This is a genomic window from Akkermansia sp. 54_46, from assembly GCF_001917295.1.
In the GTDB taxonomy this organism is placed as follows: domain Bacteria; phylum Verrucomicrobiota; class Verrucomicrobiia; order Verrucomicrobiales; family Akkermansiaceae; genus Akkermansia; species Akkermansia muciniphila.
The window spans coordinates 115343-173013 of sequence record NZ_MNUD01000036.1 but is presented as its reverse complement, the minus strand read 5'-3'; the positions used below and the strand labels follow the sequence as shown (position 1 = coordinate 173013).

Below are 57671 nucleotides of genomic sequence, written 5' to 3'. Positions count from 1 at the left end.
GGGGCAGGCGGTGCTTCCTCTCTATGGGTTCCCCTGGCACGAAAGCGGAGGCCAGCCAGAACAGGATGGCCGCTCCCAGCAGGCGGAATGTGGCGAGAGAAGCGGAACTTACTTCTCCCTGCTGCATGACCAGTTTACTGACGGGAGACATGAGGCCCCAGATGACGGCCGCCGCTCCCATCGCGATATGTCCTTTCAGCGTTTCTGACGGCATGGTGCGGCCCGCTGCGCGGCGGGCCGCATATTCTCCGCTTCCGCAAGCGGATTGCAAGAGTTTTATGGGTGTTCCCGGCAAAGATAAAAAACGGAAGATGGTTTCTCTGTCCGTCAGATAATTCTGCGCCTGGAATGAATATGGGAGTCAACGCGGCAGGCATGGTTCCGGCTTCAGGCGATGCCGGGAACTGTTCCCTCTTTTTCCGGGGAGCCGGATGAAGAAGGCCCGATGAAGAGAGCGTTGTGGTTTAATTGCCAGAAGGCTGCGGATTCCCGGCGTGAAATCCCCTCCATATTGAGATAACGCGTGCGGAGCAGAGACAGGCTGGAGTGCCCCATGTCCATTTGCAGGGAGGAAAAATCCCTGAATTGCCTGGCGTGGTAGCTGGCGAAGGTGTGGCGGAGCACGTCCGCCTGCCATGGCCTGCCGGTCAGGGCGGAGAAACGCGCCCTGACCTGTCGCCATTTTTGTTTCCAGTTGGCGGGGGTGACGGGCATGTCTGCGGGCCTCCTGACGCGTTTCAGGATGCTGGACAGCGCGGGCTGGAGGCTGACATGGCGCGCCCCGCCCGTTTTGGAGTGTTGCGGCGGGATGGAGATTACCTTGTCTTCCAGGCAGACGTGTTTCCAGCGGAGCCGCTCCACTTCCGCCGGGCGGATTCCCGCAAACAGCATGATGCCTGCCGCCGCCAGACATTCCCCGTGGTGCATGTCCCCGGCCAGGCGCAGCAGCAGGGAGCATGCCTGCACGGGCAGGGCGGCAATGCGGCGTTCCTTGATGACGGGGATATCCACCCCCGCCGTTGGGTTGCGTTCCGCCCAGCCGCGGCGTATGGCGTGGGAGCAGACCGCGCTGAGGGCCGCCCGGCCATTCAGAAAGCGTCGCGGCGTGCGGAAACTGCCGTTGAGCCATTCCCGGCAACTGGCGGCATCCAGCCCGCGCACCTGCCGCCGGGCCAGATCCGGCCTGTCCCGGAGCAGTTTGCCCGTCAGAGTGCGCAGCCCTTTTAAGCTGACTGGGCGCAGACGGTCTTTTTTACTCTCCAGCATATCCTGCGCCGCCTGGGCTACGCTGACGCTTTGTTCCATTTCTTCCAGGTTTTTTGCCCCCAGCAGGATAATGCGGCGCGCTCTTTTCAGGGTTCCCCTGCCTCCGCGCAGGCTTCCCGCGGTTTCCAGAGCCTGCATGCCCAGCATGAAAACTTCCGCCGGGCTGACCTTTCCGCCCGTCAGCAGGGCGCAAACCTGTTCCCATGGTTCCTGATGATGTTCCATACGGGATGAAATAATGGATGTTGGCGCAACATGTGCATCAAGCTCGAAATGTTGAAAATGAAAGGAAAAAAGAATGAGTGGAATGAACAATATTGCTGCTATTTTGTTGGATGGCTTCTGTATATAATTTATAATAAATGCATACGGAAATAAGGTAGCATGTTGCGCCAACATACTCTGAACGGGTGCTGACTCCTCTTCAGATAGAACAGGCCGTTGCGGAAGCATGGGAAACGTGGAAGCATGCGGACGGGGATTCCCTGATTTTTGACTTTCTCCTGGCCTATGGGCTTCCCAAATCCAGCGTCAGCCGCCTGAAAAGCGGCGCCTTAAATGCGGCCGCCCGTCCGGGGGATCTGCTGTGGAAAAAAAAGCTTTTTTACAAAAGGGCGGAGCCGGGGCTGCTGATGAGCGCGGTTGACGCCTGCCGCCGGGATCCGGAGGTATTGAAGTACGCTCCCCGGTTCATCATCGTCTGTGATGGCGGTTCCTGGGCCGCGGCGGACATGAAAACCGGGGAAGCCCTGGAATTCCCCCTGAAGGATCTGCCCCGGCATTATGACTTTTTTCTTCCCTGGGCGGGGCTGGAGAAGACGGTCATCACGCTGGAGAATCCAGCCGACGTTCGCGCCGCGGAGAAGATGGGGAAAATATTTGACTCCCTGAAAAAAGATAACCCGGGGCTGGACAGCCACGCCATGAATGTGTTTATGGCGCGCCTGCTGTTCTGTTTTTTCGCGGAAGACAGCGGAATTTTTGAGGAAGAACGGCTTTTTACGGATTTCATTGAACGCGCTACGGCTTCGGATGGATCCGACCTGCGGGAACAGCTGAAACGGGCATTTGCCGTCATGAATCTTCCGCCGGGCAGCCCGGAACGCGCCGCCGTCCCGGTTTCCGCGGCGCGTTTCCCTTACGTCAACGGCGGCCTGTTCCAGGGGGTGCACGCCGTGCCGCGCTTTTCCTCCCGTTCCCGGAAAGCGCTCATTGACGCGGGGAATCTGGATTGGTCAGACATCAATACGGATATTTTCGGCAACATGTTCCAGGCCTGCGTGGCACCGGACAAACGCTCCTGCCTGGGGGAGCATTACACTTCCGTTCCCAACATCATGAAGGTGCTGCGCCCTTTGTTCCTGGAAGAGCTGGAAAACGCCGCCCGGCAGGCCCGGGGCCATGAAGCCCGGGCCAGGAAGTTTATTGAGAGGCTCAGCAACATCCGTTTTTTTGACCCCGCCTGCGGCTCCGGCAACTTCCTGATTGTGGCGTTCAAAGAAGTGCGCCGGCTGGAAATGGAGGTGCTGGAAAGCGTGCCCGCTCTGCTGCCCATGCCCTCCGTTTCCATCAGCCAGTTTTACGGCATTGAAGTAGATGACTTTGCCCATGAAATCGCCATGCTTTCCCTCTGGCTGGCGGAACACCAGATGAATCAGGAGTTTTTTGAACGCCTGGGCAAACGGGTGCCTACCCTGCCGCTCCGCCCCAATGAGCACATCGTGCTGGGCAACGCCCTGCGCCTAGACTGGGAAACCGTGTGCCCGAAGACGGCTCCCGCTCAGGCTGCGCCCCTTTGGACGGTGGAACCCCTGCTTCAGCGCGCCGCGCCAGACGTCAGAGAGCCGGAGATTTATATCTTCGGCAACCCGCCGTATCTGGGTGGTAAAAAGGAGAATGAAGAGCAAAAACAGGAACAGGAAAATATATTTTCCAAATACGGCAATAATTATCGAGATTTGGATTATGTTTCCTGCTGGTTGATGCTGGCTGCCGAGTATATGCAGCATTCTTCCGCCAGATCGGGGTTTGTGTGTACCAATTCCATCACTCAGGGTACACAGGTGCCGAATTTATGGAAGCCCATCTTGGGATTGGGTGTGGAAATTGGTTTTGCTTACGCATCGTTCAAATGGAGCAACAACGCGAAATATCAGGCAGGGGTTTCTTGTGTGATCCTCGGCCTTTCCCACAGGGATGAATGTCCTGATAAAACGTTTTACCAAGAGAATAAAAAAATGAGCGTTTCTAATATTACGCCTTATTTGACCATCGGGAAAACGGTTTTTGTGGAACAGCGCAATAAATGCCTGAATAAGAATTTTCCCGCTATTCTGATAGGAAATGCTCCGGTAGATGGTGGCCATCTGATTTTGACGGAGACGCAAAAAGATGAATTGGTGGAATTATATCCTGAATCCATATGTCTTATGAAGAAGTATATGGGGGCTGATGAATTGATTAAAGGGAAAAAAAGATATTGTTTATGGATAGAAAATGATCAATATCAATATGCTTTGAGTATTGATAAAGTATGTCAGAGAATAGATGCCGTGAAGTCATTTCGTTTGCAAAGTAAAAAAAATGCAACAAAAAGACAGGCGTTAAATCCTCATCTATTTATGCAACGGACTTATAAACCAACTGAAGCTATCATTATTCCTGGGGTTTCAAGTGAAAAACGAGGGAGAATACCTATGGGTTATGTAAACGATAATGTAATTATCTCTCATCCAGCATATGCTGTTTATGATGCTAAGCCGTGGGTATTTGGCATTCTATCATCTAAAATGCATATGGTGTGGGCATTAATGACTTGTGGACGTTTAGGGACAGGACTTCGTTATTCCGCCACGCTTTGCTACAACACTTTTCCATTGAGGGAACTGACGGAGGGAGAAAAGGCGCGGGTGACGGAAGCGGCGCTGAGGGTACTGGACGCGCGGGAGGCGCATCCGGAAAAGACGCCGGCGGAGTTGTATGATCCGGACAGGATGCCGGAGAACCTGAGGAAGGCGCATGACCGGCTGGATGCGGAGGTGGACCGGCTTTACCGGGTGAAGGGCTTTAAGGATGACGGGGAACGGCTGGAATGCCTGTTTGAGCTGTACCGGGAAATGACGCAGGGGCAACAAACGGAATAAGAAACATGAACATGATGCAGGTCAACTACGGGGCCACGGGGACCAGCACGGCGGTGGACGCGCTGGGGATGCGCGATATGCAGGCGCGCGCGTACGCCAAAAGGCGTGAGCGGTATCTGCTGCTAAAGGCGCCGCCGGCATCCGGCAAGAGCCGTGCGCTGATGTATCTGGCTCTGGATAAGCTGGAACGGCAGGGGCTGCGCAAGGTGATTGTGGCTGTGCCGGAACGGACGATTGGCGGTTCTTTCGCGCCCGTACGGCTGACGGAAAGCGGATTTTTCGCGGACTGGACGCCGGACTTGCGCTACAACCTGTGCACGCCCGGAGCGGATGCCGGCAAGGTGGCCCGTTTTGTGGAGTTTATGGAGAGCGAGGCCCGCATCCTGATTTGCACGCATGCCACGCTACGCTTCGCGTTTGAAAAGCTGGCTACGGAAGCGTTCAGCGGCTGCCTGCTGGGGATAGATGAATTTCACCATGTGTCCGCGGACCGTGAAAGCAGCCGGCTGGGCGCTCTTCTGCATGACGTGATGAGGGAAACGGACGCCCATGTGCTGGCCATGACGGGCTCCTACTTCCGCGGGGACAATGTGCCCATTCTGCTGCCGGAAGATGAAGCCAGGTTCAGCCGGGTAGTGTATACGTATTATGACCAGCTGAACGGGTACAGGCATTTGAAATCCCTGGGGATAGGCTATCATTTTTACCAGGGCCGTTATCTGGACGCCCTGCCGGAGGTTCTGGATACGGACAGGAAGACCATCCTGCACATTCCCCATGTGAACAGCGGGGAATCCACCAAAGAAAAGTATGATGAAGTAGGCCATATTCTGGATATCATGGGCACGGTGGAGGGAGAAGACCCGGAGAATGGCCTCCTTTACGTGCGCCGCCGCGCGGACGGGCGCGTGCTGAAAGTGGCGGATTTGGTGAATGATGAGGCCGCCCACCGCAACAGGCTGGTGGCTTATCTGCGTAAAGTGAAACAGAAGGATGAACTGGATATTATCATTGCCCTGGGCATGGCCAAGGAAGGCTTTGACTGGCCCTGGTGCGAACATGCCCTGACGGTGGGTTACCGGGGGTCTTTGACGGAGATCATCCAGATTATCGGCCGCGCCACGCGCGACTGCCCGGGCAAGACCCATGCCCAGTTCACCAATCTGGTGGCCGCCCCGGCGGCGAAGGATGAGGAAGTGACGCTGGCGGTGAATAATATGTTGAAAGCGGTGACGGCCTCCCTGCTGATGGAGCAGGTGCTGACCCCGGAATTCAAATTCCGGGCCCGTGCGGAGAGCGAGGACGAACGCAGGCCGGGGACGATTCACATCCGCGGATTCAAAGAACCGGGCACCGGGCGTGTGAGGGATATCGTGGAGAATGACCTGGCGGATTTGAAAGCCCGCATCATGCAGGATGATACGGTCAGAAAGCTGATTGCCCATCCGGATGCGGACCCCCGCATCGTCAATAAGGTGCTGGTGCCTAAAATCATTGCGGAACGCTATCCCGGATTGACGGAAGAGGAACGGGAAGAAGTGCGTCAGGCCGTGGTGACGGATTGCGCCATCAGGAGCGGGGAAATCAGGGAAGAGAAGGATTCCGTGAGCGGTCAGAGCCGGGAATTTATTAAGATGGGTGAAAAATTTGTTAATGTTAATGATTTGGATATCAACCTGATAGACGGAATTAATCCCTTCCGCGGGGCATTTGAGATTATGTCCAAGCAACTGACAGCCCCCGTTTTGCGGCTGATACGGGATGCCATTGCGGAAACGCGCATCACCCTGGGGCTGCAAGAGGCCGTTCTGCTGTGGGAATCTGTGCTGGCTTTCAACAAGGCGCGCGGCAGGGAACCTGACCCGAACGCGGAGGATGCCAATGAAGCCACTTTGGGGCAGGCCCTGGTGCTGATACGCAGGGAAAAACGGAGGAGGGCGCGGCATGGATAAGGAAGCGCTGGAAAGAAGGCTTGCTGCCATTTTTGAGGAGGCGGAGGAAGCCGGGATCCACCTGGACAGCAAGCCGGAGCGAGTCCCTGTGAGCAGGGGGGACAGGCTGGCGGAGTCTTTTGAGGAGATCTCCCGTTTTGTGGATGAATGCGGGAGGGAACCGGTCAAGGGGCTATCCATGAATGAACGCAGGCTGGCCGCCCGGCTGGAACAAATCCGTCAGGATCCCGTCAGGGCGGCCCAGCTGCGCCCCATTGACCGGCACGGGCTGCTGCCCCAGCCGCCTGCCACGGTGGAGGAGGTGTTCCATGATAAGAGCATGGAGGCTCTGCTGGAGGATGAAGACGCTGCGGATATTTTTGACGTGAGCGCTCTGCCCCGGCGGGAGCTGCCGGAATATATTGCCAAACGCGTGCCATGCCGGAATTTTGAGCTGTTCCGGGAACTTTTTGCGCGGTGCCAGCGTGAACTGAATGAGGGTAAACGCCATACTTCACGTGTGGCCAATGGGCAGAAAAATGTGCTGGAACAGGGAAATTTTGTTCTGTTGAAAGGGATGCTGGCCTATATAGCCGATAAGGGAGAGACTACGTATAACCGCCGCAAAGAACGGAATAACCGTTTGCGCGTGATTTTTGAAAATGGAACGGAGGCCGATCTGCTGATGCGCTCCCTGTTTTGTGCCTTGTATGACGGCGGCCGCCTGGTCAGCGAGCCGGATGAAACGGAATTGAAGCTGGAAGGCCCCGTAAATGAAGATGACTGCCTTACCGGCTGCGTGTATGTGCTGAAATCCGCCAGCAGGCTCCCGGAAGTGCGGGCCATTCCTCATCTGTACAAAATAGGGGTAAGTTCCGTGCCTCTGGAAGAACGTATTGCCCATGCTCGCCATGAGGCGACGTATCTGATGGCGGATGTCATTCCCGTGAGGAAGTGGGATTGTTACAATCTGGATGCCCGCAAGGCGGAAAACCTGCTTCACCATTTCTTTGCCGCCGCCTGCCTGGATTTGGAAATCAGGGATGGGAGCGGGCGGCTGTGTCGTCCGCGGGAATGGTTTTCCGTTCCTCTGGGGATTATTGAACAGGTGATTCCTCTGTTGCTGGACGGCAGCATTATTCATTACCGGTATGATCCGGAGTCCATGACGTTGGAAAAACGGGCGGGAGACGGAAAAGGAAGGTGAGGGGGAAGGCAGACAGGCCGCTCTTCACCTGACCGGCCTGCTTCCAGAGGCGCCCGGCGGAATATCCGCCGGGGCCATCATGGAATGACGGATATTTCCAGAAGGTCTTATGGCATGGAGATGCCGATTTTGTGTTCCCGGCTGTTGCCGCGGAGTTCCGGGGCGTACATGGCCTCAATGACGGCCGGAAGGGCGCTGAAGCGTCCCGGACGTTCCGCGCGCAGGCGGTGGCTGATCTGGTACTGGCCCATGGGAAGGGAGGAAAGGAAGAGGCGTATTTCCTCATCCCCTATTTCCCTGTAGCCGAAGACGGTTCCCAGCCGGGCGTAGCCGCTGGCGGTTTCCCGGGATTCGCAGCCTGCGGGCTTGGGGTCCAGGAGCATGAGGTATTCCACGTCGTTCTTCGTTTTCACGGTCATCACCACTTCAATGATGTCGCCGCTGGCAATGACGTCCCCGTTTTTCAACAGCGTGCGCCGTGTCAGGTCTCTGCCCTGGGAGACGAGCTCCCCTGCATCCGTCTGGGTGTCCTTCACGGAACCGTCTTTCACCGTTTCCTTCCGGATGCGGTAGTAGGAGCGTTCCACGGTGACGGCATTCCCCGCGGCGGGAATGGGATCTTCCAGGGAGAAGTAGCTGAGGGTGGCATTGGCATAAATGTTCCCTCTGCCCTTTTTCCTGCGGATGGTGATGACATGGCTGCCGTCCGTCAGGTCTTTCCCGCTCATGCGGAAGGCGTTGTCAAAGGTGAACAGGGTTTCTTTCGTACTGGCGATTGTTTTAACCGGAACGCCGTCGTACAGGATTTCCGCTTCCATGTCCTCCATGCCTTCCCTGGTCTGGAGAAGGTAGGCGGACAAGGCTTCCAGACAATCCGCCGTATCTTTGGTGGAGTCCCAGTAGGAACCGTTGGCGCGGTTGTCGAGCAGCCATTTTGCCAGGCGCGCCGTGACGGGATTGCCGGGGGCGCTCTTGGCCATCAGTTTCAGGTAGGCCGCCTGCGTGGCTGCGCTGCTGCCGTACCAGCGCCACCAGTATCCTGCATTGGGAAGGCGCAGCCAGGCGGTTTGCAGGGAATCGTCCTGCTGGAGGAATTGGGAGATGACGGGCATTATCTTGTTGAAGTCGTCCATGCGGTGGGCGTCCAGCAGGATTTCCGCCAGTTGAATCTGGCTGATGACGGGAAGTTCCAGCCTGTCACGGAACAGGTAGCGTTCCATAGGCAGGTTTTTCACGCCGCATTCCGCCAGGACGGAGTAGACCAGGGTATCCGTCGCGGAGGCCGTCAGGCGGTAATTCCCCAGTTTGCGGAGAGCTTCCTTCTTTTCAGGTCCGTCCGGCAGTTGTTCCAGTTTCCGGAATTTGTCTCCTTGTTCAAGAAGAGCTGTCTGGCGTTCCTGATAGTTTTTCAGCCAGCGGACAGCTCCGGAAATCATGCCTTCCGGCACGTTGACCGTGTTTGAAGCAATTTTCAGGCCGTGAGCCACGTGGGCCGTCATGACGGGATCTCCCTCTTCCGCCCCTCCGAACCATCCCCAGGAGCCGTTGGAGAGCTGTTTTTCCCGGAGGGAGGAGATTCCCCTGGCAGCCATCTTTTTCAGCGCGGCTTCATCATAAACGGGGTTGCGTTCCAGTTTTTTCATGACGCTGTCATGGAAGGCCTTGTTCTTGATGTCCCGGGGATTCAGGCTGCGATGGCTTTTCAGCGCCGCTCCGGGATTCAGGCCGAGTTGCTTGAGCGTGTCCGTCACGACGAGGGCGGGGAGGAAGCGGTTGAGCGTCTGTTCCACGCAGCCATAGGGGTATTCCGCCAGATAGGGCAGGGCCTCCACCATGCTGAGGGCGATGCTGGGGGAGACCTTGACGACCAGTTCGCTTTCCTCCCTGCGCCGCTGCTGCGGCAGGGAAATGGAAAGTGTCTTTTCCTGTTCTCCGGAGAGCACTGCGGCGCTTTCCGCGTGGAGCTGCTTCATGCCGTGCACCAGTACGGGGAAGTTCATCTGCATGGCGTCTCCGGTAGAGCCAGCCGACGCTTCCATGGCGACGGCGGCGGTTCCCTCCCTGACGGCGGCAGCCCACCAGTTGACGACTGCCTGCCCCTGGGCAGGAACGTCCACTTCCCGCACGGCGGAATTATCCGTATCTGCGGAAAGCCCCTTCACGGCCGGATCGTCAGCCGGGAGAAGTTCCAGGCACCCGTCTTTCAGGGAAATGGAAACGCGGGCGCGGACAGCCTTTCCCGTCCGGTTGCGGACCAGGGCGCTGAGCATCACGATGTCTTTTTCCACAAAGAAGCGCGGGGCCTGCATGCTGACCATGAAGTCCTTCGTGGTCAGGAATTCTGCGGAAGCCTGCCCAACCTGCAATCCGGGGGTGATGACCCAGGCTGAGGCCTTCCATGTGGTCAGGTTGTCCGGCATTTCCACGGGTACGGCAACGTTTCCTTCTTCATCCGTTTTGAGCGTGCCGCACCACTTGATGCAGTCCGCAAAATTGGTGCGCAGTTGAATGTGCGGGGAACCGTTTTCCTGTGCGTCCGCATTTCCCTGTCCGTTTGCAAGGGACTCGCTTTCTGCACTTTCTTTGTCCGCGGCCATGGCCATGACCGGAACGGCGGCGGGGGCGGCCGCTCCTGTAGCCAATGCGCGGCTTGCGGCAGCATCTGCACCGGAATCGAACACTGCCTCCGCAAAGCCGTTAACGATCCCTTTGGCCTTTCTCGCCATAGGTCCGTAATTTCTGTAGAGCAGGGATTGGAAAGAGGGCTGGCCCGGACCGCGATCCTGCTGCGTGCCGGAAGCCGTCATTTTTTTCAGGCTGAGGAAGCCGGTTTCGTTCAGTCTGCCCCATACGGTTTTGGAGATGTCCGTAATATTGGGGCGTGCGATGTATTCCAGAGCCTTGTCATAAACGGCCAGGGCGACGATGCCGTTACTGACGGGTTTGCCGTCAGGCCCCTTGACCTGAATGGTGACGTTGCCTTGTTCACCGGGCCGGTATTGGGATTTGCCCGGCACTATGGAAGGAGCCAGAAGCTGTCCGGCGGGCGGAATCAGAAGTTCGGCGGAAGCCTCATGAAGTTCTCCGTTTCTGACGGTGAAGGCGTTGACTCCCATATTGGGCATATCTTCCCGGGTCAGGCGGCATTCCACAAGGGCTGTCTGCCGGTCCAGGGAAACCAGACGGCGGGATTCGTTTTTCCAGGAGTTGCGCAGGAAGGTCCAGACGCGGGCGTCCGGATAATCAGAGGTGACGAGCAGCCTGGCCGTATCTCCCGGAGCGTATTCCTTTTTGTCCGGATGGATGGAAAGAGGATTGATTTTAAAAGGATTCTGTTTGCCCTTGCCGTAGGAAAGGAACTGGAAGGATTCTTCCACCTTGTTGCCGTGCCCGTCCTCCAGGGTTGTGGAAAGGGCATACAGGCCGGATTCCCCGGTCTGGAAGGACAGGGAGGCTTCCCCATCTTTCCCGGTGGCGATATCCCAGGTTTCCAGCGTTTCCCGTCTGCCGTCCGCACGGATATGCTGCAGGACGCAGGTTCCCCTAGCATGGGCAATTTTGGCGCCATCCGCCGTGGCTGCGGTAATGGATGCCCGGACCGGCGTTCCGGCGGGGGCATAGCCGCAGTTCAGGGTGGTGAAGATATTAAACGGACGGAAAGTGGCAATGACCTGTCCGGAAGCGGAAACTTCCCGCAGGGAGGCGTCCGTCACGCTGACGGAAACGCGGTAGGTGACGTTGCTGGAGGGGAAATCCCGGGCATCCTGCGCCGTGGGTAATTCTACGGATGCTTTTCCGTCCTTGTCCAGCGGCACCGTCTTTTCCAGGACGGTCAGAGGCGCATCCGGGAAAAAGGGAATGTAGTACGGGCTGAAAGACCTGTCGTACAGCCAGCTCCATTTCCAGTAAGGCGTCCAGATGTTCGCCCCCAGCGTCCGGGTGATGGTGATGGTTGCCTTCCCCCCGCTTACGGGGCCGCCCGCGTAATAATCCGCCTGAATGGCGACGGGAATGGGTTGTCCCAGCCGGATAGGTTTGGCGGGGGCATCCATTCTGACGGAGAATTCCGGCTTTTTATACTCTTCCATCCGGAAAAGGGGGGCATACAGCCGGAAATCCGGATCTGCGGAGTCATGCAGTTTCAGCTTGGCCCCATACTGGCCCAGCGGGGCGTCCGCAGGAATGAGCAGTTCCAGTTCAAAGCTGCCTGTGGAATCCGTCGTGACGGTCTTTGGAGGGAAAATGCTCTCATCCCCTGTTGGAGAGGCAATGGTCAGCGTCAGTTTTTTTCCGGCGCAGTCTTTTGTTCCGGGATTCGCGATGTCCGGGCGGAAGAGGACGCCTTTGAAACGGGCCGTCTGTCCGGGGCGGTACACGGGCTGGCTTTCCAGGAAAAAGCAGGAATAGGAGTCGGAGGCCTTGTTGGCCGTATCCATGAGGTAATTGCCGGATTCCCAGCCGTAGTCAGATATTCCCGCCAGCACATAACTGTCCCCCTTGGAAGCGATGCCCAGGAACATGTTGTAGGGAGGGGCGCTGGAATGGCGGTGAGGGATTGTTTCTATCATGGCTCCGTCCTTGTCCGTGATTCCCTTTACCTGGCGTTTTTGGAGCGTTTTATCCTGCCGGTAGCGGAGGAGCCGCAGGCTGCCTCCTTCCACGGGCATTCCCGTTCCGGCGTCCGCCAGGAACCAGAGATTGCCTTCCGGAACGGAACGGCGTACCAGCACCATGTCTGACAGAGTAAGAAAGCGATGGAACCGGTAGCCGTTTTCCAGTGTGACGGTGAGCAGGTACCAGCCGGGTTTGCGGGTGGGTACGGGAATGTGAGCGATGTGGTTCAGGTACCGGTTCCCGGGAGTCAGGGTTATCTCATCCCCCTTGATTTCCTCCCCCAGATAGCGGGCATAGGATGAGTCATGCAACAGGCTGAAGAGCAGGTTCCCCAGGTTGGAATACCTGTCTTTGTAAGCTTTTCCCAGCGTTTTGGAGGTTTGGACCTTGTCCATGCGTTCTTCCTGCCACCGTTTCATATCCACGGGGCGGACCGCTACGCAGGCCCGGGAAGCGTTGCGGTAGGAGAAGGAAACAGTCACCGGTTCTCCCGCCAGCAGCGTTCTTTTATCCGTATCAAATGTTCCGTTGGGTTCCGTGATGGAGGCGATGCGTTTCTTCAGATTGTCCGCCACGTCCAGAAATTCCTCCTTGTCCTTTTTGTTCCAGGATTGTGCGTTCCAGGTTTGAAGGATTTTTCCTAAAAACTGAGCGGCAGCGGGCCTTTGGTTGCGGGCCAGGAATTCGTCCGCTGCCAGATTGGCGGCGTTAACGTAGTAATCCGGCTCCGGCGTTATTCGGACGGCGGAAGCAATCCGGATGAAGTCATAATCCGGGGGAAGGTTGGTGAGCAGGAATTTACCGTTGCCCGTCCGGTCGGTTTTAACGATGGTCTGGTCCGTTTTTAATTCCGCCGGGTTGATGCCCGCCACCATGCCCGCGTTGCCGGGGCCGTACACGAATTCTTGGTCCGGCGCCGTATTGGCATAAGAGAACAGCCGGCGGCACCAGGAGGCGGTGAAATAATTGACCTGGTTGGCCAGTTCCGGATTCACCTGAATGGCGGCGTCCAGCAGCCAGCGCATGCGTTCCCCGTCGTTTTTAGCTGTTTCCCAGGAGGAAGAGGCATGGTAAAAGATAACTTCCGGCTTTCCTGTTCTGGCATTGACCATGACGGGAACGGTGGCGACGTTTCGAAAAGGGGATGCTTCCTCTCTGGAGACGTAATCCGGCAATTCCTTCAGGTTGGTCAGGTTCCCCAGGGCTGCGTAAGACTGGAAGGCGGAAAGGGGAGCGTAGCGGTTTCCTTTGACCGGCAACGCCTGTGCCGTGATGAAGCGCAGTTGTCCCAGAAGTTTCATGTTGTTGCCCTTCTCCGCAAGCTGCATGGCTTTGACAAGGCACCGCAGGGCTTCCACACGGTCCCTTGCTTCTCCGGAATATTCTCCATCCCATGGCCCGGTACCGCGGATATAGGCGCCGTCCACCAGTTTGAACGTATGGCAGGCACTCTGGTACAGGAGTGCGGCGTCCCTCAGGAAATGGGGATTGGCGCCGTGGCGCTTCATCTGTTCCTGCAGAATGGAATCCAGATTGATGGAATCATCCAGGGCATTGAGACGGGTAAGAGCCTGGTAGTAAAGAAGCAGATCTGTCCCGCTGTATTGGTCGTCATATTCATGGAGTTGTTTCAGGGCCTGTTCCGCCGCTTTCTTGAACAGCCTTTTGCCCAGAAGCTTTTCAAGGTTTTCAACAGCTTGCTTCCTTTGCTGCGGGGAAACAGGGGAATTTTTACCCTCCGCAAGGGCACGTTGTTGCGGAGGGGTGGATGCGTCCGCCGGGGACGGCATTCCAGAGGCCAGCAATCCTGCCGCCAGAAAAAGAGCGGAAAAGAATCTGTTCATTCCGCCAGACTACTTCCAAGTAAAATCTTTGGCAAGTTGCAAGTAGGCTGCGGGAAAAGGGAGATTGTCTTAACGCTGTCAACAAGGCCGGGAGTGAGTGAAGGGGTATTCCATGATCAGACGTTTTTCCCCTTTCGTCATGCGTGCTGCATATTACTGCAACCCAGTCGGTAGATGGCCTGGATGTCCCGGACATCCAGCTTTTCCAGTCCGCCGACGGGGCCGCGCACACTGACGGCCTGTTCCGCCATCAGGGGGAAATCCCCGGGAAGGATGTTCAGTTCTTCCATAGTCGTCGGAAGCCCTAATTCCCGGTAAAAACGTTCCAGGCGGGAAATACCTTCCCAGATGATGGCTGACGGTTCCCGGAAGGAACCTTCCACTCCCATCACATTGACGGCGAACTGCACGAATATTTCCTGGTGTTTGGGGGAAACATACTTCATCCAGGCCGGGGTGACGACGGCCAGGCCTGCTCCGTGGTCCACATGGTACAGTGCGCTCAATTCGTGTTCCATGGCGTGGCAGCCCCAGTCCTGTTCGCGGCCTACCCCCAACAGGTTGTTGTGGGCGATGTTGCCGGAAAACGCGATTTCCGCCCAGGCGTTGTAATCATTCAGATTCCTGTTCAGGATGCGGGCGTTTTTCATGATGGTGCGCAGGGTGGCCTCACAAAGGCTGTCGGAAAGGTCCGTATGCAGGGTTTTGGTGAAATAGCGCTCAAAAATGTGGCTCATCATGTCGCTGACGCCATTGGACATCTGGCGGTGCGGGAGCGTAAAGAACAATTCCGGGTTGATAATGCTGAATACGGGGCGCAGTTTGGGGGAACCGTACCCCAGTTTTCTTCTGGTCTCTTCATTGGTGATGACCGTATTCGGGCTGCTCTCGCTGCCCGCGGCGGGAATGGTCAGCACGGTTGCGACGGGCAGAGGGTCGGACTGAGGCTGTTTTTTGGAAAGGTATAGTTCCCATACGTCCCCTTCATGGGGAACGCCCAGCGCAATCGCTTTGGCGGAGTCAATCACGCTGCCTCCTCCCACGGCCAGCACGAGGCCCAGGCCGTGTTCCCGGCAGAGGCGGATGCCTTCATACACCAGGGGCAGCGTAGGGTTTGCCTGGACGCCTCCCAGTTCTTCATACTCCACGCCGGCGGTTTTTAAGGATGCCGTGACGGCATCGTAAAGACCGGAACGTCTGATGCTGCCGCTACCGTAATGAAGCAGGATTTTTTTGCCTAACGGCTTGAGAAGGGTTCCCGTTTCATGGTGGGTGCCTTTTCCGAAAATAAGAGTGGTTTTGTTATCGTAAACGAAGTTGAGCATGGCGGGAATGATACGGCAACGCTACGGTCCTTCCGCCCCCTTCTCAAGATTTTTGTATGGCCTGTTCCCCTTTCCAGGGGGGATGCTGTTCCGGAGGATATTCTCTCATGCAGGGGTTCTGTTCTTCTCTGTTTTTTCATCATTGGCACATCTGGACGGAGCTTTCTGGAGGATTGTTTTCTTTCCGTTGTTTTTTTGCGATAAGATTCAGCGGAAATGACTCCCTGCGGGAGTGGCGGAGCCTTCCGGCCCCGAGGGGCCAGCGGAAGACGGTTATTTCATTATTCTGGGCCGCTTCCGGCAGGTAATCGGAGCAATGGTCGTATTCGGCCAGGGATGCGCGGAGAAAGGCGGGGAAACGGGAAGTTGCAGAAATCCGTAAAAATTATCCTGGTGAATACTGTTCAAAATCACGATGCATGGCATACTCCTCCTGCTTTTTGCTTGAGCGCGGAGGCCTTCCCGTTTATTGTCATGCACGGGCCATGTCCGGTCCCCGTAGTTCAATGGATAGAACGGGTCTCTCCTAAAGACTAGATGCAGGTTCGATTCCTGCCGGGGACGCCACCCAATATTATTCAGGGCTTTGCATCAGCATTAAAAACGCAGGGATTTTGCCTCTCTTGTGCGAGGTATCGTCATGGTTGATTGAATGGGGAATGATTCAAGGGAAAAGCAGGTATCCGGATTATCGGTGTCCGGCCGGAGAGGGCGAATAACTTGGGATTCATGTCCGATTGGAAACAAAAAGCAAATGCGGAAGAAAGATTGCAGACAGCAAGGAAATGTGCTAAAGGCTGCCGGAGAAGAGCCTTTGGGGCGGAACATTGTGCTTCGGGACATGAACAGGCAGGCATGGAGCAATGTTTCCCAGCCGTACAGGGGATGGATGAAAGAGCGTTATGCAATAACAAGGACAAGAAGATGGAGGCAATTAAAATAATCCGTTATCTGTCGCCCGTTGGAGAAATGATGATTGGCTCATATGGCGGCAGTCTTTGCATTTGCGACTGGGCAAAGGAAAAACGCCGCGGCACGATAGACCGCCGCATTTGCCGGCATCTCAACGCTGAATATGAAGAAGGAACTTCCGAGGTTATTGAACAGGTGGTAAGCCAGCTCCGTGAATATTTCCAGGGGGAACGCAGAGACTTTGATATACCCATTGTATTTACCGGATCGGAATTTCAAAACTCAGTCTGGCATGAACTGATGAAAGTTCCTTACGGTTCCACCATTTCTTATGCAGAGCTGGCGCGCCGCATTCATCATCCGAGGGCTGTCCGGGCTGTAGCGTCCGCTAATGCCGCCAACCCCATCTCCATTTTCGTGCCCTGCCACCGCGTCATTGGCAGCAATCAGAAACTGACAGGTTATGGCGGGGGGCTTGATGCGAAACGGGAATTGCTTGCCCTGGAGGCGCGGGTAAGCGGAAGTGTGCTGGCCTTATGACCCGTGATGTGAGGAAGACAGGCAAGGACGTGTCAGGTAAGGCTGTTTTGGGAGGCTGCTCTTCCGGGGCAGCCCGGCAGGGGGGGCGTTAAGAAGCTTCCGCGGTTGCGGCTGAATTTCCGGCTGTCTTCGTTTGAATGGAGGTGCCTTGTGAGGCACTTCACCATTTGAGGAGGGTATTTCCTCCCTGGGCGAATCCGGAGAGCAGGGTGCCCATTGCTGAGGTTTTCTGGGCTCTCGCATTGGAGTGGCCCATGTATTGCTCCGTGTTGGCGCGGTTGTACAGGGATTGGGCGTTCCTCATGGCTTCCGCCGCTTCATCCTGAATCCTGGTTTGCAGACGCGTCGCCAAAGCCTGTTCCCTGATTGGAACGGAGCCTTCCCGGAGCAGGGAAGATTGGGCGGCGTTCAGTCGGGCTTCTCCCATTTGGCGCGCAGCGTCCTGCTGCATGCGTTTGGCATTTTCCATCCCTGTCTGTTTTTGGAGGTCTGCCTCGTTTCTGAGGGTGGCGGCATTTGCGTCCGCCGCCTGTCTGGTGGCTTCCGCGCTTTTTTTCTGTGCAGACGCGGATGCCGCACCTGCTGCCGCTGAAGTAGCGGCCAGTGTTATCATTCCCAATGATGCTGGATCAAATCCCATGCGCGCATTCTGATATGAAAAACGGTTCAGGCGCAAAACGCCTGAACCGTTTGACATGAATCAGGGTTTGGCACAGAAGGGGTTACTCAATCACGATGCTTTCAATGTTCAGCACCGGATGTTCTGGAGTGGAGTGGGGATCAATGGTTCCGGTAATGATGACGGCGTCTTGTTCTTTCAGCCCGTTCACACCTTTGGCGGAGTGCTTGATGGGCTGCCCCTGTTCATCCACGAACTGGACGGTCATCGTGTTATTTTTCCGTATTTCCACCGGTACCGTACCGGCGGCCCAGACTCCCTTCTCCTTCATATTGACCAGGAGCTGAGCCGGGTCTCCGATGGTGAAGGAAGCAATGTTTTTTGAAAAGACGGGGTCATCTCCGATTACCGCTCCCTTGACGGTGACTTTGTCGCCCGGAGCCGCTTTTCTGGCATCTGAAACGACCAGAGCGCGTGGCAGGCCAACCATATTTTCCGCGAATCTTACGGCCATCTTCTGGGTAACGTTCTGGTCGGAAGTGAGGGCGTTTACAGTTTCCTTGGGATTGCAGCCCATCAGGGAAACTGCGGCCATTGTCAGAATGATCAAGTGTGTGGTGCGCATGGAAACTCCTTTCTGTTGAAAGGTTGGATTCCTTTTCCCCTTCTGCCGTTCATCATTCCGTGTAAGGAAAAGAATATTTTTTACAGGAACAGCCCGGCAGCCAGCATGGCGAGATCCCTGAGAACGTCCCACAATTTTTCCGCATTGTGGATGCAATCCGCCAGAAAGCGGTGAAGGCTTACGGCATTGAACAGGCGCAGGAGCGCCAGGAAGAGAAGAAGATTGGCAAAATATACGAGAATCAGGGAGAAGAAGGTGCCGTTGTCCGCCAGGTCCGGCTGGTCCTTGGGAATGATCCATGCCGTCCAGAACAGGTGGAAGCACCACCAGAAGCCCAGGCCGGAGTAAAGAAGGGCCTGGCAGGTGACTGTAGGCCAGAAGAGGTACGTTACGCCCCATACCAATCCCCACAGCATGGCCCAGAGAGGAAGGAAGTAGGGGGAAAGGGAGATAAAGATGTTGTTTTTATCCGTCTGGATGTAACCTCCGTCCAGATCCGCTTTGAAAGCATGGATGGAGCCGCGGCTGCAAATGACCGCCAGAGCGTGCGTCAGTTCATGCCCCAATACGTACAGGTACAGCAGGGAGGATGTGAACAGCCTGCTGCTGCCCAGCACCACCCACACGGCAGCGCCCATCAGGGCGTACCATACGGGAATGGAGAAGAGGATATTGAGGCTGCCGGAGGCATGGGCCAGCTGGTCGCACAGGGACATGGCCGTGATCAGGGCCAGCGGAAGCAAGATAAGGGTGGCTACGGCATGCCTGATGAACCGGGTTCTGCGCGGGAGATCCATGAAGGAAAATTCCTGGCATTCGTCCTTCCAGTATTCGGAGGATACCTGGGCGCGGTAAGTTTTGTCCCAGGCGTCCCGGTTGCATTGCCGCATCATGTCGCCGAGGCTTGCCGCGGATCTTGGTTTCCGGGCGGTTTCTGCATACCGGCGCCAGTCCTGGCGCGGCGGTGTGTGTCTGGGGGCCTTGGGCATGCGGTGTGAGGTCTGGAACCAGCATAAAGGGACTTGAGGAGAAATGCGAACCAAATTTGCCTCTTCCGGAAACCGGAGGAAAAAATGTTTTATCCACGCCGGCTGTTCCTGTATAATCCGCCGCATGCAAGATGTCCTGCTGGTTCTGGAAACTTCCTGTGTGCAGTCTTCCGTTGCGGCTTGGAGCGGGGAAAGTCTGCTGTGCCAGGCGGCATGGAGAGCGGAGCGCAACCATTCCTCCGCTATTTTCAAGGCGGTGCGGCAGGTTCTGGATGCTTTGGAAGGGCGGCGTTTGAAGGAAATCGTGGTAGGTTCCGGTCCGGGCGCTTACGGCGGAATCCGCGTAGCGCTGGCCGTGGCGGACGGACTTTCCCTGGTGCACGGTTCCCGCGTGGCGGCTTTTTCCTCCTGGAACGGACTTGGTCTGCATCATGGTGAGGCCTGCGTAATGTCAGATGCCCGGCGTGGCGGCTGGACGTGGGGGAGGCTGGAAAACGGCGTTCTGACGGATGTGCCGGCAGTGCTTCCTGCGGAGCAGGCCCGCGTCAGCGTGGCGGAGTGCATGGGAAAAGGCGTGCCCGTTTTTTCCACGGAAACGGCGGATCATCTGGCCGCCCGGGAAATGTCGGGGATTGTCCCCGTGTATCCTTCTGCAGAGGCGCTCGGGGCCGTGTGGCTGTCCCTGGCGGAGGCCCGCAGAGAAGAACTTCTGGAAAGTCCGGCGGAACCGCTGTATGTGAGGGCTCCGCACATCACCCGCGCCAAACGTCCCGCATGGGCCGTGAAGGCGTAATTAAGGTTTGACTTTTTGGAAGATTGTTAGACTTTTAACCGGTAATATTCACCACCAGTAGCATTTTTTAACATGAGCAATGACACTTTTTCCGAGCGCCTCGCATATCCCAAAGGTTTAAAAGGAATCATCGCCAATGAATCCGCTTTGAGTGACGTGCGCGGCGAGGAAGGGCGTCTGTTGTATCTGGGCTACGATATCGATGATCTGGTGGAGATGTGCTGTTTTGAAGAAGTGGTTTATCTGCTTCTCAACAAGCGTCTTCCCAACCGTGAGGAATTGGAGGGCATCAAGAAACGCCTCCGTTCCGACCGCGACCTGCCCCAGCCCATTCTGGATTTCTTCAAAACGGCCACTAAGTCCGCCCGGCCCATGTCCGCCCTCCGGACGGCTGTTTCCATGCTCGGCATGTATGACGACCGGACGAAGGATGCCGGGCAGTTGAAGGAAATAGGCCTCAGCCTCATAGCCAAGGTTCCCGTGATGGTGGCGTATTACTACCGTTTGTGCCAGGGTCTGGAGCTTCCCCCCGTTCGGGAGGACCTGAGCGAGGCGGAACATTTCCTGTGGTTGCTGAAGGGTGAGGAACCGGATCAGTATGAAGCCCATATTCTGGAGGTAGCCTACATTCTGCACGCAGACCACGGCATGAATGCCTCCACCTTTGCGGCGCGCGTCTGCATCGCCACGCTTTCGGACATGTATTCCGCCATCACCGCGGCCATCGGCACGCTGAAGGGGCCGCTTCATGGGGGCGCCAATGAGGGCGTGATTGAAATGCTCAAGGAAATAGGCACGGAGGACCGGGTGGACTCCTACATTGAGGACAAGCTGGCGCGGAAGGAAAAAATCATGGGCATGGGCCACCGCGTGTACCGCGTGCTGGATCCCCGCGCCCCGCATTTGCGACGCATGGCCATCCGCCTTTCCTCCCGAATCGGTGAACCCAAGTGGATCCGCATGTCGGAACGCATCGCGAAACTTGTCCGGGAGCGCAAGGGTTTGAACGCCAATGTGGATTTTTATTCCGCCACGGTTTATTACAGCATCGGGATCCCCACCAGGCTGTTTACCGCCATTTTCTCCATTGCCCGCTGTAGCGGCTGGGTGGCCCAGGTTCTGGAACAAATGGAGGATAACACGCTGTACAGGCCGCTGACTCTTTACACAGGACCCAAGGACCGCATTCCGGTTCCTACGATCGACATGCGGTGACAGGTTTTAATCAGGAAAGGCGCCGGAAGCAATATCCGGCGCCTTTCCTGCATCTGCCTTCCGCTTTTCTTTTTCGTGAAAATATCCTTTCTATCCGCCGGCGGTATTCAACCGTACTGTTCATTGTCCTGGGCTTTTTCCATTATGGCCGTAGCGGAAGCTCATGAAATTATTGAATAGCAATATGCCGTTATCGCGGGTGGGGATGAAGCAGATGATTTTTTTAGTTCCCTGGGAGACTATACGGGATTCCCATAAGGGTATGTTCTGGGATATCTGCGGAGCCGTCTCTTCCTTGATTCTCTTTTATCTGGTATGCCCCTGACGGAGGAAAGACGCGGAACCCGCCTCTTCATGGCCCTGTGTTCTTTGGTGGTGGAACCCGCAGAACATCCATGCCGATGTGGAGAGGCAGGCGGGGGGCGTCAAATGCCGGTCTGGCGCAGTCCTTCATAAAGGACGACAGCTACGGCTGTGGATAGATTCAGGCTGCGGGCTCCTTCTCCGGGCATCGGAATAGTCAGGGCGGTATCTGCGTGTTCTCTCAGCATGCTTTCCGGCAATCCGCGGGATTCCGGTCCAAAAACCAGATAGTCCCCTGCGTGGAAAACCGCATCCCAATGGGAACGTGGCGCCTTGGTGCTCAGGTACCAGAACTGCGCGCCGGGGGCTGCCGCCTGCTTCAATTCCTCCAGGCTGTCCCAGACATGCAGGTCCACCTTGGCCCAATAGTCCAGACCCGTACGGCGCACATGCTTTTCATCCAGACTGAACCCCAAAGGTTTGATCAAATGGAGCCTGGAGCCCGTTGCCAGCGCCAACCGTCCGGCAGCTCCTGTATTATGCGGAATTTCCGGATGGAACATGACGATGTGGAAACGGGGCTGCATGCGCTTATTCTCATCACAAACAGGCCTCCCGTTCAAGTGGGACTTGTCCAAAAGTGGCAAATAATGTACGTTTTCACCCGATGAGAGACATCGTATATTTTGATTTGGAAACCCGTCATTCCGCGGCGGAGGTGGGCGGCTGGCATAATACGGCCGAGATGCGCCTTTCCGTGGGCGTGACTTATTCCACGGCTTCCGGCAAATATACGATTTATTCTGAGGAAATGGTGGATGATCTCATCCGGCAGCTTTCCCAGGCCGACCTGGTGGTGGGTTACAACCACGAGCATTTCGACTATGGCGTGCTCCAGCGTTATACGATGTGGAACATGATTGATATCACGAACAACCTTGATTTGTGCAAGGACATCGAACAGCGCGGGGGAGTGCGCGTCAAGCTGGATTCCGTGGCGGCCGCCTCCATCGGTTCTTCAAAAACGGCCGTGGGCACCCAGGCTCTCAAATGGTGGGCGGAATACGCGCAGACGGGTAATACGGAGCTTTTAATGGATATAGCCCGTTATTGCTGTTTTGACGTGAAGGTGACGCGGGATGTGCACTGGTACGGGGCGGAACACGGTTTCATCCGTTATGATGATAAAAAGGGCGGCCAGGTGGAATTGCCCGTGGATTGGAAATTGTAACTTTTCCTGCATGCATGCCCGGCCAGCTGTAGCCGGTTTTTTCCCGGGCGCTGAAGTGGGTCTGGTTTTCCGCCTTTGGCGGCGTTGCCGTTTATCCCCGGACAGATGCCGGTTATCAGGGAATGGCTGGGGCTGAGAAAGGCTTCCGGGAGGAAGCGGACGGCAACCATGCGGTTGCCGCCTGGCTTAACGGCGGTTGATGCGGGCCACTTCCCGCTGGGCTTCGCGCATTTCCACGCGGGCTTTCAAATCGTAGCGCTGGTCGCGGTGGGTTTTGCCCTTGCCCAGGCCTAGAGCCAGTTTCACCTTGCCGTTTTTCCAATACAGCTTGAGAGCTACCAGGGAGCAGCCTTTCTGGGAAGTCTGCTGTTCCAGTTTGAAAATTTCCCGTTTATGGAGAAGAAGGCGGCGGGGCCGGCGCGCCTGGTGCTGGAAGAATTCTCCCGCTGTCTCCCAGGGCTGGATGTCGCAGCCGTACAGGAGCATCTGGCCGTTTTCCACCCTGGCGAAGGAATCGGCAATATTCACCTTGCCGGCGCGGATGGATTTGACTTCCGTTCCCTTGAGTTCCATGCCGCATTCGTAGGTGTCCAGAATTTCGTAATCCCGGCGGGCTTTTTTGTTGGTGGAAATGTCGGAGCTCATGGCACGAAGGGGAGAAGGATGAAAAGGCCCCGGGCTGGGAGACCGGGGCTTGGCTGGATAGAGAGGATTCCGTAAGGAATTCCGGTCCGGAACGGCAATAAAGGGAATGTGTTGTTACTGGTTGTCTTCCTGGAGGCTGCCGGATTCCGTATGATAGACGAGCTTGCCTTCAATGATTTCCGTCAGGGCAATGTTCGCGTTGCCCATATGGGGTGTGGTAGGCACCAGCGGGGCGCGGCCATTATTAAGCTGGGCTACGCGGCGGGAAACCACGTTGATCAGCATTTGGGGCTCGGGAATGATTTTGGAGGCTTGTTCGACGAGTTCGGCTTTCATGTAAAAAGGTCTAGGTAGATATCCTGATGCGGAGAGAGATATAAAAACGGTTCCTGTCCGGAATCAAGCTTATATTACGGCATGAGCTGCCTTCGCTCGCGGGAATCCAGTTCTTTCCATGCGCCGGGTTTCAGTCCCGCCAGGGAGAAATTTCCGATTCTGGCGCGAAGAAGCCGGAGTGTGGGAAAACCGATGGCGGCGGTCATGCGCCGCACCTGGCGGTTTTTCCCTTCCACCAGCGTCAATTCCAGCCATGAGGTGGGAATGGAGGCGCGGTAGCGGACGGGAGGGATGCGGGGCGGCACGTCAGGCTCCCTGCGCATGAGGCGTGCCCGGCAAGGCAGCGTGCAGTGCCCGCGGATGCGGAGGCCCCCGAGTTCCAGAGGGCGAAGGTCCGTTTCGGAAGGAGTGCCTTCCACCTGGCTCCAATAAGTTCTGGGATGCCTGCCGGAGGGGTTCAGGAGACGGTCCGCCAGGCCTTTCTCATCGGATAAAAGAAGCAGCCCTTCCGAATCCGCATCCAGCCTTCCTACAGGATACACGCCGGGAGGAAACCCGAATTCAGCCAGTGTCCGGTGGTGGGGAGCCTCCTTCGTAAATTGGGAGAGAATACCGTAAGGTTTATTGAACGCCAGAATCATGCCGTGCACGGCAAGGGTAGCATGAACCGTCGGCTTTGGCACGGGAAATTGAAGCGGCTTGACTTGTCTGTGTTGGGGAAGGAAAGTATCTGCATGCATGGAAAAACGGCAGGTTGTGTCCTGATGCTTGCGTGTTGCGTGCCCGTCTGGGTTCAGGCGGCGCCGGATACGGGGGAAGTGAAGGCAAAAATTGCGCGGAAAATCTGGCAAAACGAATGTGCCGGGACAATAAGGGGGCTGGTTTCCTGGAACCGGGGAGAGGCGTTTCCATCCCTGGGAATCGGACATTTCATCTGGTTTCCTGCCGGAGTCACGGAAAGGTTTGAGGAAAGTTTCCCTGCTTTCATTCAGTTCTGCCGCAGGAAGGGAATCCGGGTTCCGGAATGGTTTTCCGGTGTGGCTCCGTGGCGGACCAGAAAGGAATTTGAAGCGGCGGACGTTCGCGGCGGTCTTCCTGAACGGATGCGCCGGTGGTTGTCCAGCCCGGCGGCCCTGCAAATGCAGGCGGATTTCATTATTGCCAGGTCTGTGGCCGCTCTGGAGCGTATCAAGGGCCAGTCCCGCCGTCCGGAAGAGATGGCGGCCCGCTATTACGCCGTGGCGTCGGTTCCCAACGGCATGTATGCCCTGATTGACTACGTGAATTTCAAGGGAGAAGGAACCAATCCGGCGGAACAGTACCGGGGGATTGGCTGGGGGCTCAGGCAGGTGCTGGAGGAAATGCGCCCCGTTTCTCCCGGACAGCCTGCGGCGGTTGAATTTGCGGAAGCGGCCAAAAGGGTGCTTCAGCGCCGCGTGGACAACAGCCCGCCGGGCCGCGGAGAAGCGCGCTGGCTTGCCGGATGGCGGAACCGGTGCGATTCCTATAAGAGGAATTTGTGACGAATTCCTTTCCCAACAGAAAAGACCAGTTGTGCAATTATCCTTGACCTGACGGGGATTAGGGTGTAATTCCCTCACTCCATCCTGAAACTTCGCTGATTTTATGCCAAACACTCAAGAAGAAACAACGCTGATTTTGCTGAAGCCCGACTGTGTGCGGAAAAACCTTTCCGGCACCATTTTGAAACGTTTTTTGTCCGAAGGGTTTCGCCTGCGCGGCATAAAGATGATCCAGCTTGACGAACCGGTGCTCCGGGAACATTACGCCCATATTCTGGATCTGGTCATCAATGGGGAACCGCTTTTCCCGAAGCTGCTTGATTTCATGACCAGTTCTCCGGTCATCGCCATTGCCCTGAAAGGGCCCGGCGTTATTGTGCGCGTGCGCGAACTGCTGGGGCCCACCAATTCCCAGAAGGCGCAGAAGGGCACTATCCGCGGCGATTTCGGAACAGACAGCATGATGAACATCTGCCATGCGTCCGACAGCCGTGAATCCGCCGCCGTGGAGCTGGCAAGATTTTTCCGGGAAGAAGAATTGTTTGACGGCCTTAATTAAGGGAAGGCCGCCTTTTTCCCATCAGGTTCATTGAGGGCCGCAGCTGTAATAACAGCTGCGGCCCTTGCCGTATCGGGGCTGTGCCTTCCTTGGGAGGATGAAGGGGGAAGGCAGCGGCTTTTCTGGGAGAAGCAGGAAAGAACGGGTTACTTTTCCCAGGGAGTGGTAAGATAAAGGAAGGCCTTTTTCATACGGTAGGCCTCACGCATGAAGCCGTCCATGATATTGTTGTAGCTGTGCTTGGAAAAGGAAAGGCCGTAAATACGCTTGATGGCGGCATCCTCTCCGTGCTGCTTCTGGCGCTTTAGCTCAGCGTCCATGTCCCGGCGTTCGATATTGGGGGCGCTCAGATTGTCGCCATGCCAGCGAAAATCCGCCAGCAGCCTGTTGTAATGCACGAACTTCTTCCCCGCCCGGCCCAGGCGCGCGTAATATTCCCCGTCCATGTCGTAGTGGAAACGTTCGTCCAGCAGGAACCCCTCTTCAATAGTAGTGCTCCGGCGCAGGAACAATGCGGTGGAAGCCAGATAGGTGCCGTACCAGATGTGCATGTTCAGACTGTAGGGCAGGGCCTTCATGGCGCGTTGGATATCTCCGTCCGGCCCGATGAAATTCCATGCTCCATACACAATGTCCGCATCCGGGCGGGAATCCGCAAAGGCCTTGACCGCCGCCAGAGCCCCCGGCAGCAACCGGTCGTCCGTATTCAGCCACATAACCCATTTCCCGCGCGCCTTGCGGAAGCCGCGGTTAATGCCTTCCGACATGCCGGAATCCTTCTCTATATATAGTTTCAGGTGAGGGTAGGAGTGCAGGATATCCAGGGTGCCGTCCGTGGATCCTGCGTCCTGGATAATGTGTTCAAATGTAACCCCTTCCTGGTTTTTGACGCTCTCTATGCATTCCCTTACGTAGCGGGCGTAATTATAGCTGGGCGTAATAATGCTGAAATCCGGTTCTGTGTCCATAGGCAAGGTTAGTTGAAAGGCTTGATGGAACGTTCCCTGGCGATGTAAATAGGGCGTTTTTTAACTTCCGTATAGGTTTTGGCCAGATATTGGCCCAAAATGCCCAGGCACAGCAGCACGATGCCCCCCATCATGCAGAAGACGCATACCAGGGAAGTCCATCCGTAAGCGGAATGGGGCCAGATCAATTCGCGGACCGTCAAGATAATGATGGAAAGGAATGAGATGAAGGAAAGAAGTACCCCCATGATGGAGGCCAGCGCCAGGGGGGCGGTGGAAAAGGCCACGATACCTTCAATGGAGTACAGGAACAGCTTGAAGAAAGACCACTTGGTTTCTCCTGCCACCCGTTCCACATTTTCATATTCAAACCATTTGGTCCGGAACCCCACCCATTCGTACAGCCCTTTGGAAAATCGGTTGTACTCCTTCAGGGAAAGCAGGGCTTCCAGTACGGGCCGAGTCATCAGCTTGTAGTCCCGGGCTCCGTCCACGATGCGGGTGTCCGATATCTGATGAATCGTCTTATAAAAGGCGCGGGCGAAAAAGGACCGCAGCAGCGGTTCCCCCTGCCGGGTGACGCGGCGCGTTCCCGCACAGTCATATCCTTCCTTCTCAATGGCTTTCAGCATATCCGGAAGCAGGGAAGGAGGATCCTGAAGGTCCACATCCATGACGGCGGCATAATCCCCTGTGGCCGCTTCCAGGCCCGCATAGATGGCGGCTTCCTTCCCGAAATTGCGGGAGAAGGAAATGAATTTTACTTCAGGGGAGTGTTCCGCCATTTTCTTAATCATTTCCAGGGAGCGGTCCGTGGAACCGTCGTCCACGAAGATAAGTTCCGGGGCGTAGCCCTCCAGGCATTCCTTGAAAACCCGGTCTATTTCTTGCTTGAACGCCGGAATGGCTTCTTCTTCATTCAGGCAGGGAACGATCAGGGAAATACGTTTCATGTCAGTGCCCGAATCATACTTCAGAAGCCGTGCGGATGCCAGAAAATATGCACAAAGCCTTCCTCCGCCGGAAGGGGAGGAAGGCTGCCGGAAAAGAAGCCGTGCGCGGAAAAATACCGGTAAGGTCAGAACTTCGGCAGGTTGCCGATGTCATCTTCGTTTTCAGGGGCGTGCGGGTCTTTCAAATCACTGTCCCCGTCTTTTCCGAAAGACCAGAAATCATAATCCGGATTCAGGCCGTTGCCCATTTTCAGGTTTCTGGCCCTGTCGGTTCTGGTGGGGATGGACTGCTCGCTGCCCAGGCGGTAGCGGTAGGGGGAACCCCATGGATCCGCAAGAATATAAAGGGTAACCGGCCTGCCGTCCTTGCTTTTCACATGGACTTCCCGGACAGTCGGGTTGCTTTTGGGCTGCGTAGAGGGGTTCAACTCATCATTGTAAATGGTTGTATCCCTGGAAGGAACACCCTCATTCTTATGGTCGCCGAACAGAGCCATGTAAACCACGTTGGAACTGTATTCCTCCCCGTTGGCCACGGCTACGCCGTGATTGTTGAAGGGAGCTTCCGTGCCGTAGGGGTAGCGGTCATGGTCGCTGTGGTAGCTCTCCAGCCCCATTTCAATTTTGCGGACAATGGATTCCGTAGCCTGTTCGTTCTTTCTGGTTTCAAGCCAGGTGTAAATGGAGATGGTCAGCGTGGCCAGCACCACGATGATCACCATCACTACCAGGATTTCCATGAGGGTGAACCCCTTTGCCTCCCGGAGCCGGCGGTATGCGGAATGATTTTTCATCTGATTCTGCTTGAGGGGTTATCCCATCTTTTCAATAACCTGCAGGAGGGGAAGGAACATGGCGAACACGATGCCGCCCACGACCACGGCCAGGAATACGATCATGATGGGTTCCAGCATGGAGGTCATAGCTCCCACGGCATTGTCCACTTCATCATCATACACGTCCGCGATTTTCAGGAGCATGTCCGGCAGCTGGCCGGTTTCTTCCCCCACGTCCACCATGGAGATTACCATGGGCGGGAAAAGCTTGGAGGAGGACATGGGCGTAACTACGGATTCGCCTTCCTTGACGGAATCATGGATGAGGCCGATGGCGTCTCCCACGATCATGTTGCCGGCGGTATCCTTCGTGATGGTAAGCGCCTGGAGGATGGGAACGCCGGAAGTCACCAGCGTACCGAAGGTTCGGGCGAAGCGGGCGATGGCGCTTTTGCTCTGCACATTGCCGATGACCGGCATGGTCAGCAGAGCGGAGTCAATCTTGCGGCGTCCGTTGGGCGTCTTGCTCATGGCCGTGAAAACAGCGTACAGGATGGCGACCACCGCGGCCAGAATGACGGCATTGGGCACAAAGAAGGGGGCGGCCATGAACCAGTCGCTGATGCCGAACACAAACTCGGAAATACCGGGAAGTTCCTGGTTCTGTTCTGCGAACATCGCCTTGAATTTGGGCACGATGACCAGCATCAGGAAGATCACGATGCCTACGGCGATAAACAGGACGATGGAGGGATACACCATGGCGGAGATCACCTTGCTTTTCAGCTTTTGGGCCTTTTCCTGGTATTCCGCCAGACGGTTCAGCACGACTTCCAGCACACCGCCCAGTTCCCCGGCCTTTACCATGTTGACAAACAGGCGGTCAAAAATTCTGGGGTGTTGGGCCAGGGCTTCCGAGAAGGTGGAGCCGCCCTGAACGGAATCTCCCAGAGCCTCAATGGTTACGCGCAGATTGGGGTTTGCCTCCTGTTTGGCCAGCACGTTCAAACTCTGGAGCAGGGGAAGCCCCGCGTCAATCAGCGTAGCAAGCTGGCGGGTGAAAATCATCAGCGCCTTGGCCTTGATTTTGCCTCCCAGCTTGCCTTTTTGCTTCTTGGCTCCCTTGGCCTTTTTCTTGGCGGCAGGCGTCTGCTGAATCTTGCCCTTGCCCGCTTCTACGATCTGGGTGGGGTACAGGCCATGCGCCCGGATGGATTCCATGGCCTCCGCTTCGGAATTGGCCTCCAGGGTACCTGTTTTCTGGTCGCCTTTATGGTCAAGTGCTGTGTATTGATATTTAGGCATATATGTTGTATTTTAAGTGTTTTTTCTTAGTGGTTGAAATAAGGGGAAGCAACGGCGTCCGGCTGTCCGTTAAGTATATTTCAGCACTTCTTCAATGGTGGTGTTGCCGTCATAAATATTTCTCAGCCCGTCTTCCCGCAGCGTGGACATGCCCATTTCAATGGCTTTCTGCTTCAGCACCACGGAAGGAGCGCGGTCCGTAATCATGTCGCGCAGGGTATCGTTAATATCCAGGAGCTCATAAATCCCCTTGCGGCCCCTGTAGCCGGAATTGGAGCATTTATCACAGCCTCGGCCCGTGAAAAAGTGCTTGTCTCCCAATTCATAGGGAGAGACGCCAAGCTGGGAGAGGATGGTGGATGAGGGTTCATACGGCGTGCGGCAGTCCGGACAGATGGTGCGCACCAGGCGCTGTGCAAGCACCCCTTCCAGGGAAGCCGCCACCAGGAAAGGTTCGCATCCCATGTCCACCAGTCGCGTAATGGCTCCGGCGGAGTCGTTCGTGTGCAGGGTGGAGAGAACCAGGTGGCCCGTCAGGGATGCCTGGATGGCGATCTGCGCTGTTGCCATGTCTCGCATTTCCCCCACCAGAATACGGTCCGGGTCCTGTCGCAGGAAGGCGCGGAGCACCATTGGGAAGTCCAGGCCGATGGCTTCATTGATAGGAATCTGGATGATGCCGTCAATATCGTATTCAACAGGGTCTTCCGCCGTCAGCACCTTGGAATCAATGGTATTGATTTCACGCAGGGCGGCATACAGCGTAGTTGTCTTGCCGGCGCCGGTGGGGCCGGTAACGATGAAAATGCCGTTGGGCTTGTGGACCGTATCCAGAATATATTCGTGGATATGCGCGGGAAGCCCCAGGTTGTCCATGTTCAAGTTGACGGAAGAGCGGTCCAGAACGCGGAGCACCACGGATTCTCCGTACTGAGTGGGAAGGGAGGAAACGCGCATGTCCACGGAACGGTTTCCTATCTGCTTGACGATGCGTCCGTCCTGCGGAATGCGGCGTTCCGCGATGTTCATGTTCGCCATGACTTTGACGCGGGAAATGACCGGCACGGACAGGTGGACGGGGGGAGGCTGCATTTCATACAGGGCGCCGTCCACACGGTAGCGGATTTTGAATTCCTTCTCAAAAGGTTCGAAGTGAATGTCGGAGGCCTTTTCCTTGATGGCCTGCGTAATGACGAGGTCCACAAAGCGGATGACGGGAGCGGCGGCGGAGTCCTCCGTCTCATTGTTGACCTGCATGTTGTTCAGCTCCTGCATCAGGTCGGACATGGCGGCGGATTCGCCTCCATAAAGCTCATTGATGCGTTCGGAAATCTGGTAATCCGGCGCTACCAGAACATGGATGTCCTGGCCGAGGGCGAAGCGCAGGTCTTCCACCGTCTGGGGATTCAGGGGATCCACCAGGCAGACGTACAGGCCTTCCGGACCATGCCGCACAGGGAGCGCCCCGTGCAGGCGCACGAGCGTGGCCGGCATCATGTTCTGCACGTTCGGGTCCGGCTGGAAGTTGTCCAGTGTAATGAATTCCGTACCCAGGTCGCTGGCAATCATCTGCCAGATATCATCCTTGCTGCCGATGATGCCGAAGTCTGCAAGCACTTCCGGCAGTTCCTTGCCGGAGGCGATCATTTCCTCCTTGATGTCCTTTGCCAGGGATTTGTCAATCATTCCCCGGCCGATGAAAAGTTCCAGTGTGAGGTTGGTGTCCATAATAAGCAGAATGAATAGCGGGGAAAAATCAGTTGGCGTCTCCCATGGTGACGTTCAGCACTTCTTCCGGAGAAGTAAGGCCGGCCAGCACTTTGCGTACGCCGTCTTCCCTCAAGGTTCTCATGCCCAGTTCCCGGGCGCGCTGGCGCAGCTGGGGGGAAGTCAGATTTTCGTTAATCATGCGGCGCACCTCGTCGTCGATTTCGAAAATCTCAAACAGCCCCATCCGGCCCTTGAATCCGCCGCCGCGGCAAAAGTCGCAGCCGTGGGGCGCCTTGATTTGGCCCTGGGCAAGGCGGGACATGTCAATGTTCAGCGTATGCGCCTGCTTTTCCGTCAGAGTGCCGTCCACCTTGCAGCGGTCGCACAGCTTGCGGACAAGACGCTGGGCCATGATGGCGCGGACGGAGGAGGCGATCAGGAAGCGTTTGATGCCGATGTCCGCCAGACGAGCCACGGCGCTGGGAGCGTCATTGGTGTGAAGGGTGGAGAATACGAGGTGCCCCGTCAGGGAGGCGTTGATGGCGATGCTGGCTGTTTCCATGTCTCGAATTTCCCCGATCATGATGATGTTGGGAGCCTGGCGGAGCATGGCGCGCAGGGCGGCGGCGAAGGTCATGCCGATATCCGCCTTTACCATTACCTGGTTGATGCCGGAGAGTTCGTATTCCACAGGGTCTTCCACCGTGATGATTTTTTTATCCGGGCGGTTGATGTGGTTCAGGCACGCGTAAAGGGTCGTGGTTTTACCGGAACCGGTAGGACCCGTCACCAGGATAATGCCGTCCGGCAGCGTGATGAGGCGGTCGAACACAGCTTCATCATCCGAGAAAAATCCGAGCTGGGGAAGGCCCAACACCAGGGCGGATTTGTCCAGGATACGCATGACGATGCTTTCCCCGTGGTTGCTGGGGACGGATGAAACACGGAGGTCGATTTGCTTGCCGCCGATGCTCATCTGGATTCGCCCGTCCTGGGGCATGCGTTTTTCCGCAATGCTCATGGTGGTACTCATTACCTTGAGGCGAGCGATGATGGGGCTGAGCAGTTTTTTTGGATGGGTGGCCACCTCCACCAGCTTGCCGTCCACGCGGTAGCGGATGCGGAGCCTGTTTTCCATGGGCTCAATGTGGATGTCGGAAGCCCTCATTTTGAAAGCGTCCGTCAGCATCTGCTGCACCAGCCGGATAATGGGAGCATCCTCCCCTTCCAGCCCGTCGGTTTCTTCCGGAACGCTCAGATCCCGGTAAAATTCATTCAACCGGCTTTCTATCGCGCTGTGGGTGGCGACGCTGAAAATCACATCCCGCCCCATCAGCTGGGGCAGGCTGTCCATGGTTTCCAGATTCAGGGGGTCGTCAATAGCAATGTTGATGGAAAAACCGTCGTCGGAAATGGGGATGGCCCGGAAGCGCCTGGCAAGTTCCGGCGTAATGAGTTCGCGCACCTCCTGGGGGATGTGCATGGAGCCCAGGTCCACGACGGGGAGCAGGGAGTTTGACGCCGCCACCTGAGCGATGACGTCTTCCGTAAGATAATTGGCCTGAATCAGAAAATCGACCAGGTCCTGGGTGGGAGATTTTTGACTGCGCGCGTACTGAAGAATTTCTTCATTCAGATATCCGGCCTGCGTAAGAAGTTCGATGAGATATGATTCGTTGGAGTACACGTCGATCTCTGGATGCTATTGTTGGAAGTCTGCCGAAATGGAGCGGCAGGATACTCCCCTATTTCTGACAGGTTCGGAACGTAAAGTCAACTTAGCTTCCCTCAAAATGGCATTTTTTTTCGGGCGTGTCCGGAGGCGGGAAGAACCTCCTTCCCTCTCCGCCGCTTTTCAAACCCTGCGGAATCTTCCGGAAAGCGGGATTTTCCCTGTACTCAGGGCTTCTGGCGGGGGAGCTTGGAAAGCAGGTCTTCCAGCTCCGGCATGCTGGATACCCGCACCAGGCGGGAACGCATTTCCTTGGCGCCGGGAAATCCCTTCGTATAAGCCAGGATTCGTGACCTCATATGGAGCATGGTGTGAAGTTCGTCCCCATAATGGCGGGATTCCAGGGCCATCCGGGCATGCCGCAAAATCAGGGCCGCCTTTTCCTGCGGGTCTCTGGCCGGCGGCATGGTTCCGTGCAGCAGATAATACTTGGCGTCTCCGAAAATCCATGGGTTTTCCATGGCCGCACGGCCAATCATGACGCCGCTGACGGCCGTATTTTCTTTTACATAAGCTACGGCCTGCGGGGTGGAAATATCCCCGTTCCCGATGACCGGCACGGACATGGCCCGCGCGCATTCGTCAATAATGTCCCAGTTGGCCGTTCCGGAATACTGCTGGGAGCGGGTGCGCCCGTGAATGGTGATCATGGAAATTCCCTCATTCTCCAGCAGGCGGCACGCGTCCATGGCGCACAGGCTCTGAAAATCCCAGCCAATACGTATTTTGGCCGTGACGGGGATTCTCTCTCCTACGGCTTTCACGACGCCTCCGGCAACGGAAGCCAGCAGGGGAAGATCTTTCAGGAGGGAGGAACCTCCATTTTTGCCAACCACCTTGGGAACCGGGCAGCCGAAGTTGATATCGATAAAATCCGGCTTCTCATGGTCCAGGATAATTCTGGCCGCCTCTCCCATGTGGTTCCCGTCCGCTCCGAAGAGCTGGATGCCTATGGGGCGGTGGGCATTTTCTATCTTTGTGTACCTGCGGTTTCTCTCCCATGCCTGGAGAATTCCTTCCGCAGAGACGAATTCCGTTACCATTACATCCACTCCAAGCTCCTTGCAGATAGTGCGGAAAATGGGGTCCGTCACTCCAGCCATTGGAGCCAGGAACAGCGGGAAATCCGTTTTGAAGAACGGGAGGGGAGCGGGACGGTTGGAAAAAGTCATGATTCCTTAGGATGAGGCTAGCACGGGTTCCCGTCCCATTCAAGCATCTTGCCTGTTCTGGCGAAGAAGGGAAGGTGCAAGATGCCGGTGCTGTGCAAACATCGGAGCGTCGAAAATATGGCGCTCAATAAAGAGGTGCAGTAGTCCGCCCGGTTTTCCGGAGGAAATTGCAGGCGCGCTGGACAGTATCGTTTGTTTTCGGGAAAAAAACGGCTTCACTTTTTGAGTGAAGCCGTTTGGCAAAAGTTGAAAGATTGTCTTAATGGTTGCCGCAGCCGCAACCGCCGTCCTTATGGTCGTGGTCGCACTTGCCGTCGCAATCGCAATTTTCCTTGTCGCACTGGCCGCCGCAGGAGCAGGAGGACTGGGCGCTCATGGCGCGCTGGCGGGCTTCCTCTATTTCTTCAGGAGTGGGAGCGCGGCCAAGGTCAATGGACATGCCCAGATAATGATTGATGGTGTTCAGGAGTTCGTCAATGGTCTGGCGCGCTTCCAAAAAGCCGCGGGCCGCATCATTCTTGATGACGTTTTCACGCAGGGCGTCGAATTTGGAAATTTCCTCTTCGGTAGGAGGCATTCCGGCCAGGTGCTTGTTGCGCAGTTCTTCTCCGTAAGCGTTTACTTCTTCAAAAAGCTTGGTTGCTTCCGGATTTTGGAAAAAGAGACCTATTTTTGCCTTGGAGGCCACAACCTTGTCTTCCTTGGCGAGCAGATTGCAAAGGGCTTCCGTGGCGGCGCGCAGGTTGTCGTTGAGAACGGGGGTATTCATATGAGATTTATTTAATCATGCCTTTTCGTGCAGGGCAATCCGGTTGCGAGGCATGGCGCGCATTTCCTTGCCGCAGGTTTGCTGCAGGCGGGAAATCCGGAAGAATAAAAAGGCGTTCCGCGTGACGTGGAACGCCTTTTTATGGTGATCAACGTTTTTTAATGCGCCTTGCAGAATTCTTCAAAGCGGTCCAGAGCTTCTTTCAGAATGTCCAGCGTGGTGCAGTAGCTGATGCGGATGGCCTTGTCATTGCCGAAGGCGATGCCGGGGACGGCCGCGACCTTGTAGCGTTCCAGAAGCTTGTCGCACAGATTCAGGGAGGTGAGTCCCAGCCTGCTTATGTCCACAAAGAAGTAGAAAGCGCCCTGCGGCTCCACAACGCTGATATTCGGGATGGCGCTGAGGCGGGAGTAAACGTACTGGCGGCGCATGTCATATTCGTCGCGCATGTCGCTGATGAAGCTCTGGTCTCCCGTAAGGGCCTCAATGCCTCCATACTGGGCGAACGTGCAGACGTTGGAAGTGGTGTGGTCCTGAATCATTTGGATGGCCTTGGCAATGGCTGCCGGAGCTGCGGAATAGCCCAGACGCCATCCGGTCATGGCGTAGCCCTTGGAGAAGCCGTTGATGGTGATGGTCAGGTCGTACAGTTCCGGACTGAGGGAGGCGATGCTGACGTGCTTGGCGTCCCCGTATACGAGGTGTTCGTAAATTTCATCAGCCAGGATGAGGATGTCTTCGCTCAGGGCCACTTCTCCCAGGGCGCGCAGTTCTTCTTCGGAATAAACGGACCCGGTCGGATTGTTCGGGGTAGTGAGGATGACCATCTTGGTGCGGGGGGTCATGGCTTCCTCAAATTGTTCGGCGGTAAGCTTCCATCCGTTTTCCGCCGTGGTTTCCACGATGACGGGGATGCCTCCGCACATGCGGACCATTTCCGGATAGCTGACCCAGTACGGGGCGGGGATGATGACTTCATCCCCCTCGGATACGGTCGCCATGATGGCGTTGAAACAGGCGTGCTTGGCGCCGGCTCCTACGGTGATCTGGGTGAAATCGTATTCCAGGTTGTTTTCCCTCTTGAGCTTTTCTGCGATGGCCTGGCGGAGTGCGGGAAGACCGGCGGAAGGCGTATATTTGGTGGCTCCGTTGTTCAGGGCCGCGATGGCTGCCTGCTTGATGTTTTCCGGGGTGTCCATTTCAGGTTCACCGCCTGCCAAACCGTAAACTTCTTCACCGGAAGCTTTCATAGCCTTGGCCCGGTTGGTCACCTTGAGAGTCAGGGAAGGGGTCAATGCCGCAATGCTGGGGGAAATCATGTCCATTGTTGTGGTGCAGTCGTAGATTTTGATGCCTTGGCGGAAAACAGGCTGTTCTCCGCATAGGCGGAAAAACTTTACTCATTGAGCGCACCCCTGGCAAGGAGAATGCTTGCGGCGGCCATTCTTTTTCTTGCGGAGGGCGTTCCTCCCTCTATGGAAGGGATTTTTCCCGTCAGCATTTCAGGAATTTGGCGCGCACCGCTTCCAGCTCCGGCGTCTTCAGCAGGAAAGCCGCCGCCAGGTAGACGATGCCGGCGCAACCGCAGACCAGGGATATCCCCAGCACCCTGGCCGGGAAGGTCCAGTTCAGGAAGCCCTGGAGGAACCATGCCTTGCCTGCCCAGCACACGGCCCCCAGCAATATTCCCGCCGCCATGATCCTGGCCAGTCCGGAAAGCAGCGTCCGTCCGTCTACGCCGCCCAGCTGGCGTCGCAGGTAAAAGAAGTAAAAGAGAAAATTGAAGGTAGTGACCACGGAGGTGGTCAGTGCCAGCCACGCCGCGTTTTTATGCAGGATGTAGACGAAACAGTAGTTGAGGCCGATGCTGATAGCCAGAGCCACGGCGGCGGCAATCAGGGGAACCCAGCGTTTTTCAAGAGCCAGGAAGACGGGCTGCACCACCTTGGTCCCGGCATAGCCCAGCAGGCCCAGGGAATAGGCTCCCAGCACTTCCCCCGTGTAACGCACGGCCTCCTGGTTGAAGCGGCCCCACTGGTATACGGCGGAGACGAATTCCGTTCCCAGGATGGAGAGGATGAGAAAAGCGGGTACCGCAAAGAATGCCACCAGCCGCAACCCCTTGGCGATGTGGACCGCCACCTCTTTTCTGCCGTCTCCCACCATCATGCGGGAAACAGCGGGCAGCACCACCATGCCCGTCGCGACTCCGAAGAGCCCCACGGGAAGCTGCCAGAGGCGGAACGCCGTGGTCAGGGCGGTGACGGAGCCTTTTTGGAGATCCAGAGCGAACCCCGTATTGATGAAGATGGTGAACTGCGTCACGCCTGAAGCCAGCACGGAGGGAAGCATCAGCCCCCAGATTTTGCGCACGCGGGGATCGTCCCATTGGAAATTGGGTTTCCAGCGGAAGCCGGTTTTGCTGAGTTTGGGGAGCTGCACGGCAATCTGGGCCATGCCCCCGATGGTGACGCCGCAGGCAAAACCGTACAAAGCTTTGGGGCCGAAGGATGGATCAATGAAATATCCAATCAGCAGGCCAAGCAGGATGGAAGTAACATTGAAAGCGGCGGAGGCCAGCATGGGCAATCCGAAAACCCCCACCATGTTCAGCGCCCCCATGATGAGGGCGGACAGGGAGGCGAATCCGATGAAAGGCCACATGATGCGGCTCAGGTCCGTGGCGAACAATTGCTCCGTCAGAGAGTGATCTCCGCTGTAGAGGGCTTCCATGACGGGCCCTGCAAATAGAATCCCCAGCGTTACAATGGCGATCATCAGGGAGGAAAGCTGGGTAGCTGCCTTGTTGGTCAGTTCCCACGCGGCCGCTTCTCCCTGCGCTTCCCGCGTTTTGGAGGCTACGCTGGTATAGGATTGGGAAAGAGCCCCTTCCGCAAACAGATCTCTTAACAGGTTGGGGATACGGAAAGCCGTGTAAAAGGCGTCCAGGGCTCCCGTAGCCCCGAACAGGGAGGTGTACACAATTTCCCTGGCCATGCCTGTCAGGCGGCAGGCGAAGATGGCGCCGGAGGCAACCAGGCTGTTCCGCATCAGGGACATGAAAGGGGGGAATTTACTTGAACAGCTGGCGGCAATACGGCTCCACCCGTTTCATTGCCGGATTGTCCTTGACAGCCTGGTCGCGATCATCCCGGCAGGGGAAAAGGTACAGGGCGTATCCCCCGTAGCCGCCTCCCAGATATTTTTTTGCAAGGGCATTGGGAATATCCGGCAGGGGGCGCATTCCTTCGTCAAGCTGCACACTGTAATACAGGGCTACGCCTGCCGCCAGTGTATTGATGTTGCGTTCCAGAACTCCGGTGCGGGCAATGAGGGAGGATTGGGAGATGCGTACGTAGTCCCGTTGTTCATCCGCCATCTTTGGGGTATCGTGTTCTTCACCCGTATATAGAATGGCCATTCTTCCTTCCAGGAAGTCACCCGTGCCTTTGACATCCAGCACCGGAGAACTGCCGGAGCGCCATACGCACAACCCCGTTTCCGCAATGACGGCAGGATCCTGCCAACCGACGCCCAGAGCGAGTTCGGACGCGACCGGATCGCGCCCTTCCAGCATGGCCCACGCGCCGCTGCCTCCCAGCCCGGAGCGTTTTTCATACGGCCATTCGCAGAGGGAAACCATGGGGGTGATGGCGCAGTTGACCACATAGGAGCCTTTTCTGGCGTAGCGGGGCACGTCCAGCCATCCCCCGGCAAAGTCCACGCGAAGCGGTACGGCGGACGGAGCCTTGATGCGGTTCACCAGCATGGTGGTGGAGACGGGAGTGAATTTGGGGGGCGTCTTGGGGAGCACCAAGTAATTGGCTCCGACGCGGGCGCACAGCTCCTTCTTGATATCGCTGTAAAGGTCATCTTCCGTCACAGCCAGGATATCCGGTTTTTCCTGAAGAAACTCTTCTTCAAAATCCAGGCCCTTTTTCATGCCGGTACCCAGGATAACCTTGTCAACCATGCGCAGGCTTTCCAGCAGAACTTTTTTGTGTTCGTCCGGAATGGACGGCTTGCGCTGCTTGTGGTGCCACAGCACGGGTTCCGAAGCGAAAGAGACGATTAGATAGTCGCCCAGAGCGCGGGCTTCTTCAAAGAACTGGATATGGCCGGCGTGGACGATATCATAGCAGCCGGAGACGAAAACTTTTTTCATGCGTGTAATGATAGATAATTAGTCTGCAACAGTATGCCCTATTGCCGTGCCGGATGCAAGAGCGAGATGAAAATACGTTAAAAAACGGCGCGGACTACAGAAAGCCCGTGCCGTTTGGGGATAGGAAAAATCAACTTCTGCAAAAACGGTCAGGAAGCCATAGCCTCCTGGTAGCGGCGTTCCACATCGTCCCAGTTGATCAGGCGGCAGAAGTCTTCAATATAGTCCGCCCGGAGGTTCTGGTGCTTCAGATAATAGGCGTGTTCCCAAACGTCACAGACGAGAATGGGGACAAGGCCGGGAATTTCCAGATTCTGATGTTTTTCCGCCCCGCAGATTACCAGCGTCTTGCTGATGGGGTCCACGCCCAGAATACCCCAGCCGGAACCTTCCACGCCCTGGGAAGCCGCCTTGAATTCCTTCATCATAGCTTCCAGAGAACCGAATTTTTCCTTGATGGCATCTACCAGAGGACCTTGCGGCTCTTTTTTGGGATCAGGCGTCATGTTGGTCCAGTAAATGGTATGGAGAACATGGCCGGAAGCATTGAAGGACAAATTACGCACCCAGTTGGTGGTGGCGGAAGCGTCCAGTTTCCCGTCCGCAATTTCACGGAGCTTTTCAGCCGCGGCATTGGCGCCGGCGACATAGGCCGCATGATGCTTGTCGTGGTGGATGCGCACGGTCTTTTCATCCAGCATGGGTTCAAGCGCGTCGTAGGCGTACGGAAGGGGTGGCAGTACATATTTGCCGTCGGCATAGCCGATCGTGGAGGGATCTTGCTGTTTAGTCATCTTGTGCTGTGGTTGTATGGATGGCCCTGTTGCCCGGGCCTGGCTGATTGTTCCCAGCGCCGCCAATGAGGAAAGAGCAATAAAACGCCTTCTGTTCATGTCCGCGCCATGGGAATGCATGGGTGTTTGGACATGGGTTGTTTTTGAGTTGTTCAAAAAACAGGAACCTCGGGGTTCTATTTTTCTTCTTGTAGAGGCAGCTGGGAAAAAGCTTTTCTACCTTCTGGCTGCTGCTGCCGGGCCCTGGGCCCCATAGACGCTGACGCCCCTGACGGCGACAGATCCCGCATCCCCCAGGAAGGATTTGGGCAGGGTTACGCGGGTCTGGTTGCCCGGAAGGAGGATGCGCGTGGCCCACTGGCTGCCGTAGCGCGCCTGGACGGCCCATTTCCGCGAAGGATTGCCGGACGGTTGCCATGAGAGGGTTACGGTGGAACCATTGTCCGCCACGTAAAAATTCTGCGGTTGTCCGGGGGTGCCGGTTCCGCACCAGGGCATGGCGGGCGGAACGGCCATGGATGGGTACAATCTGTTCAGGTATTTCTGGATGCCTCCGGCATTCCGCATGATGGATTTGATGCTCCAGAAGCATTGCCCGGGGGCGGTTCTGGCAAGGCTGCGGGAGTAGTTGACCTGCGCCGCTATTTCAGAGGCGGGGCGGCCCGGGTCTTCGCTGCTCATGATACGTGCCGTGGCGATGCCGGGCCACACCGGGCGTCTGGAGTTCTGGGCGGCCCACCATTGCATCAATGCGGGAAAGCTCTGCTTGGCCGGGCTGCAGCGCCAGTAAAGCTGGGGGGCCAGGTAATCCACCCATCCGCGGGAAAGCCACTTGCGGGCGTCGCACGCCAGATGCTCGTAGGCGTCCACACCCGCTTCAATGCCGCCGGGAACGCCCGGCCTCCAGATGCCGAACGGGCTGACGCCCACCCGCACCCAGGGTTTGGAAGATTTGACGGATTTGTACATGTCCTGCACGAAGTCGTCAATGTAGCCCCGGCGCTGGGAGGGGGATTTCCCGTCTCCAAAGCTGGCGGGAGACCAGGTGCGGCCGGGAGTGGGATAGGGGTAGAAATAGTCGTCCAGGTGCACCCCGTCAATGTCGTAGCGGCGCACGACGTCCATGATAACCTTCAGCGCGTGGTCACGGGAGGCGGAGGCGCTGGGGTTCATCAGCAGCACGGAGCCGTTTCGCTTCATCAAATCAGGGCGTGTGAGGGAAATATGGTTGCGGCCTACGGCATGCTTGACGTTGGCCTTTGCCCGGAATGGGTTGAACCAGGCGTGCAGTTCAATGCCGCGGCGGTGAGCCTCCTGAATGGCGAAAGCCAGAGGATCATACCCAGGATTGACGCCCGGGCCGGAAAGCCATTGGCTCCACGGCTCCAGAGAAGAGCGGTACAGGGCGTCGGCATTCGGGCGCACTTGGAGAAACACGGCGTTCAGCTTCAACTGGGCGCAGGTATTCAGGATGTTCAGCAGCTCCGCGCGCTGGGCTGCTCCGGAGAGGCCGGAACGGGAGGGCCAGTCAATATTATGAACGGTGGATATCCATGCCGCGCGGAATTCCTGGGGGACAGCGGGAACGGATTCTCCGGAGATCTGCCACCCAAGAGACTGGGAAGCCAGGGCCAGCAGGGAGCAGGAGAAGGCATGGAACAGGGGAAATCTGGTCATGACGGGAATGGAGAGGGATGTTTCCGGAACATTTAACGCCTATTCGGAGGATCTGTCCATGACGGATGCCGGAGGTTCCGTCATGGACAGGCGGCCCTCAGCTGGGCCGGGATGCCAGGCTGTTGATCAGGTGGGCGTTGAAACCGGCCCCGAAGCCGTTGTCTATGTTGACGACGGAAACACCGTTGGCGCAGGAATTCATCATGGCGAGCAGGGTGGTTACCCCGCGGAAATTGGCTCCATAGCCCACGCTGGTAGGCACGGCTATCACAGGAACCTTTACCAGGCCTGCCAGCACGCTGGGGAGAGCTCCTTCCATGCCCGCCACGGCCACCAGCGCAGTAGCTTGGCGGATGGAGTCCAGATGGGAAACCAGGCGGTGCAGGCCGGCCACGCCGCAGTCCCGGTACCGGACTACCCGGCTGCCCAGAAATTCCGCCGTCAGGGCGGCCTCCTCCGCTACGTATTGGTCCGAGGTCCCCGCGCTGACGATGCCGACGAAGCCCGCCGTCCGCGGAACGGGATTCGGAACAATGCGCATGAGACGGGCTTCCGGGTGCATGTCCGCCGCCGGAAAGGCGCGGTTCAGGTAGTCCAGAGCTTCCCCGCTCAGACGCGTGGCCAGAACATTTTGTCCGGCGGCAAGCAGGCTGCGGGCTATCTCTTCAATCTGGTCCGGCGTTTTTCCTGCGCCGTAAATGACTTCCGGGCACCCGGTGCGTTCCAGGCGGCTGTAATCAATGTCCGTATGGGAAGGAGCGGATACGGTGCCGGCTCTGATTTTTTCCTCCGCTTCTTCCGCAGAAAGGAGGCCTTTTTTAAACTGATGCAGAATGGAGGTGATGTCGTTCATGAGGGTTCGTTCATGCTCCCTCTGGAATATCCTTCCAGATCCAGGGTGATGTGCCGGAAGCCCAGTTCCCGCAGCCGGCGTGCTGCAGTGGAGGCAAGCTGTCCGTCCCAGAACAGTTTACGTTCCTTTTCCGGCAATTCAATGCGGGCTAGGCTGTCTCCGTGAACACGGACACGGCAGCCTTTCAGCCCCAGGGTTCTCAGGAAAGATTCCGCTGCGTCCACGCGTCTCAGCAGAACTTCCGTTACGGGGCGGTTGTGTTCCAGGCGGGTCAGCAGGCATGCGTAGGCCGGTTTGCCGCTGACTGATTCCGGAAGACCCAGCCGGCAGGCCAGCCGGCGGATATCCGCCTTATCCATGGAAGCTTCCAGAAAGGGACTCGGGATGCCGAGTTCCTGCAAAGCTTTGCGGCCTGGCCGGTAATCGTCCAGGTCGTCAAGATTGGATCCGTCCGCCAGCAGGGGGAACCCCATCTCAGCCGCTCTGGCTGCCAGGGAGGAAAACAGGGCATGCTTGCACAGGTAGCAGCGCAGGGGAGGATTATTCGCAAGGGCGGGAAGGATGGGAAACGCCAGTTTTTCCTGCCGGACGCCCAGGCGGCGGCACAACGCCGTGCTGTCCCGCACTTCCTCCTCCATCACGTAGGGCGTTCGCGCAGTCAGTGCCAGGCAGTGATCCGCTCCCAGGATACGGACGGCGGCGGCAAGCAACACGCTGCTGTCCAGCCCCCCGGACAAGGCGACAGCAATGCGTTTCCTGGGGAGAAGGACGGCGCGAAGCCGTTCAAACGGAGTCTGTGGCGTCGTTGTCATGGGAAGATGTGGGAAAAAGCCCCATCAGCTGGCATTGTCCCAGCGGCAATCCGGTTTTTTCCGCCAGGATTCTGCAATCATCAAATTCCGCTTTCCGGTAATGGGGGCGGCCGTGCATAAAAGAAGTTTTTACATGAACCGTTCCATGGGGCGTAGGGACAGGAGCGCTTTCCCGGCGCAAAAGATGGCGGAGCATGCCATGCTGCCTGATGCCCGGTGTGCTGCTGTGCCGGAAGAAGGCTTCCCGCACGCGGTCCGTCTGTTCCGGCTGGCACAGGGCGCAAACCTTGACTGCCAGACGGCCTTTCTTCATGCAGACGGACTCCTGCCAGGTATCCAGAGCGCCTGCCTCCATCAGCTTTTCCGCCAGGTAGGCTGTCTGTTCCGGCGTCATATCGTCTATATTGGCGCACAGCTCCGTCAGCAGTTCCGGGGAAGTTTCCTCTTCTTCCGTTTCTACCAGCATCACCCGCAGAATATTCGGTACGGGAAGTCCCTGGCGGTGGCCGATTCCATAGCCGGTTGCGGTAATACGGCCTGCCAGCGGAGCGGGGACGGGCTGCGCCAGGGCGGCAATATAGGCGGCTCCGGTGGGTGTAGTGGCCTCATGGGTGGTTCCATTCAAGGTGGCCCGGAAATGTTTCGCCAGCAAAGCCGTTGCCGGCGCAGGAACGGGCATTGTTCCGTGCTGGCAGGTTACGGTGCCAGACCCCAGCTCCACCGGTCCGGTGAAGACGGCGTCCACCCGGAGCATTTCCAGGCAGATGGCAGCTCCCGCGATATCGATGATGGAATCCACCGCGCCCACCTCATGGAAATGTACTTCTTCAGGAGTAGTGCCGTGTACGCGGGCCTCCGCCTCCGCCAGCAGGGTGAAAATAGAAAGGGCCGTCCGCTTTACGGTATTGGAAAGGGCGCTTGTCTCAATAAGTGTTCGTATATCCGCCATAGTCCGGTGATGGTGCGCATGGCTGCTGCCGGAGTGCCCTTCTTCCTCCGTCAGTACGTCAATCCGTGTTCCCCGGATGCCGTGCTGCTGCGCCCGGCGGCATTCCAGCTTCCACTCCCCGTGCACATGCAATTTGGACAGTTCCCGTTCCAGGTTTTCCCGGTCCGCTCCCAAATCAATCAGGGCGGCCAGATTCATATCTCCGCTGATGCCCGCGCTGCAATCATAGACCAAGGCTCTCATGATGGCTCAGTGTAGAAGGAAAAACTCCTGGCTCAAGGTCAAAATGAGCCTTATCCCGGGAGGGGGCCCGGTGCCTGGCGGACCGGGTTTGGCGGATTGCCGTCCGGTTATGAAAAAGATGCCCTGTGAAATACATTGCTAGGGAACTTTAAATATGCCACAATCCCTGCGGCGCTGACCAGCGCCGCCCCCGTTCTATATCATGTCCATTCCGTTCTTTTCGAAATTACGATCCCAGAAGCATTATCTTCAACTGGTTAAGCCGGAATTGAAGCAGGTTTCCGAGTTTGTTGAAGCGCAATCATCATGTTTTGACCCGGAAGTGGCCGATTACATGGAAACGGTATGCCAGTCCAAGGGTAAAATGCTTCGTCCGGCCCTGGTTCTGCTGGTTGCCGGTGCTACGGGCGGCATCAAGCCTGCCCATATCCGCCTGGGTGCTTTGCTGGAAATGGTGCATCTGGCTTCCCTTGTGCATGATGACGTGATTGACGAGGCCGACAAACGCCGGGACGAGGCTACGGCGAATGCCCTCTGGGGCAACAGCCTCGCCGTACTGTTGGGGGATGTCCTCTTTTCTCATGCCATGGTGCTGGGTACGGAATTCGGCAGCACGGAATTCTGCCGCAGGCTGGCGAATACCGTCAGGAACGTATGCCAGGGGGAGGTAGCCCAGTCCAGCCGCCTGTATGATCTGAGCATGACCCGCGAGGAATATTTTGAAATCATCCGGAAAAAAACCGCTTCCCTTTTCTCCGCAGCTACGGGGGGGGCTGGCTGGATTTCCGGAGTAACCCCGGAAGTGGAGGAATCCCTTTACCAGCTGGGGGATCTGCTGGGTGTGGCTTACCAGATTTACGACGACTGCCTGGACATGGTGGGAGATGAAGACGATGCCGGAAAGACGCTTCATACGGACGCCACCAAGGGCAAGCTGACTCTTCCCATCTTCAATTTGCTGGAATGCGGTGACAGGAATGTGGAAGCTACCCTGCGGGACGCCATTGAAAACCGTGAAGTAGTGGATTACTCCGCCTTTCAGGACAATCCCGTTTTTGCAGAGGCTCTGGACAAGGCGATTCAGGTAGCTCTGGAGAAAAACGAGGCGGCCCGCGAAATTCTGTGGCTCCTTCCCCAAACGGAATATCGTGAAGCTTTGGCGGAAATGACCTTTTACATGGACGAGCTGCTTAACGACTGCCGTATCTCCTGACCTGCTTCAAGGAGTTTTTGTCCGGTCATGTCCTCCTTATGTAATTTGTGTCTTCCGGCATTTTCCCAAAAAGAAACCTGCCGGAGGGAATGGGAGGAGCGCATGCTGGTTACGGTCTGATTGTTTTTTCAAAACATGGTTAACCCGGCCACGCGCCCGGGGAACGGCAGTGCTTTCTTTATTCCGTTTTTCCGTACCTGCGCGCCCGGAAGGAGTAGGCGACCGCCACTACGGCGGCGAGCACGGCGTACAGGATGAAGCGGTCCGTGGAAATGGCGTTGGCTGATTCTCCGTTGGACAGGAAAAAAGTAATTGCGGCCACCAGCATGTTGCCTGCAAAGATAGTGAGGTTCCAGAAACTGGTGATGAGGCTTTTTAAATGCGCCGGGGCTTGCGTATAGGCGAATTCCAGGCCGGTGGTGCTGACCAGGATCTCAGAGATGGTGAGTACGCAGTAAGGAATCAGCTGCCATGCGATGGACATGGAGGTTCCTTCCTCCAGCCGGTATTGCAGGAAAGCGACAATCAGGAATGTAGCGGAGCTGAGGGCCAATCCCGTTCCGAGGCGCACCAGGGGCCTTGCCAGCGTTGCCACCCTGGGATAAACAAATACGGTGATGAGGGGGATGAACACCATGACGAAAATGGGATTGGCCGCCTGGATTTGGGCCGGCCCGATGGACCAGGAACCGCCCGGGAGCGGGATGGAAAGAGGAATCATCCTGCTGCCCTGGGATACCCAGGAAGAAGCCGTCTGTTCGAAAATGGACCAGAATGGAATGATAAAGGCGAAGATGGAAAGGATTTTCAGGATGTGCCGGGTGTCTTCCACGGCGGAAGTTCCGCAGCGCTGTTCCGCGTTTTTCCAGCCTCCGTGGAACAGGATGATGAAAAGGACTTTCCAGAAGCCGGGCTGCCCGCTGTTCCGGGCCGGAGGCGTTTTGTGGTAGTTTTTGCGGCCCAGCCAGAAGACGAAGGTGGCAACTCCCATGAAGAGGCCCGGGACGGCAAACGCCCAACTGTACCCGTAACGCTGTTCCATGGCCGGAATGACCAGAAAGGAGAAGAAGGAGCCAAGGTTGATAGCCCAGTAGAAGGCATTGAAAGCCTTGGTCATTAACTGCGGGGACTTATTGGGAATCTGGTCTCCCATAAAGGCGGAGACACATGGCTTGATGCCTCCGGCTCCCAGCGCGATGATGAACAGGCCCGCCATGAGAATGTAACGGCGCGCTTCAATGGTGTGGGAAAGATCCGCCGTCGCCAGAACTCCGTGTCCTACGCAGTAAAGCAGGGAAATATAAAGAATGGTTTTATATCGGCCCCAGACCTTGTCCGCCAGCCAGGCCCCCGCCAGGGGAAGCAGATATACCATTGCCACAAAAATATGAAGGGTGGAGGTGGACCAGTTGTCGCTCATCAGCAGATGACCCGTCATGTACAGCATGAGGATGGACTTCATGCCGTAGAAGCTGAAACGTTCACAGGCTTCCGTTCCGATGATGTATCTGGACTGGGAGGGCAGGGCGCTCATTGGATGATGAAAAGGAGGGAGATGGAGAAGGAGTAATAAAAATGATGGCCTCCGGGCGGAGGCCATCATGGCGAATGCGTTCAGACGGCGTTCAGGGCCTGTGGGAAGGAGACGGGCTCGCTGACGGTTGTCATGAAAAGGAAAACGTTAGCGTTCCTGGTTCAGGATGGGAGCGATTTCCACCTTATATTGGGTGATGCACGCTTTCAGCCAGTCCAGCATGATCATGGATTTTGCCTGGGCAGTCAGAGCCGGAGCAATTTGCTGGGTAGCTTTGATTTGGAATTCCGGTGTATCCTCCAGTTCGCGCTTGACGAGCTGGGTCAGCAGGATGCCGTCCCCCGTGTTGATGGGCTGAGCCATCTGGCCGGGGTTGATGACGGAAGCCGCCTGGAATACTTCTTCAGGGGACGGGAGCTCTTTGGGAGGGGCCAGGCGGGAATTCATGGCCCGTTCCAGAATAGACTGGAGCTCTTCCTGTGTTTTGGCGTTTTGCAGGTTGACGCTGCTCAAGAGTACGTTTGGATTGACAAAGGGACCGTAAGAGGCAGTTTTGGCACCGGCTTTTCCGGCAATGGCATTGAACTGTTCTACGGGTTTTTCCGCCTTCTGCAATTCCGTATTGAGTTCCGTGGCGGCCTTATTCATGGATTCAACGGTCATGCTTTCCAGCAGGTCGGCGCGGGCGCTGTTGCGGGCGGTCTCGTAAGGCAGGGCTTTGACCGGGGTAATGCCTTCCAGACGGATCAGGACGACTTGTCCGTTTTCCAGCACCTGCATGGTGCTGATCTGTTCGGCTCCGGTCTTGGCGCGCGCTTCTTCAACGGCCTTGGCATCCGCATCCGCATTCAGGGCCGGGGCTCCCGCCAGGGAGAAAGCCACATCCAGCAGATTGGCGCTGCGTCCGTCGGAAGCGGATTGGTTGATTGCCTGGTTGATTTCCTGAGGCGCGTTTTTACGCGTTACGGCCATGTAGGACTTTTTTTCCATTTTGCAGACGCCGGGAGTCTTGGCCAGGGCTTCGCTGATGGCCTGGTCCATATTCCTGCCGTTGGTGGCGTTCAGCGGTTCCCATATGTCATTTTCCACCAGATTCATAGTCTCCATGGTGGCGTTGGAAATGTCTCCGGGCTTGGGTGCCTGAGCATCGCCTGCGGGGATGAAAGTGTAAACAGTGAAGAAGCGTGCTTCCTCATTTTTGTAATTTTCCTTGTGCTTGTCCCAGAAGGTTTTTATTTCCTCTTCTCCGGGATCCGTCTTGGGGCGGAAGGCGCTTTTTTCCAGGAAGGCGGTGTTGATTGTAATTTGCTGGCTGTTGGATTCCGCTACAGCCTCGGCAAAACCGGGCTCCACGGAGATACCCCCGGCCAGCACGTCCTTGATGCGCTCCAGGCTGATGGTGTCTTCCATCAGACCGCGCAGCAGTTCCTCCTGAAGCTTTTTACCCATGTTGCCACGCATGGAAATGAAATTATCGTATTTTTGGGGGTCGAAAACGCCTTTATCGTCCTGGAACTCTGGAATATTGCAAATGGCATCGTCAATTTCCGCGGTGCTGGGAGTCAAGCCCAGGCGTCCCGCCTCCCGGCGGATAATGCCGCGGTAGGCCAGGAAAGCCGCATTGGGATTATTTGTTTTCAGCAGATGGCAGAGTTCGCGCAGGTTTTCTTCCGAGCTGAAATTGTCCTGAAGCAGCGGACCGAAGGTGGAAGGGAAGGAGAAAGCCACGGACAGGCCGGTCCTGCCCATATTGTTATAATCCTTTTCCCCATAAGATTTCCCGTCCACGGAAACGAAAGTCTGCTTGAACATGCCGGTCAGGGAGCCGCCGCTTACGTCCCCGCCGACGAACATGAGGCCCACAAACACCAGGGCCATGGCTGCCATGATGACGATTGTATGTTTACGTAAGTAATCTAGCATGGAATGTCAGGTTGAAAATGTACGTGTAGCCGGCCATGAGCTGACGGCAGCCCGGGCAGCCCGAACCTTTTACACTTTTTCCCTCCGCTAGGCAAGAACGAAGCTCTCCGCTTCCGGCGACTTTTCCAGAACATGGCGGAATGCTCTTTCCTGTCATGAAGGGCTTTTCCGGCCGGGGCTGAACAATTTTTGACCTCGACGGTGATGCAAATACGCCTTATGTTGCTCCTGCGCGGAAGGTTCCGGGAACCATGGGCCGGTTCTGCCCCATGGCATTCGGAAGCCTCCGGTGCATGTCCTTAGCCGGATATTCCTTTAATTGCAAGGATTTATGCTGAACCAGGTAGTAGAACTCAAAAGAGAAGTGACGGCGGTCCAGATCCCCAGCGGGGATGTGCTCACCCTGCCGGAAGGGGAACGCGTGTATATCACCCAGATACTGGGCGGCTCCTATACCGTGGCTACGGACCACGGCCTGGCCCGTATCTCCAGGGAGAACGCGGACGCCCTTGGCGCTGGAGCGGAGGAACCTTCTCCGGAAGCGGCTGCGCTGGATGAGAACGCCACACTGGAAGAAAGGGTCTGGGATACGCTGAAATGTGTGTATGACCCGGAAATTCCCGTGGACATCGTCAACTTGGGTCTGATTTACGATGTGGCCGTCATTGAGCTGGAGAACGGCCTTCATCATGTGGCGGTAAAAATGACTCTCACGGCGCCCGGCTGCGGAATGGGGCCCCATCTGGTCATGGAAGCCAAGGACCGCATTGAAGCGTTGGAAGGGGTGGAGGCTGCGGATGTGGAAATGGTGTGGGATCCCCCCTGGAACCAGGACATGGTCAGCGAGGAGGGCAGAATGAAACTCGGATTGATTTGATTTCCCATGCCGGTGACGTTGAAATTGTCCGACGAGGAAGCGCGTGATTTGGCGGAAATGCTTTCCACTGCCGCCACGGTGGCTGCCTCCAACCAGCAGGACGGGGCGGAGGCGCGTCTGGCGGCGTGGGGGAATTTGGTTTCCCGGCTGATGAAAGAGCTTTCCGTCACCTCCAAATTGAAAGGGCGCATTGCCTATGCGGATGAGCTGGGCGGATATGCCTTCACCCGGGAATATGAAGAAAGCGCCTTTTTCCAGGATTGCCTGGATGAATACCGGGACAACTCTTTTTGGGCAGATCTCGTGACGCGTATGGCGGACAAGGCCATCAGCGAACACCTGGGGCCGGAATATTTTGAAAACATGCCGGAGGATGAACGCCGCCGTACTGCGGAAGCCCTGGAAAAATCCCTGTGGCAGGAATGCGCCAGATACGGCATTGACCGGCTGGGCTTCATCTTGCCTCCGTCAGACGGATAAGGAGAAGAACCGTTTAAAAATCCTGTGGACCGGTGCGGCCCGAATGATTCGGGCGCGATTCGCGTGCATATCCCCGGAGAATACCGGTCTATGTTGCCTGTCTGCCGGGAAATACTCCCTTATATCCGCCCTGTTTCAGGTATCGGGACGACATGCGCTCTCTCTGGATGCGGCAAGATGATTTTGGGGGAGTTGTTCAGTCCGGAGTGCAGCGGTTCACCGGGTCGGGGCCTTATTCCTCCGCATTTTCCGGCAGTGGCGGGGTGGGGCTGCCCAGATATTCCGTTTCCTTGGGGGTGGAGAGTACTTTGTAATACGCCCAAGCGGCGGCGGCCAGTACGCCGCCGATGGAAACAATCATGGTTAGCCAGCCGGTGGGGGACATAATCAGTTAATGTTCTCCTGAACAAGACTGGTAACGGCCTTGTCAGGCAGGACCAGCTTGATATTCTGGGGCAGGGGACGATTTTGGAACAGCTTGAAATCCGTCATTTTCGTAGTTCCCCCCGTCTGAAGCAGCACGGAACCATCAGGCTGGATATTCGCCATGACGTTGGTGGAGGGGGTTGGGTCGCCGGTGAACGTTACGCTGGTATTGGGATGCCATTTGCCGTCCTTGTACGCGAAGCTGGGGCCAAAGAAGGCTCCGCGGGCCTTCTTGGCTGATTCAAAATTACGCATGAAATCTTCCACGAATCCGACGGAGAAGGAAAGTTCCTTTTCCGAGGAATGCGTTTTCCATTTGGAAATAAGATCCCAGGACCTGCTTTTATTATTAAAGTAATAACCGCTGATTTCCTTGAATTTCCCCATTTTTTTGACGCAGACGAGGAAGCGCATGTTCTCCCCGATTGCCCAGGGATAGTCCACGAAGCTTTGTCCGCCTGTTCCTTCACCGCCAAAACGTCCGGAGCGCGCATCTTTGCCCAGTTTTACCAGCTTGGTGCGTTCTTCTTCCGGCACATCATTGGGGTTGTCTCCGTGTGCCACCGGATCCCAGATGGAGAAGATGATTACTTTTTTACCGTTGGATTGTTCCTGAAAACCGATATAGCCGTCGTCAAAATTCATGGCGCAAAAGTAGGTGCCGGGAACGGATGTTTTGGCTTTCACTACATTGTACAGGGCGCTTGCCTGGGAGGGATGCCCCTGCTGGTTGATATGGACGGAACGGCACTGGCGCTTGGCCAGCAGTTCCGGGTCCTGCGCATGAAGGATGGTTCCGGAGAACAGGGCGGCGCAAATGACGGCGGCGGAGGATAAAAGACGCATGGTTTTGAATGATTGATGGTTGTCTGATTTGATGCCCGGAGGGTGGGGGACAGGCAAATAATTAGGACAGGCTAATTACGTTTGGCCTGGGGGAAATCTCGCAGGCAGGCCGCACTTTTTTCAAAATTTTTCCGGCATGAATGTGATAAAAGAAATACTTGGCTCAGGCTGGTTGCTCAAGATTCTGAAACGGCTGAAACCGTAAGTCCGGAAGGCCGGGCAGCCGCACTCTCTCCTTCCCCTTCCCGCTTTCAGCCAGACGACGCGGAACATACAGCTTTGCTTGAATGGGGAAGGCCGTTCTGCGAAAAATTCGGGAAACGGCCTTCGGAAGAATGGGGGAAAAGGACGCGTTTGTTACCGGATGGGGTTCAGGAACAGGGGCATCAGGCCCCCCAGCACGATGAAGATGGAAAACGCGGCCAGCATGACTCCGGAAATGGCCGGTACCTGCACGGGTTCTGCGTTTTCTGCGGGCTTGTCCCAGTACATGGAGCGGATGACCTTGAAGTAATAGTAAAACCCGGATGCTGCGCAGACGATCATGACGGGGAGCATCCAATCCAGATACAGACCCGTATTGATGACGTGCACGAAAGAAATCATTTTGGCGAAAAATCCGGCCGTCAGCGGCACGCCCGCCAGGGAGGCGAACATGATGGTGACCGCCAGCGCCAGCCGGGGATTGGTTTTGCCCAGACCGCGGAACGCGGAAATTTCCTCGCTCCCGCGCTGGATGCGGATCATGGCAAGGGCGAAAAAGGCGCCGAAGGTCATGACCAGGTACACAGCCAGGTAGAACGGGGCGTTCGGAGCCAACTGGCCGTCCACAGTACCGATAAACAGGGGCAGAATGAAGCCTGCCTGTGCAATGGAAGAATACCCCATCATGCGTTTCAGGTTTGTCTGGGGAATGGCGCCCAGGTTGCCCACCAGCAGGGTGGCGGCGGCCATCAGGGCTACGACGAATTCGACGGGAGGCAGCACGGCGAATGGGGCCAGGATGATGCCGAGCAGGGCGAATCCGGCTACCTTGGAGGCTACGGAAAGGAAAGCTGTCACCGGAGTGGGAGCTCCCTGGTACACATCCGGAATCCACAGCTGCATGGGAACTGCGCCGATTTTGAATGCTGTACCGAGCAGCAGCATGGCGAGGGCCAGGTACATGGCGGGGGCTGTCTGGCCAGCCAGGGCGTGGCTGACGATCGTTTCATTATAAATGAATGTTCCCGTAATGCCGAAATACCAGGCCAGGCCGAAAACGAGAAACCCCGTGCTGACGGCGCCCAGAATCAGGTACTTGATGCCCGCTTCCGTGGAACCCAGGTTCCGCCGGAAGTAGCCTACCATGATGAAGGAACTCAGGGTGAGCACTTCCAGGGAGACGAACAGTTCCACTAGGTTGGATGCCTTGCACAGGGAGGTGATGCCTACGCAGGCCAGCAGGGGCAGGATGTAGAATTCCCCCGTTCCGTCCTGGGATTTGGAATCATTGGAGGAAAGGTTGATGACGGCCCGGAAATCTACGGAAAGCAACAGAGTGACTGCTGTGGCGACGAGCGCCAGGATGATGTAGATGTTGTCATAGAGCCCTTCCATGTAGAAGGGAAGCATCGCCAGGGTTCCCGCCGCGCCAATCAGCCCGAAAATAAATTTGGGCGTTTTTTTGCAGAAGGTCTCCGCCAGAAGCAAAAGCATTGCCAGGCCGGCCAGGATGAATTCCGGAATATACGCTTGCATGGGTAAAAGAGAATCAGGTTAGACTAGGATTGTATTCGGAAGGGAGGAAATCAGGAGAAAAACTGGAGCACCAGCGTGGGGAAGAAGCCGAAGACCGCCAGGGCGATGACCAGGAAGCAGTTGGCCGCCCGTTCGGAGGGCTGCAGTCCCGTGGCGTAGGCGGAGGCTTTGGACAAATCTCCCTGGAAAATATTGCGGTAGGCCCTCAGCATGTATACCGCGCCGATGACCAGTCCCCAGAGGCACAGGATGGTGGCGATTTGAACGGGGCCGAAGCCGTTGCTGAAACCGGCGAAACCGGAGAAGAAGACCATGAATTCCCCCGGGAAATTGGCGAGGCCGGGGAGGCCGATGGAAGCCATGCCCGCTAGGCCGAAAACGAAAGCCATGCACGGCAGCCTGGTGCTCAGTCCGCCCAGAGAGTTGATTTCCAATGTGCCTGTTTGCTTTTCAATCTGCCCGCAGAGCAGAAAGAGAAGGGCGATTGTCAGGCCATGGGCCAGCATCAGCAGAGCAGCCCCTTTCAGCGCCCAGGGATTGGCTTCCGCGGAACCGGAAACTACCAGGGCGGCGAAAGCCAGGAAGATATAGCCCATGTGCATCACGGAAGAGTTGCCCAGCAGCAGGTCCAGCCTTTTCTGGTTGACGGTCACGTACCCCACCCAAATGACATTGCAGACGAGCAGGACCAGCAGGATATTCGTCCAGGGAAGGAATCCTGTTTCCATCAGCGGCTGGAACATGAAGAGCCCGTACAGGCCAAATTTCTTAAGCACTCCGGCATGCATCATCGCTACCGGAGCGGGAGCGGATGCGTATGCGGGGGCTGCCCAGGAATGGAAGGGGAAGAGGGAAATCAGCGTGCCGAATCCGGCGATGAGCAGGGCCCCGATGAGTTCCGCGTGGGCAAGTTCGCGCCCGCTGGCCATGAAGTCTTTCAGGCCGGAGAAGGTGAAGCCAGCCTGCGTACCGATCATCAGCAGGGCTGCCAGCAGCACCATGGAGGCAAGCCCCAGGTAAAGCGTGGCGCGCCAGGCCGTGGTGCGGCGGTCGCCGCGTCCATACAGGCCGATCATCACGAAGGTGGGGATAAGAGCCAGTTCATGGAAGGCGAAGAAGGAGATTATGTTGTCGGACAGGAACGCCCCGGTGGCGCCTGCGGAAATCAGAAGGGCGGAGTTGTACCAGGAAGCTTCCCCCCCCTGGGGCGGGTTGGTGCCCAACACGGTGGCGAAGGTAACCAGGATGGTCAGCAACAGCATTACTTTGGACAGGGCCGGGGCCAACGTGAGCTGGAGGTCCATCCCTTCAAAGCGGGACCAGCAGGAAGAACAGCCGTCAAAGCTAACCAGGGCCCAGATGCCGAGGGCCAGCGTCAGGGAGGCGCTGAGCAGGGCTGTCGGGCGTGCGGGCGCCTTGCACAGACCGATGAGGGCCGCGGCAATCAGAGGAATGAGAACAAGCCAGATAAGCATGGTATGTGATTGGTTGGTTAGGTTAGCAGGAATAGAAGACGGTAAAGTAGATGACCAGGAGCAGGCCAATGCCGAAGAGGGCCGTATAGGCGGCCATGTTGCCGGACTGCAGGCGGCGCAGCAGGGAGCCTATGGCGGCGGTCAACCGCGCCAGTCCGCCAACGATGAGGCCGGAGATGATGAACTGGTCCATAAAGTCGATGATGGCGGCCAGAACGCCCTGGACTCCCCTGACCAGCACTTTATCATAGAACAGATCAATATAAAGGCGGTTGGCGAGAGCCCGGGAAACGGCATTGCCGGAGAGTTTGTCAGAAGCCGGGGATCCTGCGTAGAAGGCAGCCGCCAGCAGGATTCCGAGCACCAGCGCCCCCATGGAGACGTAGAAGGGCATGCCCATGTGGAAGCTTTCGGAAACGAATCCGTTGAAAGGAACCAGCCTGTCTGCGATGAACCCGTAGCCGGAGATGAGAGCCAGGACAGCCAGAATCAGCAGGGGCACCAGCATGAGGCCGCCAACTTCCGAGGCGTGTTCCGAACTGTGGCTGCGGCTCTTGCCGAAGAAGACCACAAAGATGACACGCATCATATAGAAGGTTGTCAGCAGGGCTACGCCCGCGCCGATCCAGAAGAAGACCGGGTTTTTGCGAAGGGCTGCTTCCAGAATGGCTTCCTTGGAGAAGAAGCCGGACGTGAACGGAATGGCAATCAGCGCCATGGTGGCAATGATGAAGGTGAGGGAAGTCAGCTTCATGCGCTTCATGATGCCGCCCATTTTCCAGATGTCCTGTTCATGGTGGCAGGCGAAGATGATGGCACCGGCGCCCAGGAAGAGCAGAGCCTTGAACCATGCGTGGGTGAAGAGGTGGAACATGGCTGCCTCCCCGGCCAGAAGTCCCAGGGCCATGACCATATAGCCGAGCTGGGAGAGGGTGGAGTAGGCCAGGACGCGTTTGATGTCATTCTGCTGGGTGGCCATGAAGGCGGCGATGACGGCCGTAATGGCTCCGATGCCGGCAATGACATTGCAGGCCAGGGCGGGGAAGGCCTCAATGCCGATGGAGTATTGGACGCGCACCATCATGTAAACGCCGGCGGCTACCATGGTGGCCGCATGGATCAGGGCGGAGACGGGGGTGGGGCCTTCCATGGCGTCCGGAAGCCAGACGTGCAGCGGGAATTGGGCGGATTTGCCCACCGCTCCGCAGAAGAGGCACAGTACCGTAATGTTCAGCAGGTTTTCACTGATTCCTGCGGGTATTTCCATCAGGCTGAAATCCAGCGTGTTGGTCAGCGCCCAGAGAGTCAGAATGCCGATCAGGAAGCCGAAGTCCCCGACGCGGTTGCAGATGAAGGCTTTTTTGGCGGCGTTGGCGGCAGTGTCCCGTGTGTACCAGTGGCCGATAAGCAGATAGGAGGAGAGGCCCACCAATTCCCAGAAGATAAAGGTCATGGCGATGTTGTTCGCCAGGACGATGCCCGTCATGGAGAACATGAAAAGGCTCAGGCATGCGAAGTAGCGTGTTTTGGCCTTGTCGTCCGCCATGTAAGCCAGAGAGAAAACATGGACCAGCAGGCCGATGCCCGTGACCACCAGCATCATACGGGAGGAAAGGGGATCCAGCACGAAACCCAGGTCCACGGAAAAGATGTCGGAAATCGGGAGCCAGGAGAAGGAATCGGATCCGGTCCGGTCCAGCAGACCCAGGGAAAGGACGAAGGTCGCCAGGCAGGAGAAGGTGGAGGTAAGCGCCGCGACGTCAGGACGTTTGGTCAGCAGGAACCAGTCAAAGGCGGCTACGACCAGCGGCAGGAAGAGCAGAAGCCAGGTGTATTGAATATCAATATTGAACATGTTCGTGGAGTAGTGTGTTGCTCTTAGTCTTTCAGCGTGTTGAGATCTTGCGTGCTGGCCGTGCGCCTGGCCCTGTACAGGGAGACGATGAGGGCCAGGCCGATAGCCACTTCCGCTGCGGCGATGGTCAGGATAAAGATGGAGAGGGCCTGGCCGTCATAGTTGGGCAGGCCCATAGTGCCCTGGGCGCGGGAAAACGCTACCAGGGACAGGTTGGCAGCACTGAGCATCATTTCCAGGCACATGAAGATGACGATGATGTCGCGCCGGACAATCACCCCCATCAGGCCGATGGCGAACAGGACGCCGGAGAGGATCAGATAATGCGTAAGAGGTATCATGGTGATGGCTGTGGTAAGGGGTTCTTTATTTTCCGGAAGGGCGGCGGCTCAGCACGACGACGCCGATGGAAGCCACCAGCAGGGCCAGACCGGCGATGACCAGGCTCCGGTTGTATTTGTCAAACAGGGTACGGCCCAGCAGGGCGGTGTCCGGGAATTCTCCGTTGTCTATCTCCTCACGGATGGTGGTGCCTTCCGGATAGAGGTGGGCGGAACATTGGGGGGAGAGGGGGGGGAGAATGACGGAAGGGGCGCCGTTGTTGCGAAGGCTACAGGCGGGAGTTTCCATTCCGGTTTTGGAGGGGGCTGCGTCCTCCTGCCCGATTTTCAAATCGTTCCAGGCCTGTTCCGCGCTGGCCATCGGGCAGCGGTGCGTTTCTTTGGCGCCGGGCAAAGAATAGATGATGCCAATAAGCTGGCCGAGGAAGAGGCAGGCGATGATGACACCGATAGCGACGGAGAA

Annotated in this window: 48 protein-coding genes and 1 tRNA gene (2 of these 49 running past the window's edge); 13 read left to right on the top strand and 36 right to left on the bottom strand. The window is 56.8% G+C overall.

What is annotated here, in order from left to right; genetic code table 11:
• Both BHW66_RS11545 and BHW66_RS11540 read right to left on the bottom strand, forming a co-directional pair.
• A protein-coding gene (locus tag BHW66_RS11545; RefSeq protein WP_219723605.1) for a DMT family transporter crosses the window boundary here: on the bottom strand, positions 1–271 show its start. The gene continues 296 nt to the left of window position 1, outside the view; the window shows 271 of its 567 coding nt (coding positions 1–271); the start codon lies at positions 269–271; the stop codon falls past the left edge of the window.
• A gap of 116 nt (positions 272–387) precedes the next feature.
• Positions 388–1491: a site-specific integrase gene (locus BHW66_RS11540; protein ID WP_046435787.1), complete on the bottom strand. Its 1104-nt coding sequence runs from the start codon at positions 1489–1491 to the stop codon at positions 388–390.
• A gap of 185 nt (positions 1492–1676) precedes the next feature.
• On the opposite strand from BHW66_RS11540, the gene BHW66_RS11535 reads away from it, so the two are divergent.
• The 3 genes from BHW66_RS11535 to BHW66_RS11525 are packed head-to-tail and all read left to right on the top strand — an operon-like array spanning position 1677 to position 7547.
• Entirely contained in the window at positions 1677–4409 is a 2733-nt protein-coding gene (locus BHW66_RS11535) for a DNA methyltransferase (protein ID WP_046435785.1), read from the top strand.
• 5 nt (positions 4410–4414) lie between these two features.
• Positions 4415–6361 (top strand): ATP-dependent helicase, encoded by a 1947-nt coding sequence (locus BHW66_RS11530; protein WP_046435783.1) that lies wholly within the window; start codon positions 4415–4417, stop codon positions 6359–6361.
• On the top strand, positions 6354–7547 hold the full coding sequence (locus tag BHW66_RS11525; protein ID WP_046435781.1) for a GIY-YIG nuclease family protein: 1194 nt from the start codon (positions 6354–6356) through the stop codon (positions 7545–7547). Before BHW66_RS11530 ends, BHW66_RS11525 begins: the two co-directional genes overlap by 8 nt.
• Positions 7548–7654: 107 nt before the next feature.
• On the opposite strand, the gene BHW66_RS11520 is transcribed toward BHW66_RS11525, so the two are convergent.
• Positions 7655–14005: an alpha-2-macroglobulin family protein gene (locus tag BHW66_RS11520; protein ID WP_286689045.1), complete on the bottom strand. Its 6351-nt coding sequence runs from the start codon at positions 14003–14005 to the stop codon at positions 7655–7657.
• A 137-nt stretch (positions 14006–14142) separates the two neighbouring features.
• A complete protein-coding gene (locus BHW66_RS11515) occupies positions 14143–15330 on the bottom strand; it encodes an iron-containing alcohol dehydrogenase (RefSeq protein WP_286689044.1) in 1188 nt (395 codons plus the stop codon).
• Positions 15331–15822: 492 nt separating this feature from the next.
• Here BHW66_RS11515 and BHW66_RS11510 point away from each other — a divergent pair.
• Positions 15823–15897 (top strand) — tRNA-Arg (locus tag BHW66_RS11510).
• A 357-nt stretch (positions 15898–16254) separates the two neighbouring features.
• On the top strand, positions 16255–16782 hold the full coding sequence (locus BHW66_RS11505) for a methylated-DNA--[protein]-cysteine S-methyltransferase (protein WP_343124367.1): 528 nt from the start codon (positions 16255–16257) through the stop codon (positions 16780–16782).
• Between the two features lie 160 nt (positions 16783–16942).
• Here BHW66_RS11505 and BHW66_RS11500 read toward each other — a convergent pair whose 3' ends face one another.
• The 3 genes from BHW66_RS11500 to BHW66_RS11490 all read right to left on the bottom strand — a co-directional run bounded on the left by BHW66_RS11500 (position 16943) and on the right by BHW66_RS11490 (position 18919).
• Complete coding sequence (locus tag BHW66_RS11500) at positions 16943–17395, bottom strand: hypothetical protein (protein ID WP_286689042.1); 453 nt, start codon at positions 17393–17395, stop codon at positions 16943–16945.
• Between the two features lie 109 nt (positions 17396–17504).
• The gene (locus BHW66_RS11495; protein WP_012420605.1) at positions 17505–18026 is read right to left on the bottom strand and encodes a hypothetical protein; all 522 of its coding nucleotides are present in this window, start codon (positions 18024–18026) and stop codon (positions 17505–17507) included.
• Positions 18027–18106: 80 nt separating this feature from the next.
• Positions 18107–18919 carry a hypothetical protein gene (locus BHW66_RS11490; protein ID WP_286689041.1) on the bottom strand — a complete coding sequence of 271 codons (813 nt, stop codon included), beginning with the start codon at positions 18917–18919 and terminating at the stop codon, positions 18107–18109.
• A gap of 220 nt (positions 18920–19139) precedes the next feature.
• Here BHW66_RS11490 and tsaB point away from each other — a divergent pair, with 220 nt between their 5' ends.
• Positions 19140–19808: a tRNA (adenosine(37)-N6)-threonylcarbamoyltransferase complex dimerization subunit type 1 TsaB gene (gene tsaB / locus BHW66_RS11485; protein ID WP_102740751.1), complete on the top strand. Its 669-nt coding sequence runs from the start codon at positions 19140–19142 to the stop codon at positions 19806–19808.
• Between the two features lie 72 nt (positions 19809–19880).
• Entirely contained in the window at positions 19881–21023 is a 1143-nt protein-coding gene (locus BHW66_RS11480; RefSeq protein ID WP_012420608.1) for a citrate/2-methylcitrate synthase, read from the top strand.
• Positions 21024–21448: 425 nt separating this feature from the next.
• On the opposite strand, the gene BHW66_RS11475 is transcribed toward BHW66_RS11480, so the two are convergent.
• On the bottom strand, positions 21449–21913 hold the full coding sequence (locus BHW66_RS11475; RefSeq protein ID WP_012420609.1) for a tRNA (cytidine(34)-2'-O)-methyltransferase: 465 nt from the start codon (positions 21911–21913) through the stop codon (positions 21449–21451).
• Between the two features lie 80 nt (positions 21914–21993).
• On the opposite strand from BHW66_RS11475, the gene BHW66_RS11470 reads away from it, so the two are divergent.
• Complete coding sequence (locus BHW66_RS11470) at positions 21994–22557, top strand: ribonuclease H-like domain-containing protein (protein WP_012420610.1); 564 nt, start codon at positions 21994–21996, stop codon at positions 22555–22557.
• Positions 22558–22743: 186 nt separating this feature from the next.
• On the opposite strand, the gene smpB is transcribed toward BHW66_RS11470, so the two are convergent.
• The 3 genes from smpB to BHW66_RS11455 form a co-directional block, all read right to left on the bottom strand.
• The gene (smpB, locus tag BHW66_RS11465) at positions 22744–23202 is read right to left on the bottom strand and encodes an SsrA-binding protein SmpB (protein ID WP_012420611.1); all 459 of its coding nucleotides are present in this window, start codon (positions 23200–23202) and stop codon (positions 22744–22746) included.
• A gap of 114 nt (positions 23203–23316) precedes the next feature.
• The gene (locus BHW66_RS11460; protein ID WP_012420612.1) at positions 23317–23538 is read right to left on the bottom strand and encodes a DNA-directed RNA polymerase subunit omega; all 222 of its coding nucleotides are present in this window, start codon (positions 23536–23538) and stop codon (positions 23317–23319) included.
• Positions 23539–23612: 74 nt separating this feature from the next.
• Positions 23613–24221 (bottom strand): pseudouridine synthase, encoded by a 609-nt coding sequence (locus tag BHW66_RS11455; RefSeq protein WP_258000663.1) that lies wholly within the window; start codon positions 24219–24221, stop codon positions 23613–23615.
• A 51-nt stretch (positions 24222–24272) separates the two neighbouring features.
• Between BHW66_RS11455 and BHW66_RS11450 the strand changes: the two genes are divergently transcribed.
• Together BHW66_RS11450 and BHW66_RS11445 are read left to right on the top strand one after the other, a co-directional pair.
• Positions 24273–25061: a hypothetical protein gene (locus tag BHW66_RS11450; protein ID WP_180975614.1), complete on the top strand. Its 789-nt coding sequence runs from the start codon at positions 24273–24275 to the stop codon at positions 25059–25061.
• Positions 25062–25164: 103 nt separating this feature from the next.
• On the top strand, positions 25165–25620 hold the full coding sequence (locus BHW66_RS11445; protein ID WP_012420615.1) for a nucleoside-diphosphate kinase: 456 nt from the start codon (positions 25165–25167) through the stop codon (positions 25618–25620).
• A gap of 146 nt (positions 25621–25766) precedes the next feature.
• Here BHW66_RS11445 and BHW66_RS11440 read toward each other — a convergent pair whose 3' ends face one another.
• The 16 genes from BHW66_RS11440 to larC form a co-directional block, all read right to left on the bottom strand.
• Entirely contained in the window at positions 25767–26588 is an 822-nt protein-coding gene (locus BHW66_RS11440) for a glycosyltransferase family 2 protein (protein ID WP_102745787.1), read from the bottom strand.
• Positions 26589–26596: 8 nt separating this feature from the next.
• Positions 26597–27541, bottom strand: a complete 945-nt coding sequence (locus BHW66_RS11435; RefSeq protein ID WP_012420617.1) for a glycosyltransferase family 2 protein — start codon at positions 27539–27541, stop codon at positions 26597–26599.
• 125 nt (positions 27542–27666) lie between these two features.
• Positions 27667–28335: a prepilin-type N-terminal cleavage/methylation domain-containing protein gene (locus tag BHW66_RS11430; RefSeq protein WP_012420618.1), complete on the bottom strand. Its 669-nt coding sequence runs from the start codon at positions 28333–28335 to the stop codon at positions 27667–27669.
• An 18-nt stretch (positions 28336–28353) separates the two neighbouring features.
• A complete protein-coding gene (locus BHW66_RS11425) occupies positions 28354–29622 on the bottom strand; it encodes a type II secretion system F family protein (protein ID WP_012420619.1) in 1269 nt (422 codons plus the stop codon).
• A gap of 69 nt (positions 29623–29691) precedes the next feature.
• A complete protein-coding gene (locus BHW66_RS11420) occupies positions 29692–31350 on the bottom strand; it encodes a GspE/PulE family protein (protein WP_012420620.1) in 1659 nt (552 codons plus the stop codon).
• Positions 31351–31378: 28 nt separating this feature from the next.
• Positions 31379–33019: an ATPase, T2SS/T4P/T4SS family gene (locus tag BHW66_RS11415; protein ID WP_102745786.1), complete on the bottom strand. Its 1641-nt coding sequence runs from the start codon at positions 33017–33019 to the stop codon at positions 31379–31381.
• A gap of 212 nt (positions 33020–33231) precedes the next feature.
• Positions 33232–34236 carry a tRNA dihydrouridine synthase DusB gene (gene dusB / locus BHW66_RS11410; protein WP_249851426.1) on the bottom strand — a complete coding sequence of 335 codons (1005 nt, stop codon included), beginning with the start codon at positions 34234–34236 and terminating at the stop codon, positions 33232–33234.
• 259 nt (positions 34237–34495) lie between these two features.
• Positions 34496–35005 (bottom strand): YlbF family regulator, encoded by a 510-nt coding sequence (locus BHW66_RS11405; RefSeq protein ID WP_012420623.1) that lies wholly within the window; start codon positions 35003–35005, stop codon positions 34496–34498.
• Positions 35006–35163: 158 nt separating this feature from the next.
• A complete protein-coding gene (locus tag BHW66_RS11400; RefSeq protein WP_286689040.1) occupies positions 35164–36330 on the bottom strand; it encodes a pyridoxal phosphate-dependent aminotransferase in 1167 nt (388 codons plus the stop codon).
• Between the two features lie 169 nt (positions 36331–36499).
• The gene (gene murJ / locus BHW66_RS11395) at positions 36500–38065 is read right to left on the bottom strand and encodes a murein biosynthesis integral membrane protein MurJ (protein ID WP_102758545.1); all 1566 of its coding nucleotides are present in this window, start codon (positions 38063–38065) and stop codon (positions 36500–36502) included.
• A 13-nt stretch (positions 38066–38078) separates the two neighbouring features.
• On the bottom strand, positions 38079–39170 hold the full coding sequence (locus BHW66_RS11390; RefSeq protein ID WP_046435766.1) for an adenylyltransferase/cytidyltransferase family protein: 1092 nt from the start codon (positions 39168–39170) through the stop codon (positions 38079–38081).
• A gap of 149 nt (positions 39171–39319) precedes the next feature.
• Positions 39320–39964 carry a superoxide dismutase gene (locus BHW66_RS11385; protein ID WP_046435883.1) on the bottom strand — a complete coding sequence of 215 codons (645 nt, stop codon included), beginning with the start codon at positions 39962–39964 and terminating at the stop codon, positions 39320–39322.
• A 216-nt stretch (positions 39965–40180) separates the two neighbouring features.
• Positions 40181–41641, bottom strand: a complete 1461-nt coding sequence (locus BHW66_RS11380; RefSeq protein ID WP_046435765.1) for a family 10 glycosylhydrolase — start codon at positions 41639–41641, stop codon at positions 40181–40183.
• A gap of 97 nt (positions 41642–41738) precedes the next feature.
• Positions 41739–42494, bottom strand: a complete 756-nt coding sequence (gene larB / locus BHW66_RS11375) for a nickel pincer cofactor biosynthesis protein LarB (protein ID WP_046435764.1) — start codon at positions 42492–42494, stop codon at positions 41739–41741.
• A complete protein-coding gene (gene larE / locus BHW66_RS11370) occupies positions 42491–43306 on the bottom strand; it encodes an ATP-dependent sacrificial sulfur transferase LarE (protein WP_031931122.1) in 816 nt (271 codons plus the stop codon). The genes larB and larE overlap by 4 nt, the downstream gene beginning before the upstream one ends.
• Positions 43278–44498 (bottom strand): nickel pincer cofactor biosynthesis protein LarC, encoded by a 1221-nt coding sequence (larC, locus tag BHW66_RS11365; RefSeq protein ID WP_046435763.1) that lies wholly within the window; start codon positions 44496–44498, stop codon positions 43278–43280. Before larC ends, larE begins: the two co-directional genes overlap by 29 nt.
• Positions 44499–44700: 202 nt before the next feature.
• On the opposite strand from larC, the gene BHW66_RS11360 reads away from it, so the two are divergent.
• Positions 44701–45711 carry a polyprenyl synthetase family protein gene (locus BHW66_RS11360; RefSeq protein ID WP_012420632.1) on the top strand — a complete coding sequence of 337 codons (1011 nt, stop codon included), beginning with the start codon at positions 44701–44703 and terminating at the stop codon, positions 45709–45711.
• 178 nt (positions 45712–45889) lie between these two features.
• Here the strand turns inward: BHW66_RS11360 and BHW66_RS11355 are convergent, their stop codons facing one another.
• Both BHW66_RS11355 and BHW66_RS11350 read right to left on the bottom strand, forming a co-directional pair.
• A complete protein-coding gene (locus BHW66_RS11355) occupies positions 45890–47245 on the bottom strand; it encodes an MFS transporter (protein ID WP_046435762.1) in 1356 nt (451 codons plus the stop codon).
• A 147-nt stretch (positions 47246–47392) separates the two neighbouring features.
• Positions 47393–49168, bottom strand: coding sequence for a SurA N-terminal domain-containing protein (locus BHW66_RS11350; protein ID WP_182916062.1), 1776 nt, complete (start codon positions 49166–49168; stop codon positions 47393–47395).
• A gap of 331 nt (positions 49169–49499) precedes the next feature.
• Between BHW66_RS11350 and sufT the strand changes: the two genes are divergently transcribed.
• Positions 49500–50045, top strand: coding sequence for a putative Fe-S cluster assembly protein SufT (gene sufT, locus BHW66_RS11345; protein WP_012420635.1), 546 nt, complete (start codon positions 49500–49502; stop codon positions 50043–50045).
• A gap of 6 nt (positions 50046–50051) precedes the next feature.
• Entirely contained in the window at positions 50052–50525 is a 474-nt protein-coding gene (locus tag BHW66_RS11340; protein ID WP_046435760.1) for a hypothetical protein, read from the top strand.
• A 232-nt stretch (positions 50526–50757) separates the two neighbouring features.
• Here the strand turns inward: BHW66_RS11340 and BHW66_RS11335 are convergent, their stop codons facing one another.
• The 7 genes from BHW66_RS11335 to BHW66_RS11305 all read right to left on the bottom strand — a co-directional run.
• Positions 50758–50910: a hypothetical protein gene (locus tag BHW66_RS11335; protein WP_012420637.1), complete on the bottom strand. Its 153-nt coding sequence runs from the start codon at positions 50908–50910 to the stop codon at positions 50758–50760.
• A gap of 2 nt (positions 50911–50912) precedes the next feature.
• Positions 50913–51797 carry a DUF3472 domain-containing protein gene (locus tag BHW66_RS11330; RefSeq protein ID WP_012420638.1) on the bottom strand — a complete coding sequence of 295 codons (885 nt, stop codon included), beginning with the start codon at positions 51795–51797 and terminating at the stop codon, positions 50913–50915.
• A gap of 357 nt (positions 51798–52154) precedes the next feature.
• Positions 52155–53537 (bottom strand): NADH-quinone oxidoreductase subunit N, encoded by a 1383-nt coding sequence (locus BHW66_RS11325; protein ID WP_046435759.1) that lies wholly within the window; start codon positions 53535–53537, stop codon positions 52155–52157.
• Between the two features lie 50 nt (positions 53538–53587).
• A complete protein-coding gene (locus BHW66_RS11320) occupies positions 53588–55012 on the bottom strand; it encodes an NADH-quinone oxidoreductase subunit M (protein ID WP_046435758.1) in 1425 nt (474 codons plus the stop codon).
• Positions 55013–55034: 22 nt separating this feature from the next.
• On the bottom strand, positions 55035–56867 hold the full coding sequence (gene nuoL / locus BHW66_RS11315) for an NADH-quinone oxidoreductase subunit L (protein WP_031931130.1): 1833 nt from the start codon (positions 56865–56867) through the stop codon (positions 55035–55037).
• 23 nt (positions 56868–56890) lie between these two features.
• On the bottom strand, positions 56891–57208 hold the full coding sequence (nuoK, locus tag BHW66_RS11310) for an NADH-quinone oxidoreductase subunit NuoK (protein WP_012420642.1): 318 nt from the start codon (positions 57206–57208) through the stop codon (positions 56891–56893).
• Between the two features lie 25 nt (positions 57209–57233).
• Positions 57234–57671 carry the 3' portion of an NADH-quinone oxidoreductase subunit J gene (locus tag BHW66_RS11305; protein ID WP_022198757.1) on the bottom strand. 273 nt of this gene lie beyond the right edge of the window, so 438 of the gene's 711 nt are visible here — the last part of the coding sequence; its start codon lies off the right edge, out of view; its stop codon occupies positions 57234–57236.

Coding starts and splice junctions, on each gene's coding strand:
- BHW66_RS11540 (WP_046435787.1), bottom strand. CDS start 1,491: ATGGAACATCATCAGGAACCATGGGAACAGGTTTGCGCCCTGCTGACG.
- BHW66_RS11530 (WP_046435783.1), top strand. CDS start 4,415: ATGAACATGATGCAGGTCAACTACGGGGCCACGGGGACCAGCACGGCG.
- BHW66_RS11525 (WP_046435781.1), top strand. CDS start 6,354: ATGGATAAGGAAGCGCTGGAAAGAAGGCTTGCTGCCATTTTTGAGGAG.
- BHW66_RS11520 (WP_286689045.1), bottom strand. CDS start 14,005: ATGAACAGATTCTTTTCCGCTCTTTTTCTGGCGGCAGGATTGCTGGCC.
- BHW66_RS11515 (WP_286689044.1), bottom strand. CDS start 15,330: ATGCTCAACTTCGTTTACGATAACAAAACCACTCTTATTTTCGGAAAA.
- BHW66_RS11505 (WP_343124367.1), top strand. CDS start 16,255: ATGGAGGCAATTAAAATAATCCGTTATCTGTCGCCCGTTGGAGAAATG.
- BHW66_RS11500 (WP_286689042.1), bottom strand. CDS start 17,395: ATGATAACACTGGCCGCTACTTCAGCGGCAGCAGGTGCGGCATCCGCG.
- BHW66_RS11495 (WP_012420605.1), bottom strand. CDS start 18,026: ATGCGCACCACACACTTGATCATTCTGACAATGGCCGCAGTTTCCCTG.
- BHW66_RS11490 (WP_286689041.1), bottom strand. CDS start 18,919: ATGATGCGGCAATGCAACCGGGACGCCTGGGACAAAACTTACCGCGCC.
- tsaB (WP_102740751.1), top strand. CDS start 19,140: ATGCAAGATGTCCTGCTGGTTCTGGAAACTTCCTGTGTGCAGTCTTCC.
- BHW66_RS11480 (WP_012420608.1), top strand. CDS start 19,881: ATGAGCAATGACACTTTTTCCGAGCGCCTCGCATATCCCAAAGGTTTA.
- BHW66_RS11475 (WP_012420609.1), bottom strand. CDS start 21,913: ATGCAGCCCCGTTTCCACATCGTCATGTTCCATCCGGAAATTCCGCAT.
- BHW66_RS11470 (WP_012420610.1), top strand. CDS start 21,994: ATGAGAGACATCGTATATTTTGATTTGGAAACCCGTCATTCCGCGGCG.
- smpB (WP_012420611.1), bottom strand. CDS start 23,202: ATGAGCTCCGACATTTCCACCAACAAAAAAGCCCGCCGGGATTACGAA.
- BHW66_RS11460 (WP_012420612.1), bottom strand. CDS start 23,538: ATGAAAGCCGAACTCGTCGAACAAGCCTCCAAAATCATTCCCGAGCCC.
- BHW66_RS11450 (WP_180975614.1), top strand. CDS start 24,273: ATGCATGGAAAAACGGCAGGTTGTGTCCTGATGCTTGCGTGTTGCGTG.
- BHW66_RS11445 (WP_012420615.1), top strand. CDS start 25,165: ATGCCAAACACTCAAGAAGAAACAACGCTGATTTTGCTGAAGCCCGAC.
- BHW66_RS11440 (WP_102745787.1), bottom strand. CDS start 26,588: ATGGACACAGAACCGGATTTCAGCATTATTACGCCCAGCTATAATTAC.
- BHW66_RS11435 (WP_012420617.1), bottom strand. CDS start 27,541: ATGAAACGTATTTCCCTGATCGTTCCCTGCCTGAATGAAGAAGAAGCC.
- BHW66_RS11430 (WP_012420618.1), bottom strand. CDS start 28,335: ATGAAAAATCATTCCGCATACCGCCGGCTCCGGGAGGCAAAGGGGTTC.
- BHW66_RS11425 (WP_012420619.1), bottom strand. CDS start 29,622: ATGCCTAAATATCAATACACAGCACTTGACCATAAAGGCGACCAGAAA.
- BHW66_RS11420 (WP_012420620.1), bottom strand. CDS start 31,350: ATGGACACCAACCTCACACTGGAACTTTTCATCGGCCGGGGAATGATT.
- dusB (WP_249851426.1), bottom strand. CDS start 34,236: ATGACTTTTTCCAACCGTCCCGCTCCCCTCCCGTTCTTCAAAACGGAT.
- BHW66_RS11405 (WP_012420623.1), bottom strand. CDS start 35,005: ATGAATACCCCCGTTCTCAACGACAACCTGCGCGCCGCCACGGAAGCC.
- BHW66_RS11400 (WP_286689040.1), bottom strand. CDS start 36,330: ATGGACATGATTTCCCCCAGCATTGCGGCATTGACCCCTTCCCTGACT.
- murJ (WP_102758545.1), bottom strand. CDS start 38,065: ATGTCCCTGATGCGGAACAGCCTGGTTGCCTCCGGCGCCATCTTCGCC.
- BHW66_RS11390 (WP_046435766.1), bottom strand. CDS start 39,170: ATGAAAAAAGTTTTCGTCTCCGGCTGCTATGATATCGTCCACGCCGGC.
- BHW66_RS11385 (WP_046435883.1), bottom strand. CDS start 39,964: ATGACTAAACAGCAAGATCCCTCCACGATCGGCTATGCCGACGGCAAA.
- BHW66_RS11380 (WP_046435765.1), bottom strand. CDS start 41,641: ATGACCAGATTTCCCCTGTTCCATGCCTTCTCCTGCTCCCTGCTGGCC.
- larB (WP_046435764.1), bottom strand. CDS start 42,494: ATGAACGACATCACCTCCATTCTGCATCAGTTTAAAAAAGGCCTCCTT.
- larE (WP_031931122.1), bottom strand. CDS start 43,306: ATGACAACGACGCCACAGACTCCGTTTGAACGGCTTCGCGCCGTCCTT.
- larC (WP_046435763.1), bottom strand. CDS start 44,498: ATGAGAGCCTTGGTCTATGATTGCAGCGCGGGCATCAGCGGAGATATG.
- BHW66_RS11360 (WP_012420632.1), top strand. CDS start 44,701: ATGTCCATTCCGTTCTTTTCGAAATTACGATCCCAGAAGCATTATCTT.
- BHW66_RS11355 (WP_046435762.1), bottom strand. CDS start 47,245: ATGAGCGCCCTGCCCTCCCAGTCCAGATACATCATCGGAACGGAAGCC.
- BHW66_RS11350 (WP_182916062.1), bottom strand. CDS start 49,168: ATGCTAGATTACTTACGTAAACATACAATCGTCATCATGGCAGCCATG.
- sufT (WP_012420635.1), top strand. CDS start 49,500: ATGCTGAACCAGGTAGTAGAACTCAAAAGAGAAGTGACGGCGGTCCAG.
- BHW66_RS11340 (WP_046435760.1), top strand. CDS start 50,052: ATGCCGGTGACGTTGAAATTGTCCGACGAGGAAGCGCGTGATTTGGCG.
- BHW66_RS11335 (WP_012420637.1), bottom strand. CDS start 50,910: ATGTCCCCCACCGGCTGGCTAACCATGATTGTTTCCATCGGCGGCGTA.
- BHW66_RS11330 (WP_012420638.1), bottom strand. CDS start 51,797: ATGCGTCTTTTATCCTCCGCCGCCGTCATTTGCGCCGCCCTGTTCTCC.
- BHW66_RS11325 (WP_046435759.1), bottom strand. CDS start 53,537: ATGCAAGCGTATATTCCGGAATTCATCCTGGCCGGCCTGGCAATGCTT.
- BHW66_RS11320 (WP_046435758.1), bottom strand. CDS start 55,012: ATGCTTATCTGGCTTGTTCTCATTCCTCTGATTGCCGCGGCCCTCATC.
- nuoL (WP_031931130.1), bottom strand. CDS start 56,867: ATGTTCAATATTGATATTCAATACACCTGGCTTCTGCTCTTCCTGCCG.
- nuoK (WP_012420642.1), bottom strand. CDS start 57,208: ATGATACCTCTTACGCATTATCTGATCCTCTCCGGCGTCCTGTTCGCC.